The organism is Candidatus Dactylopiibacterium carminicum, from assembly GCF_014736495.1.
Lineage (GTDB): Bacteria > Pseudomonadota > Gammaproteobacteria > Burkholderiales > Rhodocyclaceae > Uliginosibacterium > Uliginosibacterium carminicum.
This window is the reverse complement of sequence record NZ_MDUX01000030.1, coordinates 1-40,679: the sequence shown is the minus strand read 5'-3', so window position 1 is coordinate 40,679 and position 40,679 is coordinate 1. Positions and strand designations below refer to the sequence as shown.

General features: G+C 66.2%; 31 protein-coding genes. 21 read left to right on the top strand and 10 right to left on the bottom strand.

Annotated elements, in window-relative coordinates; genetic code table 11:
• The coding region (locus BGI27_RS10275; protein WP_095524779.1) for a D-2-hydroxyacid dehydrogenase at window positions 1-927 on the bottom strand (927 nt) is incomplete at its 3' end.
• A 248-nt stretch (window positions 928-1,175) separates the two neighbouring features.
• Between BGI27_RS10275 and BGI27_RS10270 the strand changes: the two genes are divergently transcribed.
• The 7 genes from BGI27_RS10270 (at window position 1,176) to BGI27_RS10240 (ending at window position 9,045) form a co-directional block, all read left to right on the top strand.
• Complete coding sequence (locus BGI27_RS10270; RefSeq protein ID WP_095524778.1) at window positions 1,176-2,786, top strand: ABC transporter substrate-binding protein; 1,611 nt, start codon at window positions 1,176-1,178, stop codon at window positions 2,784-2,786.
• A gap of 67 nt (window positions 2,787-2,853) precedes the next feature.
• On the top strand, window positions 2,854-3,807 hold the full coding sequence (locus BGI27_RS10265) for an ABC transporter permease (RefSeq protein WP_095524777.1): 954 nt from the start codon (window positions 2,854-2,856) through the stop codon (window positions 3,805-3,807).
• Between the two features lie 11 nt (window positions 3,808-3,818).
• Complete coding sequence (locus BGI27_RS10260) at window positions 3,819-4,712, top strand: ABC transporter permease (protein ID WP_095524776.1); 894 nt, start codon at window positions 3,819-3,821, stop codon at window positions 4,710-4,712.
• A complete protein-coding gene (locus tag BGI27_RS10255; RefSeq protein ID WP_095524775.1) occupies window positions 4,709-5,770 on the top strand; it encodes an ABC transporter ATP-binding protein in 1,062 nt (353 codons plus the stop codon). Before BGI27_RS10260 ends, BGI27_RS10255 begins: the two co-directional genes overlap by 4 nt.
• Window positions 5,767-6,747 (top strand): ABC transporter ATP-binding protein, encoded by a 981-nt coding sequence (locus BGI27_RS10250; RefSeq protein WP_095524774.1) that lies wholly within the window; start codon window positions 5,767-5,769, stop codon window positions 6,745-6,747. Before BGI27_RS10255 ends, BGI27_RS10250 begins: the two co-directional genes overlap by 4 nt.
• On the top strand, window positions 6,747-7,442 hold the full coding sequence (locus BGI27_RS10245; protein ID WP_095524773.1) for a GntR family transcriptional regulator: 696 nt from the start codon (window positions 6,747-6,749) through the stop codon (window positions 7,440-7,442). The genes BGI27_RS10250 and BGI27_RS10245 overlap by 1 nt, the downstream gene beginning before the upstream one ends.
• Window positions 7,443-7,455: 13 nt before the next feature.
• Window positions 7,456-9,045, top strand: coding sequence for a gamma-glutamyltransferase family protein (locus tag BGI27_RS10240; RefSeq protein WP_095524772.1), 1,590 nt, complete (start codon window positions 7,456-7,458; stop codon window positions 9,043-9,045).
• A 66-nt stretch (window positions 9,046-9,111) separates the two neighbouring features.
• Here the strand turns inward: BGI27_RS10240 and nrdG are convergent, their stop codons facing one another.
• Window positions 9,112-9,570 carry an anaerobic ribonucleoside-triphosphate reductase activating protein gene (gene nrdG, locus BGI27_RS10235; protein ID WP_095524771.1) on the bottom strand — a complete coding sequence of 153 codons (459 nt, stop codon included), beginning with the start codon at window positions 9,568-9,570 and terminating at the stop codon, window positions 9,112-9,114.
• The gene (nrdD, locus tag BGI27_RS10230) at window positions 9,567-11,750 is read right to left on the bottom strand and encodes an anaerobic ribonucleoside-triphosphate reductase (RefSeq protein WP_095524770.1); all 2,184 of its coding nucleotides are present in this window, start codon (window positions 11,748-11,750) and stop codon (window positions 9,567-9,569) included. Before nrdD ends, nrdG begins: the two co-directional genes overlap by 4 nt.
• A gap of 224 nt (window positions 11,751-11,974) precedes the next feature.
• Here nrdD and BGI27_RS10225 point away from each other — a divergent pair, with 224 nt between their 5' ends.
• From BGI27_RS10225 to BGI27_RS10160, 14 genes are all read left to right on the top strand, one after another.
• On the top strand, window positions 11,975-12,448 hold the full coding sequence (locus tag BGI27_RS10225) for a copper chaperone PCu(A)C (protein WP_095524769.1): 474 nt from the start codon (window positions 11,975-11,977) through the stop codon (window positions 12,446-12,448).
• Window positions 12,449-12,574: 126 nt separating this feature from the next.
• Window positions 12,575-12,862, top strand: coding sequence for a hypothetical protein (locus tag BGI27_RS10220; protein ID WP_095524768.1), 288 nt, complete (start codon window positions 12,575-12,577; stop codon window positions 12,860-12,862).
• Window positions 12,863-12,921: 59 nt separating this feature from the next.
• On the top strand, window positions 12,922-14,910 hold the full coding sequence (locus BGI27_RS10215; protein ID WP_095524767.1) for a TonB-dependent receptor plug domain-containing protein: 1,989 nt from the start codon (window positions 12,922-12,924) through the stop codon (window positions 14,908-14,910).
• A 45-nt stretch (window positions 14,911-14,955) separates the two neighbouring features.
• Window positions 14,956-16,296: an HmuY family protein gene (locus tag BGI27_RS10210; protein ID WP_095524766.1), complete on the top strand. Its 1,341-nt coding sequence runs from the start codon at window positions 14,956-14,958 to the stop codon at window positions 16,294-16,296.
• Window positions 16,297-16,420: 124 nt separating this feature from the next.
• Complete coding sequence (locus tag BGI27_RS10205) at window positions 16,421-17,455, top strand: hemin-degrading factor (protein ID WP_095524765.1); 1,035 nt, start codon at window positions 16,421-16,423, stop codon at window positions 17,453-17,455.
• 40 nt (window positions 17,456-17,495) lie between these two features.
• Entirely contained in the window at window positions 17,496-18,341 is an 846-nt protein-coding gene (locus BGI27_RS10200; RefSeq protein ID WP_095524764.1) for a heme/hemin ABC transporter substrate-binding protein, read from the top strand.
• Between the two features lie 11 nt (window positions 18,342-18,352).
• Window positions 18,353-19,390 (top strand): FecCD family ABC transporter permease, encoded by a 1,038-nt coding sequence (locus BGI27_RS10195; protein WP_095524763.1) that lies wholly within the window; start codon window positions 18,353-18,355, stop codon window positions 19,388-19,390.
• Window positions 19,390-20,190 carry a heme ABC transporter ATP-binding protein gene (locus BGI27_RS10190; RefSeq protein WP_095524762.1) on the top strand — a complete coding sequence of 267 codons (801 nt, stop codon included), beginning with the start codon at window positions 19,390-19,392 and terminating at the stop codon, window positions 20,188-20,190. Before BGI27_RS10195 ends, BGI27_RS10190 begins: the two co-directional genes overlap by 1 nt.
• Window positions 20,190-21,026, top strand: coding sequence for a ChaN family lipoprotein (locus BGI27_RS10185; protein ID WP_170942999.1), 837 nt, complete (start codon window positions 20,190-20,192; stop codon window positions 21,024-21,026). The genes BGI27_RS10190 and BGI27_RS10185 overlap by 1 nt, the downstream gene beginning before the upstream one ends.
• Before the next feature lie 179 nt (window positions 21,027-21,205).
• Complete coding sequence (gene hutW, locus BGI27_RS10180; protein WP_095524761.1) at window positions 21,206-22,633, top strand: heme anaerobic degradation radical SAM methyltransferase ChuW/HutW; 1,428 nt, start codon at window positions 21,206-21,208, stop codon at window positions 22,631-22,633.
• Window positions 22,608-23,153: a heme utilization cystosolic carrier protein HutX gene (gene hutX, locus BGI27_RS10175; RefSeq protein WP_095524760.1), complete on the top strand. Its 546-nt coding sequence runs from the start codon at window positions 22,608-22,610 to the stop codon at window positions 23,151-23,153. The genes hutW and hutX overlap by 26 nt, the downstream gene beginning before the upstream one ends.
• Window positions 23,154-23,155: 2 nt before the next feature.
• Window positions 23,156-23,797, top strand: coding sequence for an NAD(P)H-binding protein (locus BGI27_RS10170; RefSeq protein WP_095524759.1), 642 nt, complete (start codon window positions 23,156-23,158; stop codon window positions 23,795-23,797).
• A gap of 198 nt (window positions 23,798-23,995) precedes the next feature.
• Window positions 23,996-24,664, top strand: a complete 669-nt coding sequence (locus BGI27_RS10165; protein ID WP_095524781.1) for a response regulator transcription factor — start codon at window positions 23,996-23,998, stop codon at window positions 24,662-24,664.
• Complete coding sequence (locus BGI27_RS10160; RefSeq protein WP_095524758.1) at window positions 24,651-26,060, top strand: sensor histidine kinase; 1,410 nt, start codon at window positions 24,651-24,653, stop codon at window positions 26,058-26,060. Before BGI27_RS10165 ends, BGI27_RS10160 begins: the two co-directional genes overlap by 14 nt.
• A 58-nt stretch (window positions 26,061-26,118) precedes the next feature.
• On the opposite strand, the gene BGI27_RS10155 is transcribed toward BGI27_RS10160, so the two are convergent.
• The 7 genes from BGI27_RS10155 to BGI27_RS10125 form a co-directional block, all read right to left on the bottom strand.
• Entirely contained in the window at window positions 26,119-26,547 is a 429-nt protein-coding gene (locus BGI27_RS10155) for a YbaN family protein (protein WP_095524757.1), read from the bottom strand.
• 56 nt (window positions 26,548-26,603) lie between these two features.
• Complete coding sequence (locus BGI27_RS10150) at window positions 26,604-27,203, bottom strand: biliverdin-producing heme oxygenase (protein WP_095524756.1); 600 nt, start codon at window positions 27,201-27,203, stop codon at window positions 26,604-26,606.
• A 342-nt stretch (window positions 27,204-27,545) separates the two neighbouring features.
• A complete protein-coding gene (locus BGI27_RS18970) occupies window positions 27,546-29,270 on the bottom strand; it encodes an efflux RND transporter periplasmic adaptor subunit (protein WP_478210101.1) in 1,725 nt (574 codons plus the stop codon).
• Between the two features lie 491 nt (window positions 29,271-29,761).
• On the bottom strand, window positions 29,762-31,120 hold the full coding sequence (locus BGI27_RS10140; RefSeq protein WP_095524755.1) for an efflux RND transporter periplasmic adaptor subunit: 1,359 nt from the start codon (window positions 31,118-31,120) through the stop codon (window positions 29,762-29,764).
• Complete coding sequence (locus tag BGI27_RS10135) at window positions 31,117-31,890, bottom strand: efflux RND transporter periplasmic adaptor subunit (RefSeq protein WP_095524754.1); 774 nt, start codon at window positions 31,888-31,890, stop codon at window positions 31,117-31,119. Before BGI27_RS10135 ends, BGI27_RS10140 begins: the two co-directional genes overlap by 4 nt.
• 448 nt (window positions 31,891-32,338) lie before the next feature.
• Window positions 32,339-34,030 (bottom strand): TolC family protein, encoded by a 1,692-nt coding sequence (locus BGI27_RS10130; protein WP_223871734.1) that lies wholly within the window; start codon window positions 34,028-34,030, stop codon window positions 32,339-32,341.
• On the bottom strand, window positions 34,030-40,539 hold the full coding sequence (locus BGI27_RS10125; RefSeq protein ID WP_095524753.1) for a beta strand repeat-containing protein: 6,510 nt from the start codon (window positions 40,537-40,539) through the stop codon (window positions 34,030-34,032). The genes BGI27_RS10130 and BGI27_RS10125 overlap by 1 nt, the downstream gene beginning before the upstream one ends.
• Window positions 40,540-40,679: the final 140 nt, after the last annotated feature.

Below are 40,679 nucleotides of genomic sequence, written 5' to 3'. Positions count from 1 at the left end.
GGCTCGATGTGGGATTCGACTATGCATAGCGCTTGACGGCCAAGACGGTTGCTCATCCGAAGCCCAGGCCACGTGCGGAGTGAGGATCACGTCGGGCCGGCCTGCAATGGCGAGCAGCGGGTGGCCGGCGGGCGCCGGTTCCTGCGTCGCCACGTCGAAGCCGGCGCCGCTGATCAGCCCTTCCTCCAGTGCCTGCGCCAGCGCGGCCTCGTCGACCAGACCGCCACGGCCGGTGTTGATGATCAGTGGCCGGCGCCGCATGGCGCGGAATTCCGGCATCGCGATCAGGCCGCGCGTGGCCGGCGTGAGCGGGCAATGCAAGGTGAGGATGTCGCTCGTGGCGATCACCTCGTCCCAGGCCAGATAGCCCTCGCGCACCGCCACCGCGCCCTTGTGCTCGGCGAACACCGTGTCCATGCCGAAGGCGCGGGCCAGCGCGGCGACCTTCTGCCCGAGCACGCCGGCACCGACGATGCCCAGGCGCGCACCGGCCAGATCGCGGATCGGATGGTCGAAGAAGCAGAACTGCCCGGCCGCCTGCCAGCGCCCGGCGAGTACGTCCTGACGGTAGGCGATCAGGTTTCGGCGCAGCGCCAGGATCAATGCGAACACGTGCTCGGGCACGGTGTTCACGGCATAGCCGCGGATATTCGTCACCGCGATGCCCAGCCGCGCGCAGGCCGCCTTGTCCACGCAATCGGTGCCTGTGGCGGAGACGGCGATGAGTTTCAGCGCCGGCAACTGTTCAAGTAGCTCAGCGTTCAGCACGACCTTGTTGGTAATCGCGATGCTGGCGCCTTGTAGCCGCTCGATCACCTGCTCCGGCGCGGTGCGCGCATGCGTGATCAGTTCGTGTTCGAAACCCGGCGCGCGCAGCTGGATCTGCGGCGCGATGGTGTCGCGGTCGAAGAAGACGATGGTGTGCATGACGATGCCCCCTTTTCAGCCGCCAGAACTTGAAGCCAAAGCACCTCGTTGGTGACCGGCGCAGTGCAACTTCCCTGTTGCTGTGCATCTTGTATGCACAGCCTTTTTGGGCTGCCATTTTACGCGGCATATACAAACCCGTTATTTCCTTTTTCTTTTCATCGTACTGGAGAAAACATTCCAAAACCGGTCTGGATTGGCACATTGCATGCAATGTCGTGATACCTCCCACCCCTCTGGAGTTATCAATGAATCCTTGTAAATTGAAGATTTCGAAATGGCTTCTGGCGCTCCCGCTGGCTTTCTCTCTGCATACAGAATTGCATGCAGAAACGGTTGCCCGCTATGGCATTTCGATGGCCGACATCCCGTTGACCACCGGTCAGCCCGACCGTGGCGCCGGCGCCTACCAGTTCACCGGCCATACACTTTACGATCCGCTGATCGCCTGGGAGGCCAATGTCGGCACCCGCCCCGGCAAGCTGATTCCCGGTCTGGCGACTGAATGGAAGGTCGATGCCAAAGACCAGAAGAAGTGGGTATTCACGCTGCGCAAGGGCGTCAAATTTCACGATGACTCGGAGTTCAATGCCGACTCTGTGATCTGGAATCTGGACAAGGTTCTTGCCGACAAGGCAGCACAGTTCGATGCCAAGCAGAGCGCTCAGGTGCGACCGCGCGTTCCTTCGATCGACTCGTACCGCAAGCTCGGTGACTACAGCGTCGAGATCACGACCAAGGAGATCGATGCGCTCTTCCCCTACCAGTTGCCGTGGTTCCTGATCTCCAGCCCGGCGCAGTGGGAAAAACTGGGCAAGGACTGGAACAAGGTGGCCAGCCAGCCGTCCGGCACCGGCCCGTTCAAGCTCGACAAGCTGGTGCCGCGCGAACGTGCCGACCTCGTCAAGAACACCGCTTACTGGGACAAGACCCGCCTGGCCAAGACCGACCGCATCGTGCTGGTGCCGATCCCGGATGCGATGACCCGCGCCAACGCGCTGCTCAATGGCCAGGTCGACATCATCGAGACGCCGCCGCCCGATGTGCTGCCGCAACTCAAGGCCAGTGGTTTCAAACTGGTCCAGAACGTCACACCGCACGTCTGGCCGTATCACTTCTCGACCTATCCGGGCTCGCCGTGGACCGACATCCGGGTGCGCAAGGCCGCCAACCTGGCGATCGATCGTGATGCCGTGGTGCAGTTGATGAGCGGTCTGGCCAGTCCGGCCAAGGGCCAGGTCGATGCGAGCAGCCCGTGGTTCGGCAAGCCGACCTTCAAGCTCGGCTACGATCTCGCCGCTGCCCGCAAGCTGATGGCCGAAGCCGGCTACAGCCAGGCCAAGCCGCTCAAGGCCAAGATCATCATCGCCCAGGGCGGCACCGGCCAGATGCTGTCACTGCCGATGAACGAGTTCGTCCAGCAGAGCCTGGCCGAGGTCGGCATCGACGTCAGCTTCGAAGTGGTCGAGCTGGAAAACCTGTATCGCCACTGGCGCGCCGGCGCCAAGGGCGACATCAACGCCAGCAAGAACATCACCGCGATCAACCTTGGCTATGTGACCGCCGATCCGTTCTACGCCATCACCCGCTTCACCGACAGCAAGTACGTCGCGCCGAACGGGGTGAACTGGGGCGGCTACAACAACCCGAAGGTCGATGCCGCGCTGGAGAAGATCCGCACGACCTTCGACACCAAGACGCAGGACGGCCTGCTCGCCTTCGTCCATCAATCGATGGTCGACGATGCGCAGATGCTGTGGGTCGTCCATGACGTCAATCCACACGCGCTGTCGCCCAAGGTCAAGGAGTTCGTCCAGGCCCAGCACTGGTTCCAGGATCTGACCACCATCCGCATGTGATCCACGGGGCCGGGGATTCGTCCCCGGCCTGCCGTCGGCCCGGCCGGCAGTTACCAGAAAGCGCCCGATGTTCGCCTATATCCTGAAACGACTGATTTACGCCATTCCGATCGCGCTGAGCGTGACGGTCGTCTCTTTCATCCTCGTCTATCTGGCGCCTGGCGATCCGCTCAGCGCGATCGCGCCGGCTGACGCGCCCGAGGAAGTCATCATCGCGCTGCGCAGTGCCTACGGCCTCGACCAGCCGGTGCCGGTGCAGTACGGCCTGTGGCTGATGCGCGCCGTGCAGGGCGATCTCGGCCTGTCGATCGCGACCGGCCGCGAAGTGACCTCCGAGGTCATGCGCGCCGTCGGCAACACCCTGCTGCTGGCTGGCTTCGCCGCGCTGATCGGTGTCATTGCCGGTTGCCTGTTCGGAGCACTGGCCGGTTATCGCCACGGCTCCTGGATCGACCGCATCGCCACCGCGCTGTCGGTGATCGGCGTCAGCATTCCCCATTACTGGCTCGGCCTCGTGCTGACCATCCTTTTTTCCATCTGGCGGCCGTGGTTCCCGGCCATGGGCGCCGGCCCCGGCGGTTCGTCGGAATGGCTGTGGGATCTCGAACATTTCCGTTACCTGGTGCTGCCCGCGGTCACGCTGTCGGTGATCCCGATGGGCATCATCACCCGCACGGTGCGTGCGCTGGTGGCCGACATGCTCGGCCAGGAATTCGTCAGCGCGCTGCGCGCCCGCGGCCTGTCCGGCGTCGCCGTGTTCCGCCACGTCGCCAAGAACACCGCGCCGACCGTGCTCGCCGTCGCCGGCCTGCAGATCGGCTACCTGATGGGCGGCTCGATTCTGGTCGAAACCGTGTTCGCCTGGCCGGGCACCGGTTTCCTGCTCAACACCGCGATCTTCCAGCGCGACATCCCGCTGCTGCAGGGAACGATCCTGGTGCTGTGCATGTTCTTCGTCGTTCTCAACCTGCTGGTGGACATCCTGCAGCCGATGATCGATCCGCGCATGGGCCGCGCCTGAAAGGAATCCCGATGTCGGCAACCCTTCCCCTCCCTTCTCCCGTGGCGGTTTCCGCCGCCCAGCCCAGCCGCAGCTACTGGGCGGTGGTCTGGCGCCAGTTGCGCCGCGATCCGATGGCGCTGGCCGCCGGTGGCGTATTGCTGCTCATCATCGCGGCAGCCGTCTTCGCGCCCTGGCTGGCACCGGCCGATCCGTACAAGGCGAGCATGATCAAACGCCTGCTGCCGATCGGCAGCAGCGGCTTCCTGCTCGGCACCGACGAACTCGGCCGCGACCTGCTCACCCGCCTGATGTACGGCGGCCGCCTGTCGCTGCTCATGGGTGTCGTGCCGGTGCTCGCCGCCTTCGGCATCGGCACCGCCATCGGCCTGTTCGCCGGCTACGTCGGCGGCAAGGTGAACATGGTCATCATGCGCGTCCTCGACGTGTTCTACGCCTTTCCCTCCGTGCTGCTGGCGGTGGCAATCTCTGGCGCCCTCGGCCCCGGTCTGAGCAACAGCCTGATCGCGCTGACCCTGGTCTTCGTGCCGCAGGTGGTACGCGTCGCCGAAAGCGTCACCATCCAGGTGCGCCAGCTCGACTACATCGAGGCAGCGCGGATGAGCGGCGCCAGCGCCTTCTCGATCATCCGCGTGCATGTGCTGGGTAACGTGCTCGGCCCGGTCTTCGTGTATGCGACCGGCCTGCTCAGCGTCAGCATGATCCTGGCTTCCGGACTTTCCTTCCTCGGCCTCGGCGTCAAGCCGCCGGAGCCGGAATGGGGCCTGATGCTCAACACGCTGCGCTCGGCCATCTATTCCAACCCGTGGGTGGCAGCCTTGCCCGGCCTGCTCATCTTCGTCACCTCGATCGCCTTCAACCTGCTCGCGGACAGCGTGCGCTCGGCCATGGACATCCGTCGATGAATACCCCTTCCCAAGCATCCCCGGCGCCCGAGCGCGGCGGCAGGCCCCAGCCGCTGCTTGTCGTGCGCGATCTGAAGAAGCACTTCCCGGTCCGCGACAGCGGCTTCGGCGGCCCGCGCAAGTTCGTGCACGCGGTCGATGGCGTCAATTTCTCCGTGCCCAAGGGCAAGACGCTGGGCATCGTCGGCGAATCCGGCTGCGGCAAATCGACCACCGCCCGCCTGGTCGCCCGGCTGATGCCGGCCGACGCCGGCAGCCTGATTTTCGACGGCGAAGGGGTCGCGGAATTCCGTGGCCTGCATCTGAAGGAATTCCGACGCAAGCTGCAGATGGTCTTCCAGGATTCCTTCGCTTCGCTCAATCCGCGCCTGACCATTGCCGAAACCGTCGCCTACGGACCGCGCGTACATGGCACGCCGGCGGCAAAAGCGATGCAGCAGGCGCGCGAGCTGCTCGACCGCGTCGGCCTGGATGCGGCCAACTTCGCCAATCGCTACCCGCACGAACTGTCCGGCGGCCAGCGCCAGCGCGTCAATATCGCCCGGGCGCTGGCCTACGATCCGCAACTGGTCATTCTCGACGAGGCGGTCGCCGCGCTCGACAAGTCGGTCCAGGCGCAGGTGCTCAACCTGCTGCAGGAGCTGAAAGCCGAGCGCGGGCTGACCTACCTGTTCATCTCGCATGACCTGCACGTCGTCCATTACCTGTCCGACTACGTGATGGTGATGTACCTCGGCCAGGTGATCGAGACCGGGCCGGTCGAGCGCATCTACGGGCACACCGCGCATCCCTATACGCGGGCGCTGCTGTCGGCGGTGCCGTCGATGGACCCGGCACGCCGCACCGAAGCCTCACCGCTGGCCGGCGATCCGCCGAATCCGATCAACCCGCCGAGCGGCTGCCGCTTCCGCGACCGCTGTCCGCGTGCGCATGCCGTCTGTGCCGACAGGGCTCCCGAACTGGCGGCGATCCACGGCGCGCCCGAGCATTTCGCCGCCTGCCACCTCAACGACACCGCCTCCGGCCATCCGGACGCCGGCCAGGAGTTTTCCGCATGACGACGCCACTGCTCACGGTGAGGGATCTGTCGGTCCAGTTTCACGGCAATCGCGTGGCCAGCGCGCTCAACCAGGTCAGCTTCGAACTCGGCCAGGATGAAGTACTCGGCCTGCTCGGCGAATCCGGCTCGGGCAAGAGCGTCACGCTGCGCACGCTGCTGCGCCTGCATCCGGCGCGGTCGACACGTATCCAGGGCGAAATCCGGGTGGGCGGCCAGGACGTGCTGGCGCTGAAAGGCCGGGCGCTCGACCTCTATCGCGGCGGCACGGTGTCGATGGTCTTCCAGGAGCCGGGGCTGGCCTTCGATCCGGTCTATACCATCGGCCGGCAGATCACCGAGGCGATCCGCGCACACGAGTCGATCGATGCGCGCAGCGCCGCCGCCCGCGCGCTGCAGATGCTGGAGATGGTGCAGATTCCGCAAGCCAGACGGCGCTTCGACGCCTATCCGCACGAACTGTCCGGCGGCATGCGCCAGCGGGCGATGATCGCGCTGGCCCTGGCCTGCAAGCCGAAGCTGCTGCTCGCCGACGAGCCGACCACGGCGCTCGATGCCACCGTGCAGATCCAGATCCTGCTGCTGCTGCGCGAGCTGCAGCGCGAGACCGGCATGTCGGTGATCTTCGTCACCCACGACATCGGCGCCGCCGTCGAAGTCGCCGACCGCATCGCGGTGATGTACGCCGGGCGCATCGTCGAACAGCAGCCGGTCGACCGCATCGTCCATACCCCCCGCCATCCTTACACCGAAGGCTTGCTGGCCGCGACGGTCGGCCCCGAGCACCGCGGCCAGCCGCTGCGCGCAATACCTGGCTCGCCGCCCGATCTTGCCGCACTGCCGCCGGGGTGCAGTTTTGCACCGCGCTGCGCCTACGTCAGCGAACAATGCCGCCGTGACCGGCCCCCGCTGCTTGCGGCCGATGACCAGGCGCTGGCCTGCTGGCATCCGGTACGCGGGCTGGTGGAGGCGGCCTGATGAACAGAGCCGATAGTTCTCCCCTCGGCCGCGGCGGCCTGGCCGACGATGTCTGCCGTCGCATCGCCGACGAAATCGTGCTCGGCCAGCTGACACCAGGCAGCCGGCTCGACGAGATCAGTCTGGCAACGCGCTTCAAGGTCTCGCGCACACCTGTCCGTGAAGCGCTCAAACAGCTGGCGATCATAAGGCTGGTCGACACCCGGAGGAATCGCGGCTCGGTCGTCGCGGCGCTGACCGTAGACCAGCTCAACCACATGTTCGAAGCCATTGGCGAACTCGAAGCGACCTGTGCCCGCCATGCCGCGCTACGCATGAATGCCGACGACCGCGCACGCATGCTCGAACATCACGCCGAAGGGCGGGCGGCAATGCAGGCAGCCGATGTCAATCGCTACGAGGCAGCCAACCTGGCGCTGCATTCCGTGATCATTCAGGGAAGCTACAACCCGGTGCTGATCGACATGACGACCAGCCTGCGCGATCGGGTTTCCAGCTTCCGCCGGACGCAGTTCCGTAATCTCGAACGGATGGGTGAATCCTTCGAAGAGCATTCGATCATCGTCGAGGCGATTCTCGCCCATGATGTCATCACCACCTACCGTGAAATGCGCTCGCATCTGCTGTCGGCACGCACTGCGACGACGCGGGTGGCGCCTGCCTGGGGCAGCCCTTCCGATATTCCGAATCCCTGATGGAAACCTCTTCATGAAGCCAATTCTCGGGTCCCGCGGTGCCGTCGTCGCCTCCCACTCGCTGGCCGCCCAGGCCGGACTCGACATCCTGCGCGAAGGCGGCAACGCCATCGAAGCGACGATCGCCGTCGCATCCACACTGGCCGTCGTCTATCCGCACATGACCGGCATCGGCGGCGATGGCTTCTGGCTGCTGCACGCACCGGGCCAGGCAATCCGGTCGATCGACGCCTGCGGCGGCGCCGGACACCGGGTGACGCCAGCACTTTACCCGGGCCTGGAAAACATTCCCTGGCGCGGACCACTGGCCGCAAACACCGTGGCCGGCACGGTATCCGGTTGGGGTATCGCCCACGCTTACAGCCAGTCGGCCTGGGGCGGACGCCTGCCACTTTCGCGCCTGCTCGAAAGCGCCATCCACTATGCGCGCGAAGGCTTTCCGGTAACCCACAGCCAGCAGGAGAATACCCGCGCCAAGCTGGCCGAATTGCAGCAGCAGCCGGGTTTCGCGCAGGCTTTCCTGGATGGCGGCGAAGCGCCGGCCTATGGCCAACGCCATCGTTTTCCCGAACTGGCCGCCACGCTCGAACAGATCGGCCGGGCAGGCGCCGACGATTTCTACCGGGGCGAGCTGGCAGCCTCGATCGCCGCTGACCTCGCCCGCGTCGGCAGCCCGCTCGACGCCGCCGATCTGGCGGCACACCGGGCCGAGCTGAAGGATCCGCTGTCGGTCGAGCTGTCCGTTGGCACCGTATTCAATCAGGCGCCACCGACCCAGGGCGTCGCCTCGCTGCTCATCCTGGCGATCTACGACCGTATCCGCCAAGCCGGCTGGTCGCCGGACAACGTCGAGGGCATCCATGCGCTGGTGGAGGCGACCAAGCAGGCCTTCCTGCTGCGCGACCGCCACGTCGGCGATCCGGCGACGATGGCTCGGCCAGTGGCCGAACTGCTCGACAGTGCATTGATCCGCCGCCTGGCTGACGCTGTGCCGCTCGATGCCGCCAGCCCGTGGCCGGCGCCGGTTTCCGATGGCGACACCACCTGGCTCGGGGTGATCGACGCGGCCGGGCGCGCGGTAAGCATGATCCAGAGCATCTACTTCGAATTCGGCAGCGGTGTCGTGCTGCCCGGCACCGGCATCTGCTGGCAGAACCGGGGCTGCTCCTTCGATCTGCATCCGCATCGCCTGCGCAGCCTGGTTCCGGGCCGCAAACCTTTCCACACGCTGAATCCGGCGATGGCCCGCCTGAAGGATGGGCGTCTGCTGGTGTACGGCACCATGGGTGGCGAAGGCCAGCCGCAGACCCAGGCAGCGGTGTTTTCCCGCTACGTCTGGGGCGGCCATGACATCCGCTCGGCGGTGGCCGCGCCGCGCTGGCTGCTGGGCCGCACCTGGGCGGAGCAGAGCACGACGCTGAAGCTGGAGTCGCGCTATCCGGCGGCAGTCATCGAGCGCTTACGCGCGATGGGGCATCCGGTCGAGCTGGCCGGGGATTTCGATGAACGCATGGGCCATGCGGGTGCGCTCGTCCTGCATCCCGATGGACATATCGAGGGCGGCGAAGATCCACGCAGCGACGGCTGCGTCGCCGCGTGGTGACTCAGCCGGATGCTTGCCCTTTGCCCTTGCGGCACCGGAGCGAGGCGGTTTGGCCCTGACGGGCGTTCAGCTCACCTCGCCCGTCGCCAGCCGGATCAGCCGCTGGTTGGCCGAGCCGCGCCAGGGTTTGGTGGTGGGCTGGTCTTTCAGGTAGCGGCCGTCGATCAGCACGTCGACGTCGCGCAGCAGCGGCAGATCCTGCACCTCTTCATGGAGGTAGCCGGTCCATAGCCAGATATCCTTTTCCGGGTATCGCTGCTTGAACAGGCGGCAGAGCTCGGCAACCGCTTCGCGGTTGGCGGGCAGCAACGGGTCCCCGCCCGAGAGGCTCAGGCCGTCATGGCTGGCACAGTCAGCCAACAGCCGTTCGCGGACTTCGTCCGTGAACGGCTTGCCGGCGAGCCGGTTCCAGGTGGAGCTGTTGTAGCAGCCGGGGCAGGCGTGCGCGCAGCCGGTGACGAACAAGGTGACCCGCAATCCTTCACCGTTGACCATGTCGCAGGTGTAGTAGCGGTCGTAGTTCATGCTTCCTGCGGTTCGGGCTGCTCGATGCGCGGCTCGGGTTCGGGGGCGGGCGTGGCCATGTGCTTGACGCGGCGCATCACTTCCTTCTGCTTGCCGGCATTGAACGGACGCGCGTTGGGGCTGCCCAGATAACCGCAGACGCGACGCGTCACCGAAAGGCTGGCGCCATCGTGATTGCCGCATTCGGGGCAGGTGAAGCCTTCGGCCGTGGCCAGCGCTTCGCCCATGAAACCGCATTTGCCGCAGGAATCCACCGGGGTGTTGGTGCCGAAGTAAGGCACGCTCTCCACGGCATGATCCCAGATGCGCTCCAGCGCCTTGAGGTTGTGGCGCATGTTGGGCAGCTCGACGTAGGTGATGTGGCCACCCGAGGCGGCGTCGGCAAAGCCCTTTTCGTACTGGATCTTCTCGAAGGGATTGACCTTGCGCGCCACGTCCAGGTGGAAGGAGTTGGTGTAGTAGCCCTTGTCGGTCACTCCGGCAATTTCGCCGTAGCGCGCCACGTCCAGCTTGCAGAAGCGGTGGCAGAGCGATTCGCTGGGCGTGGAATACAGCGAGAAACCCCAGCCGGATTCGGATTTCCAGCGCCGCGTGGTCGCGGCGAGATAGGACACCACCCGGCGCAGGAATTCCTGCAGGGCCGGATTCTCGAAGGGGTGCTCGCCGCCGGACATCAGCAACGCCACTTCATGCAGGCCGATGTAGCCCAGCGAGATCGAGGCGCGGCCGTTGCGGAAAAGGTCGAGGATGTCGTCATCCGGCTTCAGGCGCACGCCGAAAGCGCCTTCGGTGTACAGGATCGGGGCGATGTTGGCCTTCACGCCTTCCAGACGCTCGATGCGGATCATCAAGGCCTTGCGTGCCAGTTCCAGACGCTCGTCGAGAATCTCGAAGAAGCGCTTCTGGTCCTGCTGGGCCTCGATGGCGATGCGTGGCAGGTTGATGCTGACCACGCCAAGATTGTTGCGCCCATCCAGCACTTCCTTGCCCTGCTCATCCTTCCAGACGGACAGGAAACTGCGGCAGCCCATCGGCGAGACCGGACGCGAGGAGCCGGTGAGCTGGCGGTTGAGCTTCGCCGAGATGATGTCCGGATACATGCGCTTGGAGGCGCATTCCAGCGCCAGCTGCTTGATGTCGTAGTTCGGATCCTCGGGCTTGAGGTTAAGCCCTTCTTCCATGAAGAACACCAGCTTGGGGAAGACCGGCGTGATGCCTTCCTTGCCCATGCCCTTGATGCGTACCTGGAGAATGGCGCGCTGCACGGCGCGCTCCTGCCAGCTGGTGCCCATGCCGAAGGAGAAGGTCACGAACGGCTGTTGACCGTTGGAGGAGAACAGCGTGTTGATCTCGTACTCGCAGGCCTGGATGCCGTCGTAGGTTTCCTTCTCGGTGCGCTCGCGCGCATAGCGCTCCGGCTCGGGAATGTTGTATTGCCGTGCGACATCCAGATTCTTCTCGTAGGTTTTCTGGACGTAGGGCGCGAGCGTCTGGTCGATGTTCGGAATCGTGGTGCCGCCATACTGATGGCTGGCCACCTGGGCGATGATCTGCGCGGTCACGGCGCAGGCCACGCCAACCGACTTCGGGCTCTCGATGCCGGCGTTGCCGAGGTGGAAGCCGTGCTCCAGCATGCCCTGCAGGTCAACCAGGCAGCAGTTGGTGAAAGGCAGGAAGGGCGAATAATCCAAATCGTGGAAATGCAGGTCGCCGCTCTGGTGGGCCTGCAGCACTTCCTTGGAAAGGAAGTTGCTGGCGAACTGCTTGGAGACGATGCCCGCCATCAGGTCGCGCATCACCGGGAAGACGTTCGCATCCTTGTTGGCATTCTCCGTCACCGCATCCTCATCGGTCTTGTCGACCAGGCCCATGAGCTGGGCGTGCAGTGCCGAACCGCGCACGCGGATGCTGTCGCGGTCGTGGCGGTATTCGATGTAGTGGCGCGCGACCTCCGGGTAAGAACGCATCAGGGCGTCTTCGACATACTGCTGGATGGTCGGAATGTCGAGGAAGTCCTTCGCATGCTTGCGGCACTGCTCCTCAACCTCGGCGGCCACGGTAAGCGCCACGGCATTGGGGTTGGGAATCTGGGCAGCGTTGGCGGCCTTCTGGCAGGCCACGGCCACCTTCAGGATGTCGAACGACGCGGTGGTGCCGTCGCGCTTGAGCACATGCAGCATGGACATCTCCTCGGGAAATAGGCGGATTGCGGAGGCGGAGTATAACGCTCCCGGAAGACAAAACACACCATAGGTAGTACGAACGGCCACAATACAAACTACATATAGTGAATTTGATCCAGATCAACACGTTCAGGCAAGATTGCGCACTCACTCGCCAGCGCCTACCCGGATACCCCCGGCTGGGCCGCAGGCACCACAACCACCTTCACAGGAGAACTCCAATGAAACCCCGCTTCTGGGTAGCTGCCCTGCTCTGTCTGGCCTCGATCGGTGCACATGCCCACGGCTATACCGCCGGCAAGATCCGGATCGATCATCCCTGGGCGCGCGCCACCGCACCGGGCGCGCCGACCGGTGCGGGATTCATGAAGATCGACAACGGGGGATCTGCAGACTGTCTGCTCTCGGCCAGCGCCGAGGTCGCCGAGGCCGTAGAGCTGCACACCATGAAGATGGACGGCAACGTGATGCGCATGGACAAGCTGGAAAACGGCGTCCCGCTGCCGGCAGGCAGCAATACCGAGCTCAAGCCCGGCGGCATGCACATCATGTTCATCGGCCTGCGTCAGGCTTTCAAGGAAGGCGATCGCTTTCCCCTGAAGCTGAAATTTGAGAAGGCCGGTGAAGTCACGGTGGAGATCAAGGTGGAAGGCATGGGTGCCATGCCACAGATGCACGAGCACGCCGGACACTGAACGGCCCGGTTTCCTTCTTTTCATGTGTCTGAAGACGGGGCTGCGCCAGCCCCTTCCTGTTTTCTCATTCAGGCGCGGAGCTCCCCGGATCCGCGCCATCCCGGCCCTGCCATGAACTCGGACTGAATGCCGGCATTCGCCAGCATGAAGACAAGGTCTGAAGCGAACAGCACAGAAGCCACACGCAAGCTGCGCGGCCAGGGCACACGCCATCTGCGGCAAACACAATTGGCGCCTCTTTTTTTCCAGGAACGGCACGACAAGGCCACCAGGCAGGTCCTGAAGGGAATTGCGCGCGGGCAACCCGAAGCCAGCCCGGAGCATTTCCCCTTGAGGCCGTTTATGAAGATTCATGAAGACAGCGCCTTGTGCCGCCCTTCTTTTGCTACAAATGCAAATCATTTCCATTTGTAGAGAATGCGGACGCTGTGGCCGGTCGGTGCCAGTCATGCGCGACGCGTCAGGCACAAACCATGTCCTTCACAGTCCGTTCCCACCCGTTTTCGGTCCTGAGCCTCGCACTGGGGGCCCTCTTCCATGGCCCTGTCCGGGCGGATACGGCGCTATCCCCCGTGGTCGTGACCGGCACGCGTACCGAAAAAGCACTCGAAGACTCACCGATACGTACCGAGGTGGTCACCCGGGAAGAGATCCGCCGCACCAATGCCCGCACCCTGCGCGATGCGCTGGAAAACGTGCCCGGCCTGCAGTTGCGCGAGATCCACGGCAAGTCCGGCTATGAAGTCTCGCTACAGGGGCTGACCAGCGATCAGGTGCTGGTGCTGATCGACGGCATGCCCGTGGCGGCCAGCACGGGTTCGACCGTGGATGTGAGCCAGTACCTGCTCGGCGAGGTCGAGCGGATCGAGGTGGTGAAGGGTGCCAGCTCCGCGCAGTACGGCAGTTCCGCCATGGGCGGAGTGATCAATATCATCACCCGCCGCGTACAACCTGGCGTGAGCGGCGAGGCCGTGGTGGATGCCGGCACCTACGGGCGCCAGAACGCCAGCGGCTCGTCATCGGACGCCGGCAGCGCGCACGGCCAGTTCCGTATCGAGGGGGGCAACGAGCAACTGCGCGCCCGCCTCGCGGTCGACAGCCTGAATTCCGATGGCTTCGGCACGGATCCTTCGGTCTGGACGCGCCAGGGCGACGCCGTGCGGCGCGAACAGGCCGGCAGCCGGATCTCCTGGCTGCCGAGCCGCCAGGGCGAAATCTGGCTGGACGCCAATGCCTATCGCGAACGCGACGAGCAGCGCTACCTCTACTACGCGCCGCCCAACTACGTACCACAGCGCAAGCTTGAGGATATCGAGCGGGACCGCTTCGGCGCAGGGGCTTCGTGGCGCTTCGAGAATGGCGTGAGCACCCGTGTACAGGGGCTGGACGAGACCTACGACAGCCGCTCACGCGAGTTCTCTAACAGCTTCCTGCAAGGCGAGCGTCACTCGGAGCAGCACATCAAGCGCCTGAACGTACAGACCGATCTGCCGGCCTGGTATGGGCAGCTGTGGCAGTTCGGCGCCGACTACAACAGCGAAACGCTGGAACAGACCCTGGACGACAAAAGCGAACTGGACGGCCGCGCGCACCGCACCAGCCATGAGCTTTTCGCACAGAACGACATCCTCGCCGTGGATGACTGGGAGGTCGTGCTCGGCATGCGCTGGCAGAACGATTCGGATTTCGGCAGCAAGCTCGCGCCCAAGATCGCCGTGGCCTGGACGCTGCCCAGCGGCGAAGGCTGGTCCGGCAAGCTGCGCACGAGCTTTGGCCAGGGTTACCGGGTGCCCAATCTGAAGGAGCGCTATTACCTGTTCGACCACAGCTCGCTGGGCTACGTGGTCATCGGCAACCCGGATCTCAAGCCGGAATCCTCCAACAGCTTCCAGTTCGGCGGGGATTTCCGCATCGGCCAGCGGCTGAATCTCGAACTCAACCTGTTCTACAACCGTGTGCGCGACCTGATCCAGAACGATCTGGAGAACTACAGCGTCGTCAACGGCATCGCCCAGTACACCTACGAAAACATCGCCCGCGCACGCACCCGTGGCGTTGAAAGCGGCCTGCGCTGGCAGGCGCTGGACAGCTTCCAGTTGAATACGGCCTACACCTTCACACAGACGCGCGATCTGGATACCGGCCTCGAACTGACCCGCCGGCCGCGTCACATCCTGCGCGTGGGCGCCGACTGGCAGGTCACCGATGCAAACACCCTCACGCTGCGTGGCCGGCGCCAGAGCAGCGAACTCGTCGACAGCACCGGCAGCGGCCGCTCACCGGCCTGGGCCACGCTGGATCTCGCCTGGCGCCACAGCTTCGGCGACGGTTTGTCGGGCTTCGTCGGCATGAACAACGTTTTCAACCGGCAGCGCGACTTCTCCGACACCAACGATTTCGGCCCCATCACGGGCCGCTACACCTATCTGGGCCTTCGCTACACCTTCGGCAACCAGCCCTGATCCGCAGCTCTCCTCCTTGCCCTTTTCTCCCACAGGAAACCCGCAATGAACGCCTCGAAAAACACTCTCCTGACTGCCAGCAGCCTGCTGCTCGCCCTCACCCTGGCCGCCTGCGGCGGTGGCGGTGGTGGCGGTGACGACTCCTCCAGCGGCGGCGCCTCGTCTTCGTCGAGCACGTCATCGAGCAGCAGCTCTTCGTCTTCCTCCTCCTCTTCGTCGTCGAGCAGCAGCGCCTCATCGAGCGCCTCGGCCTCGCTCCAGACCGCAAGCATCAATGCCAGCGGCAGCGACTGGGTCTACTACGACCTGGAAGCCAACGCCGTCTCCACCCAGAGCGGCACCTGGCACATCGCCTTCAACCGTTACAGCGCGAAGCTCAACGGCGGCACCTCGGGCAGCGGCGCAGTCGGCGGCTACCTCGCCAAGACCCCGTCCAGCCTTTACACGGACGGCGTGGCCAACGAAAGCGCCATCGTCGCCGCGCAACCGGCCAGCTTCCTCGCCGACCTGACGGCTTCCGATCTGGCCGTGCCCGCCTCGGCTTCCGCCTGGAAGAAGGACGCCATCGGCTCGCAGCTCTCCCCGAGCTACACCGGCAGCTATCCGAGTGCGCTGAACTACGGCTGGTATTCGTACTACCCGACCGATGCCGCAGGCGCTGCCGCCGGCGTAACCCAGCACATGCTGGCCGCCAACCCCACCGCCGCGACCCTGGTGCGCGGTGGCGAGGGCAGCAGCTATGCCCGCATGCACCTGACCAGCATCGCCTACGCGGCAGCCACGCCGGCCTACACCGGCACCCAGACATGGACCGTCGAATTCGAGGTCGCCGCCAGCGCTAGCGCCGCATTCAGTGAAACCGCCACCTGGACCTTCGAGCTGCCGGCCTCGGGCACATCGCTGTGCTACGACTTCGACACCAAGGCCCAAGTCGCCGGCTGCACCGGCACCGCCTGGGACGTGAAGATCACCAGTGGTGGCCGCACCGCGAGCTTCTTCACCAACAGTGGTGACAGCGGCACCGGCAGTGGCGCCGCCCTGGGTTCGCCGTTCGACTACACCTGGTCCGAACTGCAAGCCTGGCAGAACCCGACGACCGACCCGGTCAACGGTGCCATTCCTTCCGCCGCCTGGATGAAGGACGCTGCCAGCAACGTCTTCAGCGGCAGCAACAGCATCGCCTCGGCTATCTTCGAATACGGCCTGAACAGCACCCACCTGCTCTACCCCAGCTACCGCACTTTCCTGATCACCACCGACAGCTCCAAGGCGATCACGGATAGCACGGTGAAGGTGTATGCGCTGCAAGTGGTCGGCTACTACGGCGGCAGCTCCGGCACCACCTCTGGTTACCCGTCGATCCGCTGGATCGAGTACCAGCGTTGACCGGCGGGCGTCGATTGCCCTGCCCGGAAAGCTCCATCCATCCATAAAAAGGCAATTCCGGGCCTGGCCGCCGCAAGGCGGTCGGCCCGGCCAGCCTCCCCAAGACAGACAGAGAGAACCCGTCATGACCGAATCCCTGGCCAGCGTGCGTGAGCGCCACGCCGCGCTTGTCGCCACCGAACCAGGCCTGCGCATCCGCGAACGGGCCGCCCGCCTCGGCGTCTCCGAAGCCGGGCTGGTCGCCGCCGACTGCGGCCTCGTTTCCATCGAACTCACCGGCCGCCCGCAGGAGTTGTTCAGCGCGCTGGGCGGCCTTGGCCAGGTGCTGGCACTCACCCGCAATGACTGGTGCGTGCATGAGCGCCACGGCGAATACACCGGTATCGAAGTCAGCGAGGCCCCGGTCGGCCTCGTGCTCGGGCCGGACTTCGATCTGCGCGTCTTCTTCAGCGGCTGGGCCTTCGCCTACGCCGTCACCGAAGGCGGGCGCCAGAGCCTGCAATTCTTCGACAAGGCCGGCGTTGCCGTGCACAAGGTCTACCGCACCGGGCAAAGCGACCCGGCCGCCTGGGATGCCTACGTGGCGCGCTTCGCCGCCGGCGCCAAGCGCGCTGTCGAACCGCAGCAATTCCCACCCGCACAGGAAGCCGATGCGCCCGCCGATGCCGAAGCCTTCCGCCAGCACTGGCGTGCCTTGCAGGACACTCATGATTTCTTCGGAATGCTGCGCAAGTTCGGCGTCTCCCGCGTGGGCGCGTTGCGCACGGCCGGCCCGGAACTGGGCCAGGAAGTGCCGGCCGATGCCGTCGAATCCCTGCTCCAGCGGTCGGCTGACAGCGAACTGCCGATCATGTGCTTCGTCGCCAACCGCGGCATGGTGCAGATCCATACCGGCCCGGTACGCAAGCTCGCACGCACGGGACCCTGGTTCAACGTGCTGGATGAACGCTTCAACCTGCACCTGAACACCGAGGCCATCGCCTCGTGCTGGGTGGTGAACAAGCCCACCCGCGACGGCTGGGTCACCTCGCTGGAAGCCTTCGCGGCCGATGGCGAAATGATCGTGCAGTTCTTCGGTGCCCGCAAACCTGGCACCCCGGAGCTTCCCGCCTGGCGCGCACTGCTCCAGTCGCTCTGTCCGCAGGCGCTCGCAGCCTGATTTCCCGCCCATCCACATCACCGACTCCTCGCCCCGCACCATGAGATCTGGCTACTTCCGCATCCTTCCGGCCCTGCTCACCGCCCTGTGTGGCGCCCTGCTTTCCAGCCCCGCTCCGGCAGCCGACCCGCAACGCGTGGTCAGTCTGGGCGGGCCGATCACCGAGATCGTGTACGCCCTGGGTGCCGGCGACCGGCTGGTCGGGGCGGATGCCTCCAGCATCTATCCCGCCGCTGCGGAAAAATTGCCAAAGGTGGGCTATTACCGGGGCTTCGCGGTAGAAGGCGTGATCGGTCTGCAGCCGCAACTGGTGCTGGCCTCCGACCAGGCAGGCCCGCCCGCGGCGATGGCGCAGCTGCAGAAGCTGGGCATACCGGTCGTGGTGCTTTCCGCCGAACCGACGCTGGAAGGGCTGGAGCAACGGCTCGAAGGCGTGGCGAAGGCGCTGGGCCTGGGCAATGCCGGGCACGAGCAGGTCGCCCGGATCCGTGCCGAGGTCAGCCGGCTCACGCAGACCCGCAGCAAGCAAAGCGTGCTGCTGCTCTCCGCGCACAGCGGCAAGCTCCAGGCCGCCGGCGAAGGCACGGCAGCGGATGCCCTGCTGCGGCTGACCGGCGCGCGCAACCTGTTCGCCGACAAGGGCTACAAGCCGCTGTCGGCCGAAGCCGCTGCTGCGCTGCAACCCGAAGTGATCGTCACCACCACGCTGTCGGTGGAGGCCAACGGCGGCATCAAGGGCTTTCTCGCCCAGCCCGGTATCGCTGTCACCCCGGCCGCACGCAACGGGCGCCTCGTGGTGATGGACGATCTGCTCCTGCTGGGCTTCGGTCCGCGTCTGCCCGAAGCGCTGCGCGAACTGCAGGCCGGGCTGGCCGCCAGACCCTGAACGCCCCCGCCATGCGCAGCCCCTCTCCCGCCCTGGCCGTACCGGCCGCGCCCCGCGCGCGCCGGCGCCCTTCCCCGCTCCAATTGCTGTTGATCCTGTGCCTGCTGCTGGCAGCGCTGGCGCTGGCCTCGGCCAGCAGCGGCGCCGTACGCATCCCGCTGGCCCATCTGGCCGACCTCTGGCGGACGCCTGCCGATCCGCAGGCCGCGTTCTGGCGCAATGTGCTGCTGGAAGTTCGCCTGCCGCGCGTGGTGTTCGCCATCGTCGTCGGCAGCGGGCTGGCGATCTCCGGCGCGGTGATGCAGGCGCTGTTCCGCAATCCGCTGGCCGAGCCGGGTCTGATCGGCGTGTCGCTGGGCGGCGCGCTGGGTGCTGTGGGAGCCATCGTGCTGGGCGCGCAGAGTCTGGCCATCATCGCGCCGGCCGCTTTCGTCGGCAGCCTGCTGGCCACGGGCGCGGCCTACCGGCTCGGTACCGTACAGCCCGGGGTAGCGAACCTGCTGCTGGCCGGCGTGGCGATCAATGCCATCTGCGCCAGCGTGATCGGCGTGTTCACCTATCAGGCCACCGACGTGCAGCTGCGCAACCTCACCTTCTGGAACATGGGCAGCCTGGCGGGTGCCAACTGGTCGATGCTCGCCTGGCTCACGCCCTGGGTACTGCTGCTGAGCATCCTGCTGATCCGTGACTGGCGCGCCCTGAACGCTCTGCTGCTGGGCGAGCGCGAAGCGCAGCATCTGGGTTTCGCGCTGCGCCGCCTGCGTCACCGTATCGTGATCCTCTGCGCATTGCTGGTCGGCCCGCTGGTGGCCGTGGCCGGCACCATCAGCTTCATCGGGCTGGTGGTTCCCCATCTCGTGCGCCTGACCCAGGGCGCCGACCACCGCTGGCTGTTGCCGATCACGCTGGCTGGCGGCGCACTGGTGATGACGCTGGCCGACTGGCTGGCGCGCATGATCGTGATGCCTGCGGAACTGCCCATCGGCATCATCACCGCCTTCATCGGCGGCCCCTTCCTGCTCTGGCTGCTCACACGGAGGCAGGGCTGATGCTGCATGCCGAATCACTGGCCTGCGCGCGCGGCGAACGCGTGGTGCTGCGCGACATCTCGCTGACGCTCACCCCCGGCAAACTGCTGGGAGTGCTGGGCGCCAACGGTGCCGGCAAGACCTCGCTGCTGGCCACCCTGGCCGGCGAGATTCCTGCGCACGGCGGCAGCCTGCAGCTGGATGGGCGCGCGCTGCATGCCTACTCGACCGCCGAGCTGGCGCGCCGGCGCGCGGTGTTGCCACAGTCACCCTCGCTGTCCTTCGACCTGGGCGTACGCGAAGTGGTGGCCATGGGCGCCTACCCCTTCGGCAACCTCCCGGCCAGCCGGCTGGAGACACTCATTGCCCGCGTGCTCGCGCTTGCGGATGCCACGGTACTGTCCACGCGGCGCTATCTCGCACTCTCCGGGGGCGAGCAGCAACGCGTGCAGTTCGCCCGAGTGCTGCTGCAGACGCTGGCCGCACGGGCGGAAGACGAATATCGCGTGCTGATGCTCGATGAACCGACCGCCAGCCTGGACCCGCGCCATCAGGTACAGCTGCTGCAAGGCGTGGCACGGATCGCCCGCGAAGAAGGCGTGGCTTCGCTGCTGGTGCTGCACGACGTGAATCTGGCCGCGCAGTGGTGCGATCGCCTGATGCTGCTGACACGCGGCGCCTGCGTGGCCCAGGGAACGCCGCGCGAGGTGCTGACGCCGGAAAACCTCGAAACCGTGTATGGCCTGCCGGCACAGGTGATTCCACATCCCGCACAGGCGGATACACCACTGGTGCTGTTCGCTTCCCGGGTGGAGGCCTGATGCGCTGCCGGATACGGCTGCCCCTGCCACTGCTCCTCTGCCTTGCACTACTGCTGGCAGCCTGTGGCATCTCGCCCGGTAAGCCCATGGAAGAAGCCGTGCCCCTGACCGGCCAGCGCTTCCTCCTGCTCGGTGAGGTTCATGACAATGCCGACGGCCATGCCCGGCGCCTGGCACTGCTGCAATCCCTGATCGCGGCCGGTGCCCGGCCCGCCATCGCCATGGAACAGTTCGACCGCGAGCATCAGGCCGAGCTGACGCAGGCCATGCAGACCTGCGCGGATGCCGATTGCGTGATCCGCCGCGCGGCCCCCGGGCGCCAGAGCTGGCACTGGCCCTACTACAGTCCGGTGATCGAACTGGCCCTGCAGTACCGCCTGCCCCTGCTGGCCGCCAATCTTTCCCGCCAGGATGCCGCGCGCATCGTGCGCGAAGGATTCGCGGCCGCACTCGACGCGGAAACCCGCCAACGTTTCGGGCTGGATGCCTCATTGCCACAAGCCCTGTTGCAGGAACAAGCGGCCGTCATTGCCGAGGGGCATTGTCATCTGCTGCCCGAAAACCTGCTGCCGGGCATGGCCCGGGCCCAGGTGGCGCGGGACGTCTGGATGGCGCGGACACTCCTCGCCAGCCCGGCGGCACAAACCGTCCTGCTGGCCGGTAATGGTCATGTGCGCCACGATCTCGGCGTTCCTTGCTGGCTCGGTGACGCCGCCTCCGGCACGCTCGGCATCGGCTTCCTAGAACCGGATACGCCTGCCGCACCCTACGACCGGGCGGAAACGGTGGCCGCACGCACGGACCGGGGAGACCCCTGCGGCGCGCTGAAGCGTTGACCTGCATGCGTGATGGTGCGCGTAGCACACCTGCGAGGTGAGCAGGCTTGTCTGCAGGAGACCCCATGCACACCGGCAGCCTGCACCACCCCGCCTTAAGGAAACTTAAGCATCCCGCCATTGCAGGTTGTTTTTGTTGGGAATTATTCTCAATTTCACTTCAAGACCTCGTCTGCATCATGGCCTACCCGCTTCCCCTCGAATCCCTGCTCGTGCCTTTCGAGCGCCGCACCCTGCATCCTTGGATGGGCCGTGGCGTGCGCCCGATCCCCACGCCCGAGCTGGTCTACCCGGCCCTGCTGGGCCATACCCGCGCGCCGCGCCTGGCCTATCTGCACGTGCCCTTCTGCGCCAATCACTGCTTGTTCTGCGGTTTCTACCGCAACAAGTCCAACGAAGCGGCGATGACGGAATACGTGGATCGCCTGATCGACGAAATCGCGCAGGATGGCGCGCGCGCCGGCATGCAGAGCGCCCCGGTGGAGGCCGTGTTCTTTGGCGGCGGCACGCCCAGCGCGCTTTCCGCGCAGGACCTGAACCGCATCCTCAAGGCGCTACGCCAGCATCTGCTGCTGGCGGCGGACTGCGAGATCACCATCGAAGGGCGCGTGGCCGGCTTCGACGACGAAAAGATCGACGCCTGCCTGGAAGGTGGCGCCAACCGTTTCTCCATCGGCATCCAGACCTTCGACACCAAGCTGCGCCGGCGCATGGGCCGCAAGGCCTCGCGCGAGGAAGCCATCGCATTCCTCGGCGGACTGGTGGCCAGGGATCGCGCGGCCGTCGTCTGCGATCTCATCTATGGCCTGCCCGGCCAGACCGACGAGCTCTGGCGGGATGACGTCTCCCTGTGCGAAGAGATCGGCCTGGACGGCGTCGATCTCTATTGCCTCACCCTGCATTCCGGCAGCCCGCTGGCCCTGTCGATCGACAAAGGAGCCCTGCCACCGGCCGCCGACCACGAAACCGCGCTGCGCCGCTACCGCGAAGGCGGCGAGATCCTCGATGCCGCCGGCTGGAGCCGCATCAGTCAGGCACACTGGCGCCGCACCGAGCGGGAGGGCAACCGCTACAACAACGCCACCAAGGCCGGCACCGATTGCCTGGCCTTCGGCGCCGGCGCCGGCGGCATGCTCGCCGGCCACCGGTTCATGCAGGATGGCGATGCCGCGAACTACCAGACCCGCGTCGCCGCGGGAGAGAAGCCACTGAGCGGCATGCTCGCTCCGACACCGCACCACCGTGTCTGCGGCATGGTGATGGAAGGTCTGGAGGCCGGCGTGCTGGACCTGCAACGCCTCGACCGGATGGTGGCGGAGCCTGGCTTCGTCGCGGCGCTGGAACCCCTGCTCGACTACTGGACGACGCAGGATCTCGTCCGCCGCGAGCAGGACAGCCTGCACCTGACCGTCACCGGTCGCTACTGGTACAACAACATCGCCGCCCAGCTCTTCATGCTGATCGGCACCTACATCGACGGGCCGCAGGCCGCCGCCCCGGCTGGCGGCCATCCCGACGGTCATCCGGCCGGCATTCCGCGCCCCGTCCATCCCGCTTCGAAACCACAGCAAGGCCATCCTCATGAACAACGCAGCCACTCTGCCTGAAACCGACGCCACCCGCCTGGATGCGCTCCGCGCCCGCCTGGCCGACGATCCCTCGGGCGTGCTCGAAATTCTGGCCCACGAATACGGAGTCAGCATGAAGGCCGTCATCGAATGCCTGCCCGAAACCTGCCGTACCCTTGTCGCCGGGGCACAGGCCGAAGCCGCGCTGCTCGACATCGCTGCCTGGGGCGCGGTGACGGTGCTGGTGCACACCCAGGACGTGATCCTCGAATGCAAGGGCCCGCTGCCCGCAGGCCGCATCGCGCATGGTTTCTACAACATCGGCGGCGGCAGCCCGGTGAGTGGCCATCTGCGCCTGGACCGTTGCCAGACCATCGCCTTCGTGCGCCGCCCCTTCATGGGCGCGGAAAGCTATTCGGTGAATTTTCTCAACGCCGAGGGAGAAGCCATGTTCAAGGTTTTCGTCGGCCGCGATGAAAAGCGCGTACTGCTGGCCGATCAGGTCGAGCGCTTCGGCGCGCTGCGTGATCGTCTGGCCGCTGCCGGAGCCGTGGCGTGAGCATGCCCGCACTGATCCTGTTCGGTGCCCGCAAGGGTGCCGGCCTCGCCATCGCGCAGGCGGCGCGCGCCGCCGGCTGGGCCGTCACGGCCGTGGTGCGCCCCGGTGCGGACGCCAGCGCGCTGGTGGCGGCCGGCTGCGAAGTACGGACAGCCGACGCCCTGGATCGCGAAGCGGTCACGGCGGCTTTCGCGGGCCTGCCGGAAGATGTACGGGTAGCCACCACCCTGGGCGGACAGGACATCTCGGTCGACGATCAGGGCAACCGCAACGTGATCGATGCGACCAAGGCGCATGGCGCGCCGGGCCTGCTGCTGGTTTCCTCGCTGGGCGCCGGAGACAGCCGCGAGTACGCCTCACCCCGCCTGTTGGCAGCCATTGGCGCAGTGCTGGAAGCCAAGACACGCGCCGAGGAACATCTGCGCGCCAGCGGCCTGGCATTCGCCATCGTCCGCCCTGGCGGGCTGGTCGATGCCCCCTTGAGCGGCACAGGCCAGCTCGTCAGGATGCAGGACGTGCACGGCTTCATCGCCCGCGAGGAACTGGCACGGCTGGTCTTCGGGCTGCTGGCCGACAACCGCCTGCTGGGCCAGACGCTCGCCGCCATCGATCCATCCTGCCCGCCACCGGCCCGCTACGCGTGAAATGTCGTTCTTCAAGGATGCCGCCTTGCATTAAGTCCTGGAGTCAGCCGGCAGGCGGCGTCAATCCGGAGAAGTCTGGAGGGAGAAACTAATTGAGAACAATTCTCATGTACAATTACACCATCTTGATCGATTGCAACGCTTGGCCCGGCGTTTTGCTGTATGGCCGGGCAGACCATGCGCGGATCGGGGGTGAACATGCGCGTACTGATCGTTGAAGACGATACCCGGGTCAGCTACTGGCTGAGCTGCAAACTGCAGAACTGCGGCCACAATTGCCGCCTTGTGGAAAATGGCGAATGCGCGCTGGAGCTTGTCGGCAAGGAAGCCTTTGACGCCATCCTGATCGACCGCATGCTGCCGGGGATGAGCGGTATCGATGTGCTGCGTGCCTTGCAGCATCGCCCGCATCCGCCTGCCATGGTGCTTTCGGCGGTGGATCAGCCCAGCGATCGCGTTGAAGGGCTGCGCGCCGGCGCTGCGGATTACCTCGGCAAGCCTTTCGACTTCACCGAGCTGCTGCTTCGGCTCGAAGGCCTGGTCAAGCGGCGGCATCATGCTAGCGATGCGGGAGACCTGCTGCAGATCGAGGATCTGGTGATCGACCGCCAGAACCGCCGTGTCAGCCGGGGCGGCCAGACCATCGAGCTGACCGAGAAGGAATACGCCCTGCTCCAGGTGCTGGCCGAAAACCTCGGCCGTACCGTGACCCGCGCCATGCTGCTGGAGAAGGTGTGGGGCTACCAGTTCGATCCGCAGACCAACCTGATCGACGTACACGTCTCGAAGCTGCGCGGCAAGATCGACCGCAACTACCCGCGATCGCTGCTGCGCACCATTCGCGCCGTGGGTTATGTCCTGGGCTGAACGACTGCTTCGCCTGAGCGAAACCAGCACTTTCCGCCACGCCTCGCTCACCGCCTTCGTCTTCCTGCTGATGGCCTTCGGTTCGATCCTGGTGAGCAGCCGGCAGATCGAAAGCCTGCTTGTGGATCACGTGCGTGACATGGTGCTGGCCGACATCCAGGAACACGAACGGAAGGCCAATCTGCGCAACGCCGCCGCGCTCTCCCGCGCGCTCGCGGCCACCACCTTGCGCGAAAACGACGGCAACATCGCCCTGATGCTTTCCCCGCGCGGGGATCTGCTCTTCGGCGAGCGCTATCTGCAACAGGCACTGATCGTCGACAACCAGCAGTCGGCCAGCTGGCGCAACGTCGTCATCCATGGCCGCGACGGCAACCTGATGCGCATGTTTGGCATGCAGGTGCGGCTGGGCGATGGCGGCGTATTCTTCAGTGCCTTCAACATCCTGCCGATGCTCGAGCGCGTGCGCGTGATCCCCATCGTGGCGGGCTCCGGCCTCTTCGCGGTGCTGCTCACCAGCCTCGCCATCGGCCTCTACTCCAGCCTGCGCAGCATGCGGCGCGTGGACCGCATCCGCTCGGCACTGCGCAGCTACGTCGGCAGCGAACGCGAAGTCACCGTGCCAGCATCTCCCAGCGGCGACGAATTCGATCTGCTGGGTATGGACATCAACAACGTGCTCGCCCGCATCAGCCTCTTGATGGACGAAGTAAAAAGCGTCAGCAGCCATCTCGCCCACGAACTGCGCACGCCGCTCACCCGCCTGCACAACCGTCTTGCGGGTGTGGCCGAGCGCGTGGATGGCGACCTGCGTGACGAGATCCTCGATGCCGTCGAGGAAGCGGAACGCATCCAGCGCATGTTCAAGGCCGTGCTGCGCATCGGCGAGATCGAAGCCGGGCGCTGCGCACACTCCTTCGAATGGTTCGACGCGCGCGGCCTGCTCACGGACGTGGCCGACTACTACCAGCCCCTGGCCGAAGCCAGTGGCGTCACGCTGCGTCTGGACGCCGCCGCAGGGCGCAGCCTGCTGGGCGACCGTGCCCTGCTCTTCCAGGCCCTCGCCAACCTGCTGGAAAACGCGCTCAAGTACGCCGGCATCACGCTGCTGGCGCGCCTGCACGACGGCTGTGTGGAAATCGGCGTGGCCGACGATGGCCCGGGCATCCCGCCCGATCTGCGCGGCGAAGCCGTCAAGCGCTTCCGCCGTCTGCACGGCAGTGAGCAGACCGGCAGCGGACTAGGGCTCGCCCTGGTCAACGCCATCGCCAAGCTGCACTCGGGCGCGCTGGTACTGGAAGAGAATCAGCCGCATGGCCTTCTGGCCGTGCTGTGCCTGGCACGCAACCACTGGGACGAAGAACGCGGTGGCCTGATCGAAGCGCTGCGCGGCTGAACCTTTCTTCGCGCTGTACGTTGCGCAGGGGATGGTGCGCACGGCGCACCCTACTTTCTCAATCCGCGCTTACCTGCGGCTCCGGTCGCCGCCACATCCAGATCGCGCCGGCCGTCATGCCCAGCGCGGCCAGCACCACCACCCAGCGGTGCGGCACGAACAGCATCATCACCACCAGGCAGACACTCATCGCCAGCGATGCGCTCAGCTTCGCACGGCGCGACACCAGCCTGCCGTTCTCCCAGTTGCGGATCATCGGGCCGAACAGTCGATGCCGGCACAGCCAGGCATGGAAGCGTGGCGAGCTCTTGCTCGCGGCGTAGGCGGACAGCAGGATGAATTCGGTGGTCGGAATACCGGGAATGGCCAGGGCGACAAGCCCGACCGCAAAACTCAGCCAAGCCAGGATCAGCCAGGCGATGCGCCAGCGGGAAGCGGGGGCTTGCTCTTCACGCCCAGTCGGGGCAAGGGTCTGTTCATACTTCATCTTCGTATCCCGGCACCGCGCCCCGGACCACCATCCGGCGCGCGGCAGAACCAGCTTCAATCCAGCTGGAAATGACGTTGCAGAAGATCGCCGAAACGGTCGTAGGCGGCATTCGCCCCGGCGATGACTTGATCATGCTCTTCGGAGGTGATCGTTTCACTGTCCAGAGAGGCGACGAAACGACGCCATACGACGGCCCGGCCTTCCGGATAGGCAGCCAGGTTGCGCGCGCCGAATTCGGCGGAAAGCGCCAGCTTCGCCTGTGCTTCCTTGAACAGGAAAGCCGCCCCCAGTGTGGAGCCTTCCGACACGTACAGCCAGCCCAATGCTGCGGGCATGCTCACCCCCACGCTGGCGATGGGCTCTTCCGGCACCGGCGCGCCCAGATCGCCCAGATCGTCGCGCGAGGCCTGCTGGCGGCCACGACTGTCGAGGTCCGGCACGGCGGCGCGCACGGCCGGATCGGCGAACAGATGCTCGATATCACGCTGGAAAAGGTATTGCGCAGCCACGAAGCGCGCGTAGGCCTCGCGGCTGGCAAAAGGCTGGGCACACTCCATCAGGCGGTGCATGCGCTCGTGCTGGGCGCCCGTCTCGACCTTGAGACGGGTGGAAAGACTGGCAAAACTGGCGACGGCTGTAGCGATGTCGTTCATGGCGGATTCTCTTTTGGGTAGTCGGTCTTGTTGAAAGCCGCCCTGCCTTGTCGCGCGGTAAAAACCGAAGCGGCAGACACGGCGTGCGGTGACCTCTTTTTACGACACCCCGCCGCACATCGCACGTTAAGTTGTCTTCATGTTTTTCAGGCAAAAACACCCCACTCACGCCGCATGCACGCAGATTGATGGTGCGCGGTGCGCACCCTCCTACAAGGCTGGGCAAAAACCGGAGGCATCGCACACGGTGCCAATCCCGTAGGGCGTCAGATGCGTAGGGTGCGCCATGCGCACCGCCACTGCCGCGCCACGGGCGCCGCGCAGCCCGATGCATGCGGCCATTCAGAAGCCGCTCTCCCGCACCAGCACCGCCACCGCGCGGCGCCAGGCGCGCAGCAGCAGGCTGGCCGGCGCGCCGTCGATGACCACGGTGCCGCGCAGCACCTGCAGGCGCGGCGCAGTAGCAGCGGCTTCGGGCGTCAGCCGCACACGGTAGATGGCCTGCTCGGGCACCCAGGCGCGGCCATCCAGTGTCGTTTCGCCTGCCAGTGCCGGCGCCTGGGTGGCGGCGATGGCCCCCCCGTTGGGGGAGGCCAGTTCGGGGCTGCCCGTCAGCCGCCGGGTGGCGGTGGCGGCGATGTCCTGCACGCGCAAGGGCAGCGCCCCCACGCCGGCGTCCTCGGCGAGGAAGCGCGCCGTGTCGTCGGCTGCGAGGCGGGCAAGATCCGCCTCCGCCACATACGCCTCGACGAGCGCCGTGCCGGGCGCGGCGAGCGTGCCCAGCCATTCGCCGGCCGGCACCCATTCGCCCGCCGCCAGCGGCTCGGCCAGATCGGCGACGATGCCGTCGAAGGAGGCAGTGATGCTCAACTGCGCCCGCTGACGCGCGAGCACCGTATAGCGCGCCTGCGCAGCCTGCAATTCACGCTGTGCCACGGGCACGCTGGCGGCGGTGTCCGCCTTCATGGCCTGGAAGGCGCTCTGCCATTGCAGCACGCGGATGCGTTGCGCCAGCACCGCGAGCTCGTGTTCCAGCTCCGGCGACTGCAATGTGAACAGCGGCGTACCGGCGCGTACCGCCTGCCCGGGCCGTGCCTCGATGCGCTCGATACGCGCCCCCACCGGCGCCATCAGATGCGCCTGCTGCGCCGCGCGCAACAGCGCCGGCGCCTCGACCCGCGTGCGCCAGGGAATCACGGCAAACAGCAGCGCGCCCAGCAACAGGCCCAGGGTGAGGCGGCTGCGTGCATTCCAGGTGGCTGGGCCGCGTTCGCGCAAACGCTCGAACCAGGCGCGCAGCTCGGTGTAGATCGGCCGCGCCACGAAGGCGACGATCTCCACCGCAAAGAGCAGGATGCCGAGCAGCTTGAAAGCCATGTGATAGACCAGCACCGCGATGCCGAGAAACAGGAAGAAACGGTAGACCCACACGCAGAAGGCGTAGGCGAGCAGCGCACGTTCGCGCCAGGGCGCGAAATGCTCGGGCTTCTCGTCGCCGAAGCCGAACAGCCACTCGCGCAGGCGCCAGCGCCCCAGCGCGAAGGCACGCTGTTGCAGGTTGGGCACGTTGAGCGCATCAGCAAGCAGGAAGTAGCCGTCGAAGCGCATCAGCGGGTTGAGGTTCACCGCCAGAGTAAGCAGTACGGTGGTGGTGGCGAGCATGAAGGCCGCGCTGCGCAGCATGCCGTCGGGCAGGAAGCTCCAGGCCAGCAGCGCCCAGGCGGCGATGGCCGCCTCGGTGAGCATGCCGGCAGCGCCGATGGCCAGGCGAGGCCCGCGCCGGCGCAGACGCCAGGCACCCGAGGTATCGGTATAGAGCACCGGCCACATCACCATGAAGGCCACGCCCATGGTGGCCACACGGCAGCCATGATGGCGTGCCACGTAGGCATGCCCCATCTCGTGCAGCACCTTGGTGGCCGCCAGGGTGAGGCCGGCCAGCGCTGCGCCCTCCAGCGTGAAGAAGTGCAGGAAGGCATCCCACTGCCGCGCGGCGAGAAACAGCCCGGATGCACCGGCCAGCGCCGTGGCCCAGGCGAAACGGCGATTGAGGAAGACGCGCCGCACCCACGGCAACGTCTCGCGCAGGAAGGCATCGGGCCGCGCCAGCGGGATGCGGAAGAACAGGTAGGGTAGTGGTGCAGTGCCCACTTCAGCCAGTGGCTGCTGCGGCGCGCCTGAGCGACGCGCTGGTAGCGCTGCAGCACTTGCGGGCCATGCCCCTGGGTAAGGTCGTTGACCTCCAGAAAGCGGGCGAATTCGGTCACGTCCTGCGCCGAGAGCGCCAGCGTGGTATCGCGGCCGATGGTCTGCACGATGCGTTCGGCATCGCCGAGCGCCCAGCGTGCCAGCATCTCGGCCTCCGGCCAGCCGATCTGGAAGAACAGGTTGCGGCCGGGGTCTTCCAGCGTCCAGCCCGGCGCACCGTCGTGCTGGCGCGGCGCCTCGTGCAGCAGCAGTTCCTCGCGCAGCGCGGGCAGCGCCGGGGCGGGCGCATTGGGTGCATCAGGCCGGGGCGCGGCGGCGGGCAAAGGCAGAGCGGCGGCGGACATGGCCCCTCAAACCCCCAGCCACACGCGCAGACGTGCGAGCGGGCGGCGCAGCAGGTAGGCGGCAAGCAAGGTGCGCTCGCCGTAGAGCTTGGCGGTGCCCTTGAGACCGACGCGTGCGGTTTCGCCTGCGGCGAAGCGGGCGCGCACGCGGTAGGCCAGACTGCCGTCCGGTGCCGGGCTGGCGCGGTAGCCGACGCGCAGCAAGGTGGCGGCCAGCGGCGTGGCTGGCGCCGTGTTGAGGAACAGGCGCAGGGATGAATCCTGTGGCAAGGCGATGGCATCGGCCACCGGCAGCAGCACTTCCAGTTCGATCTCGGCCGGATCGGCGATTTGCATGATGCGCTCGCCCAGCGCCACCGGCTTGCCGATCCAGTCGGCCACGTCGTCAAAGATCACGGTGCCGGCGCGCTCGGCACGCAGTTGTGTACGCGCCAGCGATTTCTCCAGGTGGTCGACCTCGCTCGCGGCCTGGTCGCGGCGGCCTTGCAGCAGTGCCACGGTCGCCTTGCTGCGCTCGTCGAAAAGTGCCTGTTGCTGCCCCTGGCGCAGTTCGGCCTCGGCCACGGCCAGCCCCTGGCGCGCGGTTTCCAGTCGGCCTTCGAGTTCGCGTGCATCCAGCGCGACGAGCAGATCGCCGGCTTGCACCGTCTGGTTGGGCTGCACCTCGATGCGGTCCACCACGCCTTGCAGGGGGGCGCGCACGGCCACCGGATTGCGCGCCACCACTTCCGCTGGGGCGAGTACCGACTGGCGCACCGGCAGACACAGCGCCGCGAGCAGCACGGCGGCGCCGATCAGCCAGATACGGCGCGTGCGTGCGTACTGGCGCAGGCGCCCGGCCAGGCCGCCCGCAGACGGCTCCCTGCCCGCGCTGTGCAGCGCACGCCAGGCGTGTGCGCAGGCTTCCGCAAACAAGGCCAGCAGATTCGTTTCAGCCGGAGGCCAGGGAGCCTCGCGCAGCAACAACAGGCCGGCGCCGCCTCCGCCCACGGGGAGCGGCAGCCACCAGGCCTGCGGCGGCAGATGCTCGGCCCACATCGCCGCGTCATCGGCGGCCACCGGCACGGGCAGTGCGCCCGCCACGTCGGCCTGCGCGGCATGGTCCGCCAACAGACGCGCCAGCCAGACGTTGAAAGGCGCATGGGCGTCCGGCACGGCCAGCCCGGAGAGCGCCACGATGCGCCCTCCTCCGCCGGCTTCCGCCTGCCACAGCACAGCCTGCCGGTAAGGCGCCAGCGCATGCGCGTCATTGACCATCAGGAAGGCCAGCTCTTCTTCGCTGGCGCAGGCGCGCACGCGCCGCTCCAGTTGCAGCAGCACGGCGAGGCGGTCTTCGCGCGAAGGCATTGGCGCAGCGGCGTTCATGGCTTGGCGGCGGGCGGATTGATGCGCACGACGCCGCTCATGCCCGGCAACAGGACGCCGCCATCGCGCCCGGCGCGATCATTGGCGAGCCGGCCGATGACCTTCACCGACTGGCTCACCGGGTCCACCGTGCCGGCGATACGCGCCACGGCAGCGGTATAGGTCTGCCCGGTTTCCTCGACGCTGACCTGCATCGGGTAGCCGGGCTTGAGCCAGGCCAACCAGCGCGAAGGCACGATGGTCTGCACCTCGAAGGCGCTGTCGTCGTAGATGCTCATCAGCTCCTTGCCTTCGGCGACGTGCTCGGCAGCACGCACGAAGGTTTCGCCGACACGACCGGAGAACGGCGCGGCAATGGCGCAACGACGCGTCATGGCACGCTCGACGCCGCTTTCGGCCTGAGCCACGGCCAAGGCTGCGCGGACCTGCTCGACATCGGCCTTGCTGATCGAGGCAAGCTGGTCGAGCTGCTCGGCCACCTCCAGCTTTTTGCGCGCGGCGATCTCGGCCTGCGTGGCACGATCCAGGCGTGCGCGGTGCAGCGAACAGTCGTAGGAGACCAGGATCTCGCCCTGGCGGAAGCGCTGGCCCTCGCGCAACGGCAGGCTGCTGATCTTGCCGGCCAATTCGCTGGCGATCACCACGTGCCGCACCGCCACGAGCTGGGCGCGCACGCCGTCCGGCGCTGCTTGCGCGAAGGCGCCAATGGCGCCGGTGGCAAGGGAGAGCACGAATGCAAGGCGCGCCGCGTGATGGCGGATGGTGCGCATGGCGCACCCTACTTCCGGTGGTGGAACAGAAGCCGGACCCACGAAGGATGCGTCGGGCCGTGGGTCGGGCTTCAGCCCGACTTGCGCTGCCGCGTCATCAAGCGGATACGTAGGGTGCGCTGTGCGCACCGACCCTAAGCAGAGGATGCGCACGGCGGCCCTGACGAAGTCGTCGAAGGAAGCACGGATAGCGAGCCCCCTCTCCCCGCCCTCTCCCACGAGGGGAGAGGGAGAAAACCGGGCACCCGTACCAGCCTCGCGCCGCCAGAACTCCCCTCGCCCCTTGGGGGAGAGGGGCTGGGGAAGAGGGGAAGAGCCCGCAGACACAGCCATTGAAACGGTAGGGTGCGCTGTGCGCACCGGTTCTCTCCGCATGAACGGGCTTGCGAAGCGAGCATCGGCCAGCGGCAATCCGGAAATGGTGCGCATGGCGGACCCTACCTGGCTTTCACTGCGCATTGACATCCGCTCCGGCGACCGAGCCCAACGAGCCCCAGCGGTTGCCGCTGACCGTACGCAGCGCCGGCAGCGGCGCGGCACTAGCCGGCACTGCGGAGACGGGCAGCGCAGCCGCCACGATGTCCGCCTGTTGCAGACGCGGAATCTCGATGTGGCCACGCTCGATGAGGCGGTTGGTATCGGCAATCACGCGCGCCAGGCCACCCACGCTGAGATCGGCGACCTGATCGGGCAGCAGATCGATGCCGACAGCCTGATAGACCGTGCTCTGTGCATTGAGCAACTCGGCGTAGGCCAGATCGCGGGCGCGGGTGGACAGCAGCGTCTCGACGCGGGCACGCACCAGTTCAAGTTGCGTTTCGGCCTGGCTGCGGGCGGCATTCTCGGTCTGATCGCGGATCGCATCCTGCAAACGGCTCAGTTCGTTGGCGCGGTTGAACAGAGCCTCGGCACGCTCGCGCTCCAGCCATGCGACGTTCACCTGCGTCAGCACGGTCATGCGCAGGGCCTGACGGCGCAGTTCTGCAACCTGTTCGCGGGTCTTGCCGCTCTTCTCGATGGCGGACCAGGAAAGCACGTTGAGCAGATTCCAGCTCACCTGCACGCCGGCATCGGCCCAATGCTGATTGACCAGATACTTGTTGCTGTCGTAGTTCAGGCCGCCGAACAGCGAGGCATTGGGCAGCAGGCGCAGCAAGGACATGCGCGTTTCCAGCGCAGCATTGCGGCCCAGATAGCCCTCTTCGCGCAGTTCGGCGCGACGCACCATGGCCAACGCTTCGAGATCGCCGCGCTCGTAGGGCAGCTTCGGCACGGTCAGCGCATCCTCATCGACACGGGCGAGCTGGAATTCCGTGGCCGGTGCGAGGTTCATCAGACTCGCCAGACGCGAGCGGGCCAGTGCGAGATCGGCGTCCAGCGTTTCGAGCTGGCGCACCATGCCGAGCAGATCGCGCTGGTAGCGCAGTGCGGTGAGCGGTGCCACCAGGCGGCGTTCGCCGGTCTGGCGTGCGTAGTCCAGGCTCTGGCGGGTTTCCGCCAGCGTCTTCGCCACACGGTCCTTGAGGCGCTCGGCGGTGACGGCATTCCAGTACGCGCTGCGGGTCTGGCGGATGATGTCCGCCACCACGCGGCGGCGGCGCTCCTCGGCCGCCAGCGCCTTGTTGCCCTGCGCCTTGGCGCCGAAATAGCTCAGGCCGAAATCCAGCACGTTCCAGGAAAGCTGCAGGTCCGCGTTGCTGCCGGAGCGCTCCTGACTGGTGGAAGGCACCAGCGATTGCGTGCCGGTGCTGACCGATTCGCTGGAAGAGGCGTATTCATTGCTGCGCGTGCGCAGCCCGGCGCGCGCGGCGAGCTTGGGCAGCATGCCCAGACTCTGCACGTCGATCAGATCGTCTTCCAGCGCACGCTCCATCAGCGCCAGGCGCTGCTGCAGGTTGTACTTGATGGCGCGGGCGATGGCCTCGTCCAGCGTGACCGGCGCGGTGATCGGCTCCTGCGCGGCAAACATGGCCTGGCGATCGGCCTTGTCCTGCTGCAGCAGATCCTGCGTGGTGAGGGCGGTCGGCGGCGTAACGGCGCAGCCGGCCAGCACGGCGGCGGCGATCAGGCTCAGGGCGAGGTGGCGAGGGCCGCGCGCGGCGGATCGGAACGGAAGCTTGGCGTATGTCATGGGAATCATCAGCTTTCTGCGGAAACGTGGGCGGCGGGCGCGGTATCCCGCGCGGCACCGGGGAGACGAGTGGAGGTGGCGGCCGGGTCGTCGCCCAGCGTGGCTAGAAAGGCTTTCGCCTGTGCGAAGAGATCGCGTGCGGCGTGCTCGCGCAACTGCAGGCTGAGGGCATCCTTGCCCGCCCCCTGCTCCATCGCGCCGGTGCTGCTGCCGGAAACTTCACCGCCGCGGGCGCTACCGGGCCGTTCGACGCCACCCAGCGTGAGCGGGATGCTCAGGCTGCGGCCATCGATGGTCTGCAGCCGCAGCTCCAGCGCCAGTGCGCGCTCACTGCCCTGCAGACCGCTGCGGATGACCAGCCCGCGCTCGACGTCGAGGCGCAGGTTGCCCGGCAGCGGACGACCGTCGGCCATGCGCAGGGTGAGCGCGGCAATGGGCGCGCGGCTGACGAACAGGCCGGCGGGCAGCGCGAAGACCTGGCGGTTGCCCGCCACGTCCGCGCGCCAGGTGCCGTGCAAGGCTTCCACACGGGCGGCAAGCGCCGGACCCTCCGCCGCGGCGAGCGTCACCAGCGGCGTGACGCGGCCATCGGCAAGCTGCATGGCTGCTGCAGGCACGGTGGGCTCTGCCTCGCGGCGGGCATTGAGCGCCTCCAGCAGTTCCAGCGTGGCGCGCGCCGTGAGCGGTGCGGACGCTGCCTCGTGCCCCGGCACCGGCGCATCCGGCAGCGCCGGGGCACCGAAGCCGGCAAGGCTTGCAGGTGCCGTGGGCCGCGCGGCGGAGAAGAGTTCCGGCGCGCGTTCGTCCGCATCGGTGGCGCCGAAACGGCTCGTGCTGAAATAGCTGGCTGGCAGGCCTGCGGGCACGACGTCTGGCGCAGATGCCGCCTGTACGTTCAGTGTCAGCACGCGCGTGGCGCTGGCGCCGGACGGATCGGTCACGGTGATGGTCAGCGTATAGCTGCCGGTAGCGGCGACACTGCCGGAGATCGTCAGCGTATCGGCATCGAAACTCAGCCCCTCGGGCAGCCCCTCGACGCTCCAGGTCAGCGTATCGCCGTCTGCGTCGCTGAACAGATCCGCCGGCAACGCCGTGCTATAGCCCTCGCCGACGGTGGCATCGGTCAGGGTGTAGTCGTCCTCGCCGGCGACCGGCGCGGTATTCCCGGCTTCTGCCTCGGCCACATTCAAGGTCAGGCTGCGCTCGGCGCTGGCACCGGAGGGGTCCGTAACCTTGACGATCAGCGTGACCTCGCCGGAGGCCATCGGTGTGCCCGAAATCGTGCGCGTGGCGGCATCGAAGCTCAGCCCCTCGGGCAGCCCCCCGACGCTCCAGGTCAGCGTGTCGCCGTCGGCGTCGCTGAACAAGGTTTCCGGCAGCACCACACTGTAGCTCTCGCCGGCGGTGGCGTCGGTCAGGCTGTAATCGTCCTCGCCAGCAACCGGGGCATGGTTGTCATCGAGATTCAACAAGGTGACCAGCACCGTACGTGCAGCGCTATCCGCCGTGCCATCGTTCAGGATCAGGGTGACGGCACGAGTGCCGGAATCACCCACGGTGGCGGCATAGGTGATCTGATGCAGCAAGGCATTGGCCTGATCCTTGGTCAGGGCGCCAGTGAAGGTCAGTGTGGCGTCGCCGTCGGCCTGCGCCAGCGTTGCTACGACCATGCCGTCTAGCCTGATGGCCTCGCCATCCAGGGTGTAGCCGTTACCGTCCAGAAAGCCGAAAACGTCACCGGCTTGACCACTGAATGTGAGACTGGCGCCCTGGTAGTTGCCGGCGCCATCGGCGGCGGCATCCAGCTCCGCGTCGCCAAGCACCAGGGTCGGAGCCAGCAGCACCGCCTCTCCACCGATCACGACGCTAGGATCAGCGGCCGGCGGCGCGCTCAGCACTTCCAGCGCATCGCCCACCACGAGCACACCACCGTCCGCCGAGATGGCAATCTGCCCCGCACCATCCAGCCCGCTCTGTGATGAAATCAGCGCCAGGGTCGCAGTGGCGTAGTAGTTCAGCGTGCCGTCGGCCAGGGTTACGAACAGCGCCTTGCCGTCGGCGGAAACGGCAATGTCACCGATGGATTCGCCGGCGATGCTGCCGAGGTGGGTCAGCGTGCCGCTGGCGGCATCCAGGCTGAAGGCGTCGATCCGCGAATCGCTGGCGACGAAGATCGTGCCGCCGTCGGCACTGACCGCGACGTGCTGGAGGCCGGTCAGCGAATCACTGCCGTTCTGGGTGTAGCCCAGCAGTTCGAGCGCGCCGCTGGCATCGCGCTGATAGACGATCAGCGTGGAGTTGCTGCTGGCGCTGGTGACGACGAACACCAGATCATCCTGGATAACGATGTCGGTGGGCTGCCAGAGATAGGGTTCGCTCCACATGCTGCCACCAAGCGCTGCGACGTAGGTCAGCTCGCCCGTTGCGGTATCGCGACTCAACCAAGCCAGCTGATCGTAATAACTGTTGATGAGGTAGAGGTTTTCGCCGTCTTCCGACAGAGCGATGCCCTTGATGGCATTGAGATTTCCGCCATCCACGCTGTAGTCGCTGACAACCGTGGCCTGATGCGTGATCGTGCCGTCGGCAGCCACGCTGAACTGGCCAATGGCATTGCCGTCGGCACGCAGGGCGTAAAGGTTCGTTCCATCCGCGGACAGCACCATCTGCTTGACGCCCGCGAATCCATCCACGGCTGCGAAGGTAGTGATGTAGGTGAGTTCGCCACTGTCCGCATCGCGGCTGAACAAGGCGATGGCACCCTGCTCGTCGGCAAGGTACACGCGGGAGCCATCGCTGGAAACGATGCTGGAGGACAATGTGCCCAGCCCGGCGATGCCGGTGAGTTGCTGCAGATGCTCCAGATCACCAAGCGACAGCACCGGGTCGGCCTCGACGGTCGGGATGTCGTTGACGGCGGTGATGGCGATGGTGAAATCCAGCGCCGCCGATTCTAGACCACGCTGGTCGCTCAGGGTAACGCTGACGGCCACGCTTTCCACCGGGGTATTGCTGCTGTTGGCGTAAGTGATCTGGCGCAGTGCATTCTGCACGTCTGCCGTGGTGGGAATACTGCCGTTCGCATCGGTGAAAGTGATGGACAACACGCCATTGGCATTGGTCACGCTACCAATGGTCACGCCGTCCTTCTTCAGGCTGCCGCTCTCCAGCGTCAGGCCATTGCCGGCCGCAAAACCCAAGGTGTCGGCGGCACTCTTGCCATCGCCCAGGGTGAGGGTCAGCACCGCACCATCGTAGTTGCCGCTGCCGCCGTTGAAGGCATCCATCTGTGCGTCGGATACCGTGGCACCCGGAACGAGGGCCACAGAATCGGCCTGCTCGGTGTAGTCCACCGCCGTGCCGCCTGCCAGATCCGGCGCTGTGTTCTGGGAAGCGGCCACCGCCAGGGTAACCACTGCCTGCATTTCGGCCACGGTGGTCTGATTGCTGTCGGCATACTCCGTCACGCTCAGACTGATGCTGCGGGTGCCGCTCAGATCGCTACCGGTGTTGCCGTAGGTCAGGCTGTCGATGATCTCGGCCGCGCGCTCGGAAGAACTCATCAGGTACAGGGTAACGATGGTCTTTCCATCCTGGATCTGCACGCTGTACTGCAGGCCCGTGCCGGTGGTCTGTGTACCGCTGGTGGCCGTATCGAGCGTGATCCTGCCGCCATCCAAGCCCAGTACGTCGCCAGCGTTGGCTGCATCCAAGGTCACCGTGACACGCCATATCTGCTGGTCCGCTTCCACGGTGTCGATAATGGTGTTTTCGAACAGATGGACCCGCTCTCCTTCGGCGTTGTAGGTGGGCGCGAGCGCATCGGTTTCGATGACGGGCGGATCATTGACGCCTTCGAGCGTGAGATCGACGCTCAGCTCGTGGCTGTAGCCGGTGCCGTCGTTGAGCCTGATGGAGAAGGTTGCCTGGTTGCCGTTCTGCGTCGGATCGTCGCTGGTATTGCTGTAGGCAATGTGGCGCAGCACGTTCTGCGCGTCGGAACGGCTGATGGCTGCGGTGAAGGTCACGATGAACGACGAGCCGGTGTCGACCACCGAAGCGATGGTCACGCCATCGAGCTTGATGTTTCCGTTCTCGAACGTCAGGCCGTCGCCATCGATGAAACCGAACACGTCATGGTCGCCGCCGCCGTCATCCGTGCGGGTCACGACGATGCTGGCGCCCTGATAGTTGCCCGTGCCATCGTTCAGGGCATCCAGTTGCGGATCGCTCAACGTGCCGCCAGGCAGCAGGGCGACCGCGTCACCGTCTTCGGTGTAGGTGGAGCTTCCCGCCTTCAGGTCGAGTACCAGCAGGCCGTCGCTCCAGGAGAAGGTGCCAGCCACGTAGAGCTGGGTACCATCGGCACTGAGCGTGGCGCCACGCAATTCGCCGAAGTCCTTGCCGCCAGAGCCATCCAGCGTCTGTACCAAGGCGGGCGTACCGTCGGCGGCGCGCGTGTAGATGCCGATACTCTCCCCGCCGATCACGAACAACGCCGCGCCGTCGGTAGAGACGATGATGCTCTTGGCGGCTCCATCCAGTTCGGTGGTGGCCACGGCGCCCAGATTCCCTTCAGCGTCCACCGAGAGGGTGTACAGGCGGTAGGTGCTGCCGTCGTAGTCTGCGGCGTAAAGCGTCGCGCCATCGGGCGAAAGCGTCAGCGCCGAGGTGTAGTAATACTGTTCCCCGGCTGCCGGGTCCGTGCCCTGCGCCGCCATCACGAAGCTCAGACTGCCGTCGCTAGCCACCCGGTACACGCTGGCCAGCGTGCTGCCGCCAGAGGTGCCGACGAACAGGTACTGACCATCGGCAGAAAGTTGCAGCGCACTGAACTGCGCCTCTTCGCTGGAAGTCGTATAGCTGTTCTTCTGCGTCAGCGTATCGCCGCTGCGCTCGAAGACGATCAGGCTGGACCCCGCCGTCACATAGACGAGATCGCCATCGGCCAGCACGTCGCTGATCAGGCCATGTGCACTCACCAGATCGGCGCCGAAGCTGCCCAGCGATTCCAGTTCGCCGCTGCCCGCGTCGAGCCCGAACAGGGCCACGCTTTCGCCGCCGATCACGTAGACCGTGTCGCCATCGGCCGATATCTGGATTTCCGCCGCACCGGTCAGCGCGGCCACATCCGTGCTGACGATGCTTTGCAGCAGTGTGAGCGCACCATCGTCACCACGCTGGAAGACGTACAAGGTGCTGACATTGACGTAACTGCCAGCCTCCGAACTCCAGACCTCCGCTGTACGCACGGCATAGACCCAATCGCCCGCGCTGGCGACATCCTGGATGCCTTCGTATGGGCTGGGCCAGTCGTTGGAGGAAATCAGCTCCGCGTAGTCGAGCGTGCCGGTCTCGGCGCCAAGCGTGGGGCTCTGCCCGACCTCGACCAGCACCGCGGCCGCGATGGACAGATCGGTCGTATCCACGCCGCCATTGTCCGTGCCGCCGTTGTCCTGAATTTCGACCAGGGTGACGACGCGCTCGCCGACCGTGCCGGTAGCCTTGTCTGCGTTGGCATAGGCCAGGCCCTCGATCAGCGCGGCAGCGGCCTCGCCGCTCATGCCTGCGCTGCTGGTGATCGTGACGGTGGCGACGCCGCTGTCGGCATCGATGGCGACGCTCCAGGCATGGCCGTTGGTGGTTGTTCCGCTGCCGGCCACCAGCGCGACGGTGCTGCCGTCGATGCGCAGCGTTTCGCTTGCGCCATCCTGCAGGCCGGAAACGGTAAGCGTCAGGCTGATGATGGCCTGCGCGCTTTCCACGGCAGAAACCTCGACATCGCTGAACAGATCGACGGCGGCTTTGCCGGCATCCTGCTTGGTACTGGCCGGCGTGGCACTCACCACCGGGGCGTCGTTCACCTCGGTGACTGCCAACGCCAGGGTGATGCTGTCGGTACCGCTGGTGAACTGGTCCTTCACGCCGAGCGTCAGGCGGATGCTGGCGCCAGGGTCGCCACCCTGGTAGGTGTAGCTGATCTGCCGCAGCACCGCGTTGGCGGTGGCCGTGCTCACTTCGGCGGTGAATACAATGGTCAGCGTGCCGTCCGCGCTGGTGAAGTCGGCGATCTTCCCGCCGTTGAGCAGGATGCTGTCGCCATCCAGGGTCAGGCCGTTGCCTTCGCTGAGGCCGAAGCTGTCGTCGGCGTTGGCGCTGCCCTCACGTTGCAAGGTGATGGTGGCGCCGTTGTAGTTGCCCGCGCCGTCGGCCAGGGCGTCATATTCGGCGTCGGAGAGGGTCAGGCCGGCGGCGGGAGTGATGGTGGAGCCTTCGGTATAGGGTGAAGTGGCGCTGCTAGCGCTGATCACGCTCAGCGCTACTGTTCCGAAGAAAAGATTCTTACCGCCATAGATGAACTGGCCGTCGGTGCTGACGACCAGCCGCGACATCCCGGCACTGGGGGCCACCGTGCTGGACAGATCCAGCGAACCGTCCTCGCCGACGGTGAAAACGGCCAGATTGGCGCCGTCACTAGCGCTAGAGACATACGCTGCAGTACTGTCCCCGGACAGCACGACACTGTATGGATACGTGTTCCCGAGCGTGGCATAGACGCTGATCGCCTCAACGAACGTCAGAGTATTGCTCGCACTGTCGAAGTGAATCGCCCCGGGTTTCCTAGACAGCCCCGAGCTTCATGAAATACTGTTTTTCA

Coding starts and splice junctions, on each gene's coding strand:
- BGI27_RS10270 (WP_095524778.1), top strand. CDS start 1,176: ATGAATCCTTGTAAATTGAAGATTTCGAAATGGCTTCTGGCGCTCCCG.
- BGI27_RS10265 (WP_095524777.1), top strand. CDS start 2,854: ATGTTCGCCTATATCCTGAAACGACTGATTTACGCCATTCCGATCGCG.
- BGI27_RS10260 (WP_095524776.1), top strand. CDS start 3,819: ATGTCGGCAACCCTTCCCCTCCCTTCTCCCGTGGCGGTTTCCGCCGCC.
- BGI27_RS10255 (WP_095524775.1), top strand. CDS start 4,709: ATGAATACCCCTTCCCAAGCATCCCCGGCGCCCGAGCGCGGCGGCAGG.
- BGI27_RS10250 (WP_095524774.1), top strand. CDS start 5,767: ATGACGACGCCACTGCTCACGGTGAGGGATCTGTCGGTCCAGTTTCAC.
- BGI27_RS10245 (WP_095524773.1), top strand. CDS start 6,747: ATGAACAGAGCCGATAGTTCTCCCCTCGGCCGCGGCGGCCTGGCCGAC.
- BGI27_RS10240 (WP_095524772.1), top strand. CDS start 7,456: ATGAAGCCAATTCTCGGGTCCCGCGGTGCCGTCGTCGCCTCCCACTCG.
- nrdG (WP_095524771.1), bottom strand. CDS start 9,570: ATGAACTACGACCGCTACTACACCTGCGACATGGTCAACGGTGAAGGA.
- nrdD (WP_095524770.1), bottom strand. CDS start 11,750: ATGCTGCATGTGCTCAAGCGCGACGGCACCACCGCGTCGTTCGACATC.
- BGI27_RS10225 (WP_095524769.1), top strand. CDS start 11,975: ATGAAACCCCGCTTCTGGGTAGCTGCCCTGCTCTGTCTGGCCTCGATC.
- BGI27_RS10220 (WP_095524768.1), top strand. CDS start 12,575: ATGCCGGCATTCGCCAGCATGAAGACAAGGTCTGAAGCGAACAGCACA.
- BGI27_RS10215 (WP_095524767.1), top strand. CDS start 12,922: ATGTCCTTCACAGTCCGTTCCCACCCGTTTTCGGTCCTGAGCCTCGCA.
- BGI27_RS10210 (WP_095524766.1), top strand. CDS start 14,956: ATGAACGCCTCGAAAAACACTCTCCTGACTGCCAGCAGCCTGCTGCTC.
- BGI27_RS10205 (WP_095524765.1), top strand. CDS start 16,421: ATGACCGAATCCCTGGCCAGCGTGCGTGAGCGCCACGCCGCGCTTGTC.
- BGI27_RS10200 (WP_095524764.1), top strand. CDS start 17,496: ATGAGATCTGGCTACTTCCGCATCCTTCCGGCCCTGCTCACCGCCCTG.
- BGI27_RS10195 (WP_095524763.1), top strand. CDS start 18,353: ATGCGCAGCCCCTCTCCCGCCCTGGCCGTACCGGCCGCGCCCCGCGCG.
- BGI27_RS10190 (WP_095524762.1), top strand. CDS start 19,390: ATGCTGCATGCCGAATCACTGGCCTGCGCGCGCGGCGAACGCGTGGTG.
- BGI27_RS10185 (WP_170942999.1), top strand. CDS start 20,190: ATGCGCTGCCGGATACGGCTGCCCCTGCCACTGCTCCTCTGCCTTGCA.
- hutW (WP_095524761.1), top strand. CDS start 21,206: ATGGCCTACCCGCTTCCCCTCGAATCCCTGCTCGTGCCTTTCGAGCGC.
- hutX (WP_095524760.1), top strand. CDS start 22,608: ATGAACAACGCAGCCACTCTGCCTGAAACCGACGCCACCCGCCTGGAT.
- BGI27_RS10170 (WP_095524759.1), top strand. CDS start 23,156: ATGCCCGCACTGATCCTGTTCGGTGCCCGCAAGGGTGCCGGCCTCGCC.
- BGI27_RS10165 (WP_095524781.1), top strand. CDS start 23,996: ATGCGCGTACTGATCGTTGAAGACGATACCCGGGTCAGCTACTGGCTG.
- BGI27_RS10160 (WP_095524758.1), top strand. CDS start 24,651: ATGTCCTGGGCTGAACGACTGCTTCGCCTGAGCGAAACCAGCACTTTC.
- BGI27_RS10155 (WP_095524757.1), bottom strand. CDS start 26,547: ATGAAGTATGAACAGACCCTTGCCCCGACTGGGCGTGAAGAGCAAGCC.
- BGI27_RS10150 (WP_095524756.1), bottom strand. CDS start 27,203: ATGAACGACATCGCTACAGCCGTCGCCAGTTTTGCCAGTCTTTCCACC.
- BGI27_RS10140 (WP_095524755.1), bottom strand. CDS start 31,120: ATGAACGCCGCTGCGCCAATGCCTTCGCGCGAAGACCGCCTCGCCGTG.
- BGI27_RS10135 (WP_095524754.1), bottom strand. CDS start 31,890: ATGCGCACCATCCGCCATCACGCGGCGCGCCTTGCATTCGTGCTCTCC.
- BGI27_RS10130 (WP_223871734.1), bottom strand. CDS start 34,030: ATGATTCCCATGACATACGCCAAGCTTCCGTTCCGATCCGCCGCGCGC.